At 64.7% G+C, this 55,946-nt stretch carries 54 protein-coding genes, 3 pseudogenes and 1 riboswitch; of the genes and pseudogenes, 32 read left to right on the forward strand and 25 right to left on the reverse strand.

The annotated features are described in order from the left end of the window. Positions 1-35: 35 nt before the first annotated feature. A pseudogene (locus tag C6W92_RS03300) lies at positions 36-254 on the forward strand (transposase); the annotation flags it as partial. Positions 255-257: 3 nt separating this feature from the next. Here the strand turns inward: C6W92_RS03300 and C6W92_RS03305 are convergent. Both C6W92_RS03305 and C6W92_RS03310 read right to left on the reverse strand, forming a co-directional pair. Next, positions 258-476 (reverse strand): annotated as a pseudogene (locus tag C6W92_RS03305) (transposase); the annotation flags it as partial. Positions 477-768: 292 nt separating this feature from the next. Beyond that, positions 769-2,289 (reverse strand): DUF1254 domain-containing protein, encoded by a 1,521-nt coding sequence (locus tag C6W92_RS03310; protein ID WP_129431640.1) that lies wholly within the window; start codon positions 2,287-2,289, stop codon positions 769-771. Between the two features lie 109 nt (positions 2,290-2,398). Between C6W92_RS03310 and C6W92_RS03315 the strand changes: the two genes are divergently transcribed. From C6W92_RS03315 to C6W92_RS03345, 7 genes are all read left to right on the forward strand, one after another. Then, positions 2,399-3,463, forward strand: a complete 1,065-nt coding sequence (locus C6W92_RS03315) for an AraC family transcriptional regulator (protein WP_129431641.1) — start codon at positions 2,399-2,401, stop codon at positions 3,461-3,463. 318 nt (positions 3,464-3,781) lie between these two features. Further along, positions 3,782-5,200, forward strand: coding sequence for a DUF1254 domain-containing protein (locus C6W92_RS03320; protein ID WP_129431642.1), 1,419 nt, complete (start codon positions 3,782-3,784; stop codon positions 5,198-5,200). Positions 5,201-5,230: 30 nt separating this feature from the next. After that, positions 5,231-6,001, forward strand: coding sequence for a hypothetical protein (locus C6W92_RS03325; RefSeq protein ID WP_129431643.1), 771 nt, complete (start codon positions 5,231-5,233; stop codon positions 5,999-6,001). 14 nt (positions 6,002-6,015) lie between these two features. Next, positions 6,016-6,879 (forward strand): transporter, encoded by an 864-nt coding sequence (locus tag C6W92_RS03330; protein ID WP_241691055.1) that lies wholly within the window; start codon positions 6,016-6,018, stop codon positions 6,877-6,879. 129 nt (positions 6,880-7,008) lie between these two features. Next, the gene (locus C6W92_RS03335) at positions 7,009-7,545 is read left to right on the forward strand and encodes a hypothetical protein (protein ID WP_129431644.1); all 537 of its coding nucleotides are present in this window, start codon (positions 7,009-7,011) and stop codon (positions 7,543-7,545) included. 191 nt (positions 7,546-7,736) lie between these two features. After that, on the forward strand, positions 7,737-8,918 hold the full coding sequence (locus C6W92_RS03340; RefSeq protein ID WP_129431645.1) for a hypothetical protein: 1,182 nt from the start codon (positions 7,737-7,739) through the stop codon (positions 8,916-8,918). A 283-nt stretch (positions 8,919-9,201) separates the two neighbouring features. After that, entirely contained in the window at positions 9,202-10,251 is a 1,050-nt protein-coding gene (locus C6W92_RS03345; RefSeq protein ID WP_164989158.1) for a BamA/TamA family outer membrane protein, read from the forward strand. A gap of 78 nt (positions 10,252-10,329) precedes the next feature. Here C6W92_RS03345 and C6W92_RS03350 read toward each other — a convergent pair. The 3 genes and pseudogenes from C6W92_RS03350 to C6W92_RS03360 form a co-directional block, all read right to left on the reverse strand. Then, positions 10,330-10,671: pseudogene (locus tag C6W92_RS03350) on the reverse strand (helix-turn-helix domain-containing protein); the annotation flags it as partial. Positions 10,672-11,234: 563 nt separating this feature from the next. Continuing rightward, a complete protein-coding gene (locus tag C6W92_RS03355; RefSeq protein ID WP_164989159.1) occupies positions 11,235-12,245 on the reverse strand; it encodes a site-specific integrase in 1,011 nt (336 codons plus the stop codon). 13 nt (positions 12,246-12,258) lie between these two features. Continuing rightward, on the reverse strand, positions 12,259-13,287 hold the full coding sequence (locus tag C6W92_RS03360) for a fatty acid desaturase (protein ID WP_129431648.1): 1,029 nt from the start codon (positions 13,285-13,287) through the stop codon (positions 12,259-12,261). Between the two features lie 302 nt (positions 13,288-13,589). On the opposite strand from C6W92_RS03360, the gene C6W92_RS03365 reads away from it, so the two are divergent. Then, positions 13,590-13,814, forward strand: coding sequence for a hypothetical protein (locus tag C6W92_RS03365; protein WP_129431649.1), 225 nt, complete (start codon positions 13,590-13,592; stop codon positions 13,812-13,814). Between the two features lie 9 nt (positions 13,815-13,823). Here the strand turns inward: C6W92_RS03365 and C6W92_RS03370 are convergent, their stop codons facing one another. The 3 genes from C6W92_RS03370 to C6W92_RS03380 all read right to left on the reverse strand — a co-directional run bounded on the left by C6W92_RS03370 (position 13,824) and on the right by C6W92_RS03380 (position 15,818). Continuing rightward, positions 13,824-14,402 (reverse strand): TIGR02281 family clan AA aspartic protease, encoded by a 579-nt coding sequence (locus tag C6W92_RS03370; protein ID WP_129431650.1) that lies wholly within the window; start codon positions 14,400-14,402, stop codon positions 13,824-13,826. Between the two features lie 17 nt (positions 14,403-14,419). Next, on the reverse strand, positions 14,420-15,046 hold the full coding sequence (locus C6W92_RS03375) for a MarC family protein (RefSeq protein WP_104019145.1): 627 nt from the start codon (positions 15,044-15,046) through the stop codon (positions 14,420-14,422). 337 nt (positions 15,047-15,383) lie between these two features. Further along, positions 15,384-15,818 (reverse strand): MarR family transcriptional regulator, encoded by a 435-nt coding sequence (locus C6W92_RS03380; protein ID WP_164989160.1) that lies wholly within the window; start codon positions 15,816-15,818, stop codon positions 15,384-15,386. 77 nt (positions 15,819-15,895) lie between these two features. Here C6W92_RS03380 and C6W92_RS03385 point away from each other — a divergent pair, with 77 nt between their 5' ends. Beyond that, a complete protein-coding gene (locus C6W92_RS03385; protein ID WP_129431653.1) occupies positions 15,896-16,291 on the forward strand; it encodes a hypothetical protein in 396 nt (131 codons plus the stop codon). Positions 16,292-16,328: 37 nt separating this feature from the next. Here C6W92_RS03385 and C6W92_RS03390 read toward each other — a convergent pair whose 3' ends face one another. Next, positions 16,329-18,176 carry an ABC-F family ATP-binding cassette domain-containing protein gene (locus C6W92_RS03390; protein ID WP_129431654.1) on the reverse strand — a complete coding sequence of 616 codons (1,848 nt, stop codon included), beginning with the start codon at positions 18,174-18,176 and terminating at the stop codon, positions 16,329-16,331. A gap of 133 nt (positions 18,177-18,309) precedes the next feature. Between C6W92_RS03390 and ndk the strand changes: the two genes are divergently transcribed. Together ndk and C6W92_RS03400 are read left to right on the forward strand one after the other, a co-directional pair. Continuing rightward, complete coding sequence (gene ndk, locus C6W92_RS03395) at positions 18,310-18,732, forward strand: nucleoside-diphosphate kinase (RefSeq protein WP_104019148.1); 423 nt, start codon at positions 18,310-18,312, stop codon at positions 18,730-18,732. A gap of 75 nt (positions 18,733-18,807) precedes the next feature. Beyond that, complete coding sequence (locus C6W92_RS03400) at positions 18,808-19,347, forward strand: N-acetyltransferase (RefSeq protein ID WP_129431655.1); 540 nt, start codon at positions 18,808-18,810, stop codon at positions 19,345-19,347. A 307-nt stretch (positions 19,348-19,654) separates the two neighbouring features. Here the strand turns inward: C6W92_RS03400 and C6W92_RS03405 are convergent, their stop codons facing one another. From C6W92_RS03405 to C6W92_RS03425, 5 genes are all read right to left on the reverse strand, one after another. After that, a complete protein-coding gene (locus tag C6W92_RS03405; protein ID WP_129431656.1) occupies positions 19,655-20,704 on the reverse strand; it encodes a zinc-dependent alcohol dehydrogenase family protein in 1,050 nt (349 codons plus the stop codon). 27 nt (positions 20,705-20,731) lie between these two features. Further along, entirely contained in the window at positions 20,732-21,760 is a 1,029-nt protein-coding gene (choV, locus tag C6W92_RS03410) for a choline ABC transporter ATP-binding protein (protein ID WP_129431657.1), read from the reverse strand. Next, on the reverse strand, positions 21,757-22,593 hold the full coding sequence (gene choW / locus C6W92_RS03415) for a choline ABC transporter permease subunit (protein ID WP_129431658.1): 837 nt from the start codon (positions 22,591-22,593) through the stop codon (positions 21,757-21,759). Before choW ends, choV begins: the two co-directional genes overlap by 4 nt. 82 nt (positions 22,594-22,675) lie before the next feature. Next, positions 22,676-23,602: a choline ABC transporter substrate-binding protein gene (choX, locus tag C6W92_RS03420; protein ID WP_129431659.1), complete on the reverse strand. Its 927-nt coding sequence runs from the start codon at positions 23,600-23,602 to the stop codon at positions 22,676-22,678. Positions 23,603-23,706: 104 nt separating this feature from the next. Beyond that, complete coding sequence (locus C6W92_RS03425) at positions 23,707-25,260, reverse strand: ABC transporter substrate-binding protein (RefSeq protein WP_129431660.1); 1,554 nt, start codon at positions 25,258-25,260, stop codon at positions 23,707-23,709. Between the two features lie 210 nt (positions 25,261-25,470). Between C6W92_RS03425 and betI the strand changes: the two genes are divergently transcribed. The 5 genes from betI (at position 25,471) to C6W92_RS03450 (ending at position 30,383) form a co-directional block, all read left to right on the forward strand. After that, positions 25,471-26,055, forward strand: coding sequence for a transcriptional regulator BetI (betI, locus tag C6W92_RS03430; RefSeq protein ID WP_129431661.1), 585 nt, complete (start codon positions 25,471-25,473; stop codon positions 26,053-26,055). Beyond that, complete coding sequence (betC, locus tag C6W92_RS03435) at positions 26,052-27,563, forward strand: choline-sulfatase (protein ID WP_129431662.1); 1,512 nt, start codon at positions 26,052-26,054, stop codon at positions 27,561-27,563. Before betI ends, betC begins: the two co-directional genes overlap by 4 nt. Before the next feature lie 71 nt (positions 27,564-27,634). Next, positions 27,635-29,290 (forward strand): choline dehydrogenase, encoded by a 1,656-nt coding sequence (betA, locus tag C6W92_RS03440; protein ID WP_129431663.1) that lies wholly within the window; start codon positions 27,635-27,637, stop codon positions 29,288-29,290. A 66-nt stretch (positions 29,291-29,356) separates the two neighbouring features. Beyond that, positions 29,357-30,025, forward strand: a complete 669-nt coding sequence (locus tag C6W92_RS03445) for a thermonuclease family protein (protein ID WP_129431664.1) — start codon at positions 29,357-29,359, stop codon at positions 30,023-30,025. Positions 30,026-30,146: 121 nt separating this feature from the next. Then, a complete protein-coding gene (locus tag C6W92_RS03450) occupies positions 30,147-30,383 on the forward strand; it encodes a DUF465 domain-containing protein (protein ID WP_129431665.1) in 237 nt (78 codons plus the stop codon). A 24-nt stretch (positions 30,384-30,407) separates the two neighbouring features. Here C6W92_RS03450 and phnE (C6W92_RS03455) read toward each other — a convergent pair whose 3' ends face one another. The 6 genes from phnE (C6W92_RS03455) to C6W92_RS03480 all read right to left on the reverse strand — a co-directional run bounded on the left by phnE (C6W92_RS03455) (position 30,408) and on the right by C6W92_RS03480 (position 35,583). After that, complete coding sequence (phnE, locus tag C6W92_RS03455; RefSeq protein ID WP_129431666.1) at positions 30,408-31,220, reverse strand: phosphonate ABC transporter, permease protein PhnE; 813 nt, start codon at positions 31,218-31,220, stop codon at positions 30,408-30,410. Then, complete coding sequence (phnE, locus tag C6W92_RS03460) at positions 31,217-32,020, reverse strand: phosphonate ABC transporter, permease protein PhnE (RefSeq protein WP_129431667.1); 804 nt, start codon at positions 32,018-32,020, stop codon at positions 31,217-31,219. The genes phnE (C6W92_RS03455) and phnE (C6W92_RS03460) overlap by 4 nt, the downstream gene beginning before the upstream one ends. Further along, positions 32,020-32,838, reverse strand: a complete 819-nt coding sequence (gene phnC / locus C6W92_RS03465) for a phosphonate ABC transporter ATP-binding protein (protein WP_129431668.1) — start codon at positions 32,836-32,838, stop codon at positions 32,020-32,022. The genes phnE (C6W92_RS03460) and phnC overlap by 1 nt, the downstream gene beginning before the upstream one ends. A 72-nt stretch (positions 32,839-32,910) precedes the next feature. Further along, a complete protein-coding gene (gene phnD / locus C6W92_RS03470; RefSeq protein WP_129431669.1) occupies positions 32,911-33,861 on the reverse strand; it encodes a phosphate/phosphite/phosphonate ABC transporter substrate-binding protein in 951 nt (316 codons plus the stop codon). A 134-nt stretch (positions 33,862-33,995) separates the two neighbouring features. Continuing rightward, positions 33,996-34,658 (reverse strand): glutathione S-transferase N-terminal domain-containing protein, encoded by a 663-nt coding sequence (locus tag C6W92_RS03475; RefSeq protein WP_129431670.1) that lies wholly within the window; start codon positions 34,656-34,658, stop codon positions 33,996-33,998. Between the two features lie 25 nt (positions 34,659-34,683). Beyond that, positions 34,684-35,583, reverse strand: a complete 900-nt coding sequence (locus tag C6W92_RS03480; protein WP_129431671.1) for a DUF726 domain-containing protein — start codon at positions 35,581-35,583, stop codon at positions 34,684-34,686. A gap of 116 nt (positions 35,584-35,699) precedes the next feature. After that, positions 35,700-35,777, forward strand: a riboswitch (SAM riboswitch). Positions 35,778-35,833: 56 nt separating this feature from the next. On the opposite strand from C6W92_RS03480, the gene metZ reads away from it, so the two are divergent. The 6 genes from metZ to C6W92_RS03510 all read left to right on the forward strand — a co-directional run bounded on the left by metZ (position 35,834) and on the right by C6W92_RS03510 (position 41,148). Continuing rightward, a complete protein-coding gene (gene metZ / locus C6W92_RS03485) occupies positions 35,834-37,000 on the forward strand; it encodes an O-succinylhomoserine sulfhydrylase (RefSeq protein WP_129431672.1) in 1,167 nt (388 codons plus the stop codon). A gap of 99 nt (positions 37,001-37,099) precedes the next feature. After that, positions 37,100-38,200, forward strand: coding sequence for a GTP cyclohydrolase FolE2 (gene folE2 / locus C6W92_RS03490; protein ID WP_129431673.1), 1,101 nt, complete (start codon positions 37,100-37,102; stop codon positions 38,198-38,200). A gap of 176 nt (positions 38,201-38,376) precedes the next feature. After that, complete coding sequence (locus C6W92_RS03495; protein WP_129431674.1) at positions 38,377-38,895, forward strand: hypothetical protein; 519 nt, start codon at positions 38,377-38,379, stop codon at positions 38,893-38,895. A 123-nt stretch (positions 38,896-39,018) separates the two neighbouring features. After that, positions 39,019-39,240 (forward strand): hypothetical protein, encoded by a 222-nt coding sequence (locus C6W92_RS03500; protein ID WP_129431675.1) that lies wholly within the window; start codon positions 39,019-39,021, stop codon positions 39,238-39,240. A gap of 176 nt (positions 39,241-39,416) precedes the next feature. Further along, entirely contained in the window at positions 39,417-39,644 is a 228-nt protein-coding gene (locus C6W92_RS03505) for a DUF1127 domain-containing protein (RefSeq protein WP_129431676.1), read from the forward strand. Positions 39,645-39,699: 55 nt separating this feature from the next. Continuing rightward, positions 39,700-41,148 carry a TrkH family potassium uptake protein gene (locus tag C6W92_RS03510; protein WP_129431677.1) on the forward strand — a complete coding sequence of 483 codons (1,449 nt, stop codon included), beginning with the start codon at positions 39,700-39,702 and terminating at the stop codon, positions 41,146-41,148. A gap of 21 nt (positions 41,149-41,169) precedes the next feature. Here C6W92_RS03510 and C6W92_RS17915 read toward each other — a convergent pair whose 3' ends face one another. Continuing rightward, positions 41,170-41,469 (reverse strand): hypothetical protein, encoded by a 300-nt coding sequence (locus C6W92_RS17915; RefSeq protein WP_241691056.1) that lies wholly within the window; start codon positions 41,467-41,469, stop codon positions 41,170-41,172. A gap of 97 nt (positions 41,470-41,566) precedes the next feature. Beyond that, positions 41,567-43,273 (reverse strand): serine protease, encoded by a 1,707-nt coding sequence (locus C6W92_RS03520; protein ID WP_129431678.1) that lies wholly within the window; start codon positions 43,271-43,273, stop codon positions 41,567-41,569. Positions 43,274-43,479: 206 nt separating this feature from the next. On the opposite strand from C6W92_RS03520, the gene C6W92_RS03525 reads away from it, so the two are divergent. The 6 genes from C6W92_RS03525 to rpmG all read left to right on the forward strand — a co-directional run bounded on the left by C6W92_RS03525 (position 43,480) and on the right by rpmG (position 50,911). Next, entirely contained in the window at positions 43,480-44,409 is a 930-nt protein-coding gene (locus C6W92_RS03525) for a glycine--tRNA ligase subunit alpha (RefSeq protein ID WP_104018063.1), read from the forward strand. Then, a complete protein-coding gene (locus C6W92_RS03530; RefSeq protein ID WP_129431679.1) occupies positions 44,409-44,930 on the forward strand; it encodes a DUF6446 family protein in 522 nt (173 codons plus the stop codon). Before C6W92_RS03525 ends, C6W92_RS03530 begins: the two co-directional genes overlap by 1 nt. 5 nt (positions 44,931-44,935) lie before the next feature. Continuing rightward, complete coding sequence (gene glyS / locus C6W92_RS03535) at positions 44,936-47,194, forward strand: glycine--tRNA ligase subunit beta (RefSeq protein ID WP_129431680.1); 2,259 nt, start codon at positions 44,936-44,938, stop codon at positions 47,192-47,194. A 142-nt stretch (positions 47,195-47,336) separates the two neighbouring features. Further along, positions 47,337-49,877, forward strand: a complete 2,541-nt coding sequence (locus C6W92_RS03540) for a putative PEP-binding protein (protein ID WP_241691062.1) — start codon at positions 47,337-47,339, stop codon at positions 49,875-49,877. Between the two features lie 126 nt (positions 49,878-50,003). Next, positions 50,004-50,618 carry a cell wall hydrolase gene (locus tag C6W92_RS03545; protein ID WP_129431682.1) on the forward strand — a complete coding sequence of 205 codons (615 nt, stop codon included), beginning with the start codon at positions 50,004-50,006 and terminating at the stop codon, positions 50,616-50,618. Between the two features lie 125 nt (positions 50,619-50,743). Beyond that, on the forward strand, positions 50,744-50,911 hold the full coding sequence (gene rpmG / locus C6W92_RS03550) for a 50S ribosomal protein L33 (protein WP_129431683.1): 168 nt from the start codon (positions 50,744-50,746) through the stop codon (positions 50,909-50,911). Positions 50,912-51,091: 180 nt separating this feature from the next. On the opposite strand, the gene C6W92_RS03555 is transcribed toward rpmG, so the two are convergent. Together C6W92_RS03555 and C6W92_RS03560 are read right to left on the reverse strand one after the other, a co-directional pair. After that, positions 51,092-51,871 (reverse strand): Bax inhibitor-1/YccA family protein, encoded by a 780-nt coding sequence (locus tag C6W92_RS03555; protein WP_129431684.1) that lies wholly within the window; start codon positions 51,869-51,871, stop codon positions 51,092-51,094. 133 nt (positions 51,872-52,004) lie between these two features. Beyond that, positions 52,005-52,205, reverse strand: a complete 201-nt coding sequence (locus tag C6W92_RS03560; RefSeq protein WP_129431685.1) for a DUF1127 domain-containing protein — start codon at positions 52,203-52,205, stop codon at positions 52,005-52,007. Positions 52,206-52,329: 124 nt separating this feature from the next. Here C6W92_RS03560 and C6W92_RS03565 point away from each other — a divergent pair, with 124 nt between their 5' ends. Then, on the forward strand, positions 52,330-53,205 hold the full coding sequence (locus tag C6W92_RS03565) for a LysR family transcriptional regulator (RefSeq protein ID WP_129431686.1): 876 nt from the start codon (positions 52,330-52,332) through the stop codon (positions 53,203-53,205). Here the strand turns inward: C6W92_RS03565 and C6W92_RS03570 are convergent. Further along, positions 53,186-54,154 carry an NADPH:quinone oxidoreductase family protein gene (locus tag C6W92_RS03570; RefSeq protein WP_129431687.1) on the reverse strand — a complete coding sequence of 323 codons (969 nt, stop codon included), beginning with the start codon at positions 54,152-54,154 and terminating at the stop codon, positions 53,186-53,188. The genes C6W92_RS03565 and C6W92_RS03570 overlap by 20 nt on opposite strands. 353 nt (positions 54,155-54,507) lie before the next feature. Here C6W92_RS03570 and C6W92_RS03575 point away from each other — a divergent pair, with 353 nt between their 5' ends. Then, complete coding sequence (locus C6W92_RS03575) at positions 54,508-54,873, forward strand: helix-turn-helix transcriptional regulator (protein ID WP_129431688.1); 366 nt, start codon at positions 54,508-54,510, stop codon at positions 54,871-54,873. A 54-nt stretch (positions 54,874-54,927) separates the two neighbouring features. Continuing rightward, positions 54,928-55,719: a histidinol-phosphatase gene (gene hisN / locus C6W92_RS03580; protein WP_129431689.1), complete on the forward strand. Its 792-nt coding sequence runs from the start codon at positions 54,928-54,930 to the stop codon at positions 55,717-55,719. The last annotated feature ends 227 nt before the right edge of the window (positions 55,720-55,946 follow it).

Here is a 55,946-nt window from a genome sequence, read left to right on the forward strand (position 1 = left end):
TGGAACTAGAGTCCGACCCAACGAAGGGACGGACAATGAAGCGATCAAGATTTTCGGAAGAACAGATCATCGGCATTTTGACCGAGCATGAGGCTGGCGCGACGTGCGCTGATCTGTGTCGCAAGCAGGGCATGTCGGAAGGGACGTTCTACAACTGGAAAGCCAAGTTTGGCGGCATGACAGTTTCCGATGCGAAGCGGCTCAAGGCGCTTGAAGACGAGAACGCCCGGCTGAAGAAGCTGCTGGCTGAGCAGANTCTGCTCAGCCAGCAGCTTCTTCAGCCGGGCGTTCTCGTCTTCAAGCGCCTTGAGCCGCTTCGCATCGGAAACTGTCATGCCGCCAAACTTGGCTTTCCAGTTGTAGAACGTCCCTTCCGACATGCCGTGCTTGCGACACAGATCAGCGCACGTCGCGCCAGCCTCATGCTCGGTCAAAATGCCGATGATCTGTTCTTCCGAAAATCTTGATCGCTTCATTGTCCGTCCCTTCGTTGGGTCGGACTCTAGTTCCAAGTGGAGGAAAAATCCCGTGGCAGGTCAGACAGCGGACGGCAGTGAGAGCAATCCTTCAGATTGTCTTTTGAGACAACGATCAGCCAAAAGTACATTGTCCTGGTAGGAGCGTTCAGAGAGGACCTTCCAGGGATAAAATGGAAAGGGAAGTGCTGGTCGTGACTTGCCGACACATCATGATACGTCACTCAACGCCCACGCTTGGAGTCCAAAGACCCCAAGCGCTCCTGCTTTCTTGACTGTCCGTCGTGGACGGTCAGTCGACAGGCTCAAAGTCCCCTGGCTTCCAACTTTTGTCGAACCAGGGTTCGAGTGGGCCGTAGAGCCGGAAGAGGACGTTGAAGCCCTTGCCCGGCATGGTCTGGACCCAATTCGCCTCCCGTCCCTCAGGCGCGGTCGGGCCGAAGTAGACCGTTGCAGAACCATCGGCGTCAACCTTTAGCTCCCTGCTCGTGCTATCGACGCCCGCCAGTTTCTGGTCGGTCTCCAGAAGCGAGCGGGTCTGGTTGTCGTAGACGACGAAGGACCAGAAATCCTTGGCCGGAACAGGGCCCGGAAGCGTTATCTTGTAGGTCTTGCCGCCGTCGAGGATTGTGCCGGTCACGTCGCGGAAAGTGCCCGCATAGGCGGAGCCTGAGCCGGGCTTGGCCATCGCCATCGCGGGCGTGATGCCGGTGGCGTAATAGAAGAACATCGTCCGGGCATCAAGCAGGCGTTCGGCACCGTCAAGGAACTCGTAGCTGCCGCCGACGAAGGGTGCGAACCACTTGCGGTCGGAATAGAAGTAGGTCTCGGGGTTACGGGGCGCGAAGAGCAACGTCCGGGCGGTGGCGTTGCCAACGGCCACGGCTTCGGTCAGGATCGCCTTCATTCGGTCGTCCGGCGCGAAGGCTTCGCCCTTGCGGATGCCGATGGAAGCGAAGAGGCCAACGGTGTCGGGATCCACCCAGTCGGCAGGTTCCGCCTGAACGACTTGGTTCAACTCCTCGAAGAAGTTGAAGTCGTTGGCGCTGATCGTGTTGAAGCGCAGGCCCGAGGTGTTGACGAAGGTCGCCGCGGGCGGGGTGCCGCCTTCCGTGGTCGTGTGGAGCGGGTGGATGTTCGCGCCCGCCTTCACGCCATCGACCGCGGCCTTGATGTCGCCGTCCCGCACAAAAGCGCGGAAGAAGAAGAGGAGCGTGTTCGTCGTGGGGCGCTCGACGAAGTAGCCTTCGGCGGGCAGCTCGCCCGTGTAGCCCGGGGGCACGAAGAGGTAGCTGCCACCCTTGCCGGCGTCTGGCCCGGTCAGACCCACGTCCTTCAACCAGCGGAAGTTCGCGTCGTCCACAGGGCCGAGGACGCCCGGGGGCACGGTCAGGACCATCGGGCCCGCGGTGAGGTCAAGGCAGGCGAAGCCGTAGACGGTCGTGGTGTTGGGGGTGAGGAATAGGGAGCGGGCATCCATCAGGTCCTCGGTGAGGCCGATGCCCTGGTTGGCCTTGACGCCCACACTGTCGAACCCGTTGCAGGCGGCGCGGACGGAGGTGGCGGAGATGCCGGTGAGGAATGCCTGGACGCCCCGCATGAAGTCAAGATTGTCGTAAATCGTCTTGGCCGTTGCTTCGTCGGGCGCCCCGTTGCGGAAGGTCAGCGTCCCGATACGGGTGTCGGCGCTGTCCGGCGTTGTGATCTTGGCAGGAATATCGGCCGAGTAGGTCGGGGTGCCTTGTGCAATCGATTGGCTCCCAGCGATCACTCCCAGGCCAAGCAACCCGGCACGCAGAATAAACCGTTTCATAAGAGGTCCCCTTGATGAAGAAATGGTTCGTAGAGATAGCAAAAAACGAGCATCCGCCCGTCATTGACTTGTTTTGAGATGTTTTGACATCAATACTCTATCGCTGTGAATGACGCTTCTCTTTCGAGGACAAAACGCCATTGTCGATGTCATGCGCCGCATAACGACGCAGAGGATCGGACCGCTTGTCGAACTACCGGGTCTCCTGCGCGACCTTGAAGTGGATGTGGACGCGGTCTTCGAAGGCAGCGGGATCAACCCCGGATCGCTGTCACCGGACCTGCGGCTTTCCTTCCCCGACCTCCTGGACGTCCTCAATCGCGCGGCAAGGATCTCTGGCTGTCCTCACATCGGCCTTCTGCTTGGGCTCCGTTTCGACCTGGTCAGGCATCATGGCCTCATCGGGGAGCTGATGCATTCGGCACCGACACTCAAACAGGCATTGGTCGACTGCGTGACTTGGCAGCCGGGGTATTCGAGCGGCGCGATCGTGTATCTGAACCAGCTGGGCGACGACTATGACTTCGGATACGGGACCTACGATGTATCTTCGCCGGGAACGCGCGTGCTCTACGATACGATCGTCTGCATCGGCATACGCATGGTTCAAGAGCTCACGAATAGAACCGCCGCACCGATTGAGGTTCATTTCTCCCACAGCGCGGATGATGACAGGGCGATCTACGGCAAACTGTTGAGGTTGCCGGCGCGGTTTAACCAACCCCGCACTGGGGTAATCGTGGAAGCCATCGCGATGGGTATCGAGCCACCACGAGCCGATCCGGTCGAGCGGCAGCGCCTGCTCGCGATCATTAAAGACGCGGTATTGACGGCCAAACCGGATCTCGCGGCCAAGGTGAGCCACGCGATCCGGCAAAAACTCCACTACGACGGCCCCACGATGCCGTCCGTCGCCAAAGAACTGGGCCTACACCCAAGGACTCTGCGGCGCAGGCTGGCAGAGGAGGGAGAGACGTTTGAACGCCTGCGCGACAGCGTCCGCTACGCCGTGGCGCGCGAATTGCTTGAACTGACCGACATCCCTGTGGCGGAAGTGGGGGGCTTCCTCGGGTTCGAAACCCCTGGAGTCTTCAGCAGGGCGTTTCGACGATGGAGTGGGACGTCGCCCTCGAATTGGCGACGGGCGAGGCGAACGATTGGTCCGCCATTCTGACGACCGTTAGCCAGCGGAGTCTCACTGTTGGACCGGCGGGGTGCCACGGCTGCAGGTCGGCACCGGGCCGCTGTCCCTTTCCCGGACCGAACCTTGCGATGACGCTCGACATCTTCTTGCGCAGCACGATCTCACGAGCGGTGGTTTGTCCTCCAAAGCGAAGCGTTAGTCGCCAGTCTGCAGTATCATTCAGGACACTACGCCCGGAATTGGGGTGCCCTGCACTCGAGCCCGGCCGTGAGGGCTTGAGTGAAACTGAGACTCTGGCCGGACGATACGCGAATTCCTTCTCATCCGAGCCTGACGGAGACAACAGATATGCCCGGAACAATCACTCGAAGCGCCGCTGCCGCTGTCGCAGCCGCGTTCTTGACGACCTCGGCAGTGGCCCAGGCCGCGCCGACGACCGACGAGATCAAGAACATCACGGAAGAGGCCATCATCTACGGCCTGCCGATGTCGATGTACTACAAGATCATGTATCAATACGCGATTGACGAACAGTCAGGTCAATACAAGGCACCGTTCAACACGATTGCCAACGAAGCCAGCGTGTACACGCCCGCCGACACCGCGGTCATCACGCCAAATAGCGACACACCTTATTCATTCATCTTCTTCGATCTGCGCGCCGAGCCTGTGGTCCTGTGCGTCCCGGAGATCGAGAAGGACCGCTATTATTCGGTCATGCTGACGTCGCTGTACACCTTCAATTTCGGCTATATCGGCAGCCGCGCCACCGGCAACGACGGCGGCTGCTATGCCGTCGCCGGCCCGAACTGGACGGGCGACACGCCCGAAGGTGTCGCCAAGGTCTTCACCTCGGAGACAGAGTTCGCGCTCGCCACCTACCGGACCCAGCTTTTTAACGCAGCCGACATCGACAACGTGAAGGCGATCCAGGCGAAGTATGAGGTCAAGCCGTTGTCCGCCTTCATTGGCGAGCCGAGCCCGGCGCAACCGCCCGCGATCGATTGGCCCACGATCGACGCGACGACCGAGAAGAAGGATGTGCTGAGCTACCTGCCCTTCCTTCTTCAGTTCGCCCCCGCGACCGGCCCGGCGGCCGTTGAGGAACCACTTCGCGCGAAATTCGCCACGATCGGCATCGAGGCCGGCAAACCGTTCCCGACGGTTGCGCTGAGCGATGCCGACAAGGCGGCGATGGCCGAGGCCGGCACGGCGGCCGAAGAGGCAATAAAGGCCAAGATCGAAAAGATGGGCAAGCTGGACAACGGCTGGGTCATCGTGACCTCCGGCGTCGGGGACCGGGACGTGTATGCCGGTGACTGGACGCAGCGCGCCGCGGTTGCGGTGGCCGGCATTCTGGCCAACGACCCGGCCGAAGCAACCTATCCGTTCACTCGGAACGACGGCGACGGCAAGCCGCTCGATGGCAGCACGGCGAAGTACACCCTCACATTCGCCAAGGACGCGTACCCGCCGGTCAACGCCTTCTGGTCGGTGACCATGTATGACGGCAAGACGCAGCTGCTCATCGAGAACGCGATCGATCGATACCTGATAAACTCGCCGATGCTGCCCGACCTGAAGACAAACGCCGATGGGTCTATGACCCTCTACATCCAGAAGGACGAGCCCTCCGACCCGGACCAGAAGGCAAACTGGCTGCCGGCGCCGGACGGTCCGATCTACATGGTCATGCGCCTCTACTGGCCCAAGGACGAGGTGCTGAACGGCTCGTGGTCACCGCCGGCGATCAAGCGCACCGAATAGCGGAAGCGCAAATGCAAGGACGTATTCGGAATGAAAAACAAGTCGCAAAATCATATGGCACGCTTGGCCAGCGTTGCAACGGCGGTAACGATGGCCCTGGCGGCGGATCAGGCCACCGCGCAGGGCTACCAGAACAGTGTGACGCTTTACGGTCTCATCCCTTGGGTTGACACCGAGGTGACGGGCAGCGGCGGCAATTCTGCTGAATCATCAGTGACACCCAGTGATATCATCGATGCTCTCGATTTCACCTTCATGGTCGCCGGTGAGAGCCGGTTCGGAAAAGTCAGCTTTCTCTACGATACCCTCTATACCGACCTGAGTGAGAAGGGCGCGCTCGGCGGGCCATTCGCCGGTTCGGCCAAGGTCGATGTCGAAATGCTGCTTGCGACAGCCGCCCTTGGCTACGTGCTGCATGAGGGAAATGGCACGCTGCTGCAGGGCTATGGCGGCGTCAGACTGGTCGATGTCTCGACGGATGTCAGGCTCGCAGGCGGTGGCCCCGTCGGGGCTGGGTTCGACGCCAAGGTGAACGACAGCTGGGTTGATCCGATTATAGGCCTGCGCGGGCGTATGGCGCTCAGCGAAAAGGTTTCCGTGGGCGGGTTCGCCAGCATCGGCGGTTTGGGCGTCGGGTCGGATCTGTCCTTCGATGTTTTCGGCGGGGTGGAATACGCTTTCAGTGAGCGGTTCAGCGCCAATGCCGGGTTTCGCTACATGTCCTTCGATTACGAGGGCGACAATGCAGACCTTGATCTTGAAATGTATGGCCCCGTGGTCGGCATAACCATGAAATTTTGATGAGGATGAGGAGCTTGGACAAGATATCTGAAACGATTTCCATGCCGGTGCCCGCACAGTCGTCCGGGGTCCGGTCGTGGTGCTCAAATGTGCTGATGCTGGCCGCTGCATGTCTGGTCTGTGCCCCTGCCGCGCAGGCGCAGGACTCTGCGGACTTGGCGAAAAAGCTGGCCAATCCGATTTCATCGCTGATCAGCGTGCCGTTTCAGTTGAACTACGATTCAAACATCGGCTCGGCGGATGATGGCGAGCGGCTGGTCCTGAATATCCAGCCCGTCATCCCGACATCGCTCAATTCGGACTGGAACCTCATCACCCGCGTCATCCTGCCGATCACGTCGCAGGACGATATCTTTCCAGGTGCCGGGGACCAATTTGGTCTTGGTGACACAACGCTCAGCATGTTTTTCTCGCCGGTGAAACCCGCCTTCGGCAAATGGATTTGGGGCGTCGGTCCGGTCGCGGTGCTGTCGACCGCCACGGACGATCTGCTTGGCGCAGAGAAATGGGGACTTGGCCCCACGGCCGTCGCGTTGACACAGTCGGGCCCTTGGACGGTGGGGGCCCTCGCCAACCATGTGTGGTCGTTCGCAGGCGATAGCGACCGCGCGGACATCAACAACACCTTTCTTCAGCCCTTCGTGTCTTACACAACACCCACGGCCTGGACCTACACCCTCAACACCGAAACCTCCTATAACTGGGAGGCCGAGGAGTGGTCGATTCCGATAAACGCGCAGGTTTCCAAGTTGACGCGGATAGGCAATCAGCCTGTCAGCATTGGCGTAGGCGCGCGCTATTGGGCCGACAGCACCCCGACCGGTCCCGAGGGCTGGGGCACACGCGCCTTCATCACCTTCCTGTTTCCGAAAGGATGAATCAGACGATCTGATGGGGGGCCAGTTCACCATTGCTAAGCATCGGTGACCATATGATCCGGGCGCGTACACTGCACTGAAACTTAATCCGCGTCGACTGCACCGAGGCCTAAATTTGGAGATAGAGACATGAATATGACCACCAAAACCATCGCCATATTTCTGCTTTGTGCGGCCACGCCCGCGCTTGCGGCGGATCAGGACGTGCTGCCCCTGAACAGCGACGAGATCGCCCAGTATCGCAATGTCGGTGAATGGGTCGTCCATGAAAACCGCACCCGGGGCTCGTGCTTCATCTCGCGCTCGGACGCCGAGGGCCATCTGGTCCAGATCGGTCTGACCAACGACAACAACTATGGCTATATCGGCATCTTCCAGAGAGGCATCGAACTGGAAGAAGGCACGAATGCTGTCGCGATCCTGGTCAACGGCAACCTCTATGTCGGCGCGTCCAAAGCTGTCGTGCATGGCGCGTCGGGCGATTATCAGGGCGGCTACGTGATTGCGAACGACGAGAACAAGAAGCAGTTGCGTCTCGACCTCGAGAAGCAAAAGGAAATGATCGTTTTCCCTGACAAGCCCTTCACGGTGACGGTCAATCTCGATCACGTGCGTAACGCGATCTACGAGGCCCGCGAATGCACGACGAAACTTCAGGGATCCTGATCGGTCAACTTGATTTTCAAAACGGTAATCGTGCCCGTATGGCGGGCGCTTTTTCTCAGCCAAGGATCCAAGAAGATGGACACGACGCGATACCTGCCCAATACTGTGCTACGCACGCTGCTTTCGTTGCTCGCGGCCATGGTTTTGGCTGATCCGACGGCCCGAGTTGGAATGCGAGAGGGGCCCGGTTCATGAACGAAGACCCGACCGTCGAAGCAGCCAGAATTGCGCGCGGCGGGCTCTATTACGAGATGCAGGCCCGGCTCGGGCTGGTGAGGGACGACCAGTTGCGGCCAATGTCCAGAGCGTTTCTCGTTGTTCTGGTCGCGTGGGGCGTGCCTCTGATCATCAGCGTTTTCGAAGGCACGGCTTTGGGCAGCTTTGCCGACATGCCGTTCCTGCTTCACCTGCCCGTACTGTCTCGATTTCTTCTCGGGATCGGTCTGCTGATCGCGATGGAACCCGTTGCAGAGGCTCAACTCGGCACGGTCTTGCGCCCTCTGCTCAGCCCGCCGTTACTCGCGCCCGGGGCGCAAGCGGCGGCAGCATCGGCCGCGGCCCTTGCGGTTCGGCGGCGCAATTCGCGTCTGGCAGAAATCGTGTGTTTCGTGGTGGCCTGCGGGTGTTCGGTCGGCGCGGGGGTTGGCCTCAGCGATTTTGATGAACACTCATGGGCCTTCATCTCGGGTAGTGGCGGGGAACGTTTTTCCTACACTGCGCTGTGGTGCCTTTGGGTCAGCAGTCCGATCTATTTCTTCCTCGTCGCGCGATGGGTCTGGCGCATCCTGATCGTGGCGCTGCTTCTCAAGTCGATCGCCGCTCTTGAATTGCGCCTGAGCGTCACGCATCCGGACGGGGCCGGGGGAATCGCGTTTGTAGGCGGATTTCCAAATGCCTACACCCTGTTCGTGCTTGCACTCAGCTGTAATCTTGGGGTTGCGATCGCCGAACATCTGAATGCCCAGACCATCACCACGACAGTCTTTACTGCCGTCATGATCACTTGGGTCATCATCACCAACGGTCTGCTGGCCTTGCCGGCGCTGTTTTTCACCAAGCCACTCGGAGAGCTGAAACAACAGACACTGGATGTCTCCCAGGCCCAGGCGACCCGCCGCCAACTGGCCGAGGAGAGCAGCGTGTTGGGAAAAAGTATCAGTGGCGCCACGGAAGAGGAGATCAGCCAGGCCGCGTCCCTCGCCGACCCGGGCGTCATATTCAAGGCGGCCCGCGACCTGTCCACCGTCCTGATTCAGCGCGCCTCGCTTCTTCCCATTTCAGCCGCCGCCGTGCTTCCCGTGTTCGCCGCCGGGGCGACACAACTACCCCTGATGGATCTGTTCCAGATCCTGCGCAAACTCCTGCTGTTCTGAAGGTGACGCGATCGGGCGATCACCCATGGCACGGCGTTTTCCGGGTTTAGACCTTTCGGGCGGGCTTCCCTTGATCCGGGCCAACATTTGCTAATCCATTCGGAAACGACCAGCACTAAGGAATTGTTGAATGTCCATTCTACGCACCATCTGGTCAAGACCCGAGACCTTGCGGGACAGGAACGGGCACGTCCGTGCCCAAAAGCTACGAACCGCAAGACCCATGCGGTCAATTCCAGCCTGGGGGTTTTGCCTATGCGTCATGTTGGGACCGCCGACTGAGGTGATCGCCGCCGAGAGCAATCTGGATCACAAGATGTCGCCACTGACCGATGCCTCTTCCAAACCGAATTTCGGGCTACGAAGCGGCTCTCTGATCGTCGCACCGGTCCCGTTTAGCGACCCGATGATCGGCAATGGTCTGGCCCTCGGGGCCGGGTATTTGTTTAAAATTGACGAAGGGTCTGACCCGTCCATGCTGGGTGTCGGGCATCTGCGCTCGGACAATGGCTCCGAGGGCTACGGGCTTACGTTCAATCTGGCATTCATGGACAATCGCTGGTCCCTTGAGGCAACCTATATCGACGCGGATATCGATTACGACCTGATCACCTCCTTCGGAGACGTCCCGATCAACCAGACGGGCGAGTTGATCAAGGTCAAGCTGATGTATGGCGTTACACCGGATTTCCACCTGGGCATCAGCGCACGCTATCTCGAATCCACCATCGGGTCATCGGATCCGAATTTTCCGAATTTGCCATCCAGTATCCAATTGCCCAACGGGTTCTCGACGACAGGTATCGGGTTGCTCGCGGATTATTCCACCGTCGATGACAAGATATACCCGACGTCTGGCTTCAGCCTGGCGCTTTCAAGCACTTACAGTGAGCCATCCGGCAGGTTTGGCGAGGATTACATCAAATCGATCCTGACCTATGACACCTATCTGCCGACAAGCGACACTGGCGTTGTTGCCATCAGGTTGGTCGGCTGCTCAGCCCCGGGACGCGTCCCATTCTACGATCTTTGCTCGCTCGGCGGCACCGATGCGTTTCGCGGCTTCAACATCACCCAGTTTCTCGACAATGCCCTTCTGTCCGCGCAGATCGAGTATCGCAAACGCCTGGGCAAGCGGATCGGTGTCGTGGCTTTTGGCGGTGTGGGTGCTGTTGGTGGCGCGTTTGACGATCTTGATGACGCCGGGTCGGCAGTCGGCCTGGGCCTGAGATACAGGGTGTCCAAGGCGTTTCCCGTCGACTTTGCCATTGATGGATCAGTCAGTGATGAAGGAGACGGTTTGCTCTACATCTCCGTTGGACAGAGGTTCTGAGGATGGGCCGATGAGACGCAATGAGCGGACTGGCTCCTGCAACATCGCGTAGGAGCATTGGTCTGCAGCACTCAGTGCCTGCTGCCCGCGCTGCCGGTCACCTTTCCAGTTCCGCACAAAGGCTACGACCCGCTCATACGAGCCGTCATAGCCAAGCTGAACCAGATCAGCGTGCATCTGCTTTGCGGTGCGCCGGTCCTTGCGCGACTTGCGCTGCTCCGTCACCAGCCAGCCTGACAACTTCTCCGCATAAGGGTCCAGCTTGGTCGGCCGCGCCGGCGTCTGGAACCGGGGTTCAACAATCCCCGCCCGCAGATACTTCTTGATGGTGTTGCGAGACAGCCCAGTCCGCCGCGCAATCTCGCGGATGGGCATCTTGTCCCGCAAAGCCCAACGTCGAATGACGCTCAAAAATCCCATGTCGATCACTCCAATATCCCCCGACAAATCCCGTCAGGGGCAAGGTTCCACATGGGTCAAATCTCAGTGACAACTCCGACTGCTGCTGGGTCAGTTCTCAGTGACATCCAACACTGCAAGGCGTCCATCCAGTCAGTGATCATCCGGTCGTGCGCCACGCTGCCACGGTCACGTTCCCAGCCGAGGCGGTCGTATTTCTTTGCTAGGACTTCCAATTCAAGTGCTACCATTGCGCGATGCTGGGCCAATTCCTGCGAGGTGATTGCCGAGGCGGCTGCGGACTTCTTTGAGCGTGAGATACTTCTGCATGTCGCTGTCCTACGTTAAGCGGGGACGACAAACATGCATGAGCGCAAAAAACGCACTGATGTAGCTCGCCCCAAAGAGGAACGCCCCGGATGGGGCAACGAGCGCATCATGCGCGCTTATGTAATTTGGACGTTATCGAACGCGCCACTTCATGTTAACATATGGGCGCGCGCCCTCGCCATGCGCCTATATGTGGCATCAAGCCAACACTGCGGCAGTGTGTCGAGCACCCGACCCATGAACATATGGGCTCGTTATGTCGACCTCGCTGTCCGCTGAACGACCTGTCCAGCGCCGCCGGTCACATGGTCAGCCCAACGTTCTGCGAGCTTCATTCTTTTGTCCAAGTAATCAGTTCGTCGATACGCGCGCACGACACTGCCATCCACCACGTGCCCGAGCATCGTCTCCGCGACCTCGTGAGGGGCATCCGTGGCCTCAGCCAGCCATGTGCGTAGGCTCGTGCGAAAGCCGTGCGGACGTGCCTCAAGGCCGCGGCGCTGCATGTGGCGTGACAACGTCATGTCACTGATGACGCCACCGCGCGTGTTCGGAAAGAGAAAGCCATTGCGCGCGTGCGGGCGCGCAAGCTCGATGACACGCCGAGCCTCGGTCGAGAGCGGCACGCGAAACGCCTCGGTCGCTCCCTTACGGCCCTTCACGACATCGGCGGGGATGGTCCAAACGTCTTCCTCGATCTGGTCCAGTCGGATTTTTCGCAGCGGGGTCGAGCGCACACCGGTCAGGATTAGGAGACGGAGGGCAAGGTGGGTGAGGGTGGGCTCTTCAAGGCTCGCGTAGAACTCAGGCACGTCGCGCCAATTCATCGCAGGAATATTCCTTGGCACATGGCGCGACTTCCCCAGCAACGCCTTTGCCTTGTCGGTCGCTTGCAAGTCCACGTCGAGACCCAGCGCCGCCGCATGCTTCATCACGATTGAAAGTCGGTTCATGGCCTTGCGCGCCGTGTCGGCCTTGGAGTGCCAAATCGGGGCCAGCGTATCGCGGATATCGCGCTGGTCGAGATCCGTGACCGGCACCTTTCCAAGTTTGGGCAGCACATGGCGCTCAAGCGGTAAGAGCCAGCGGCCAGCTTTACCATCACCCTTGAGCTCCGCCTTGCGCGTCTCGAATGCGTCGGCGGTGATGACCGCGAGCGAGATATCCTCTCGCCGTGCCGCCCGTGCCTCGGCCTCTCGCTCCTTGACCGGATCGCGGCCCTCGGCTGCCACCTTGCGCCAGCGTTGAGCCAGCTTGCGCGGCACGCTGGCCCGGCGTCTAAAGCGCCTTCGCTTGAGCGAAGGACACCAGGCGCCTCGACTCCTCGTCCCACAGATGCAGCCGGACACTGTGAAGGCTTTGCCGGATCGTCATGCGATTGCTCTCGGCCAGCTCTGCATGATCCCGCAGAACCTCGGGCAACCGATAGAACGGGATGCGGCTGTAAAGGTGGTGCACATGGTGTACGCCGATGTTGGCGCTCAGCCATTGCAACACCGGTGGCAGCACGTAGTGCGAGCTTCCCTTCAGTGCGGATTCGTGCAGCTGCCAGTCCTCGTCAGCGTCCCAATGCGTGGTCTCGAACTGGTGCTGCACGTAGAACAGCCAGACCCCCGCCGTTGCCGCAAGCAATGTCGAGGGCAGGAAAATCAGCAGGATGGGCACCAGCCCGCCAAAGTACAGAACAAGCGCCACCCACACGAATATAGCCGCATTCGTGCACATTGCGCTGACCCAGAACCTGGCATTCCCCATGAGCCCCAATGGCACCCTGTTCTGAATGAAGAACAGATAGCCGGGTCCCAAGCAGAACAGGACAACCGGGTTGCGGTAAAGCCTGTAGATCAATCGGTTAAGAGGATTCAACTGACGATACTCCATGACCGTGATGGTCTGGATGTCTCCCATGCCACGTCGTCCGAGATTGCCCGAAGAGCTGTGGTGAATGGAATGAGAGCGCCGCCACACGTCGTAGGGTGTCAAGGTCAGCACGCCGATCACCCGTCCGAGCCAGTCGCTCACGGTGCGGCTTTGAAAGAATGCCCCATGTCCGCAATCGTGCTGGATGGCGAAAAGACGCAGCAAGAAGGCCGCGTTGCACACGGAGAGCGTAAAGGTCAGCCAATAGCTGACCGACATGGACCACCAGGCAAGGCACCACAGGATCAGGAATGGGCCCAAAGTGACCGCGAGTTCGAATGAACTGCGTATCGGGTCGGGTTCTCGGTACTCTGCGAGGATTCTGGCCCATTCCTTCGCAGGACGGGCCTCGTCACGCTGCCGAACAGCTTCAGATTGATCGGGCATTGCCTACTTTTTCATGTTTTTCGCGGACTTGTTATAAGATCGGAGGGGCTTCGGAAAGGTGCCTTTTCAACGCAGCCGCGAAATACCTGTCGCTGCTCGGTTTTTCGCCAAGTGCGGGCATGTCGGCCTGGCCGGAAAGACACGAAGGCACCGGGCGGCGGCGTGGTCTGCGTTCCGCACGACCTCGCCCTCGCCACACAGTTCGCCGACGCACCCTTCATCCCGCCACAGGCCGCGCGCACTTGACAGCGCCGCCGGATGGCGGGGAAGCTTGCGCACGGGCCAGGTGGGAGGAGAGTGCCATGTCGGAACGGGAAGGGATCGCGCGGCTGACGGCCGAGGATGTGCCGGAACTCGATGATTCAGAGTTCGGAACCTCGGACAAGTATTACTGCCGTATCTTCGAGCAGGATGCGTGGGGCTACTGGAAGCAGATCAGCTGCTCAGGCAATGTCGCATCCGAGAATGACTGCGCGTGGAAGGTGCCCAAGGACGGTGCCTATGGCTGGACGCGCCGACCGTGCTGAGCCTTGCGCTCAGCGTGTCAGGATCAGCCGGTCGCCCGCGATCTCGACACTGGAGAACCGGCGCAGGTAGTCCATGCCCAGAAGCGAGCCCGCCATCTCGCCCTCGTTGACCACGGCGCGCACGTCGCGGTCCGTGATCGGGCCGATGGCGAGACTGTCGAGCTGCACCGGCGCGGTGCGCACCACGCCGTTGGCGGTGCGCGCGCGGCCCGTGTAGATCAGGCTGCCGGTGTCGATGCCCGCTTCGCGCGCGTCGCCGCGGCTCAGCACGATCTGGCTCGCCCCGGTATCGACGACAAAGCGGATCGGCGCGCCGTTGAGCTCTGCCGTCACGTAGTAATGCCCGTCCGGCGCGCGAGGAAGCTCGATGCGGCTGTCGCTGATGACGCTCTGGGTGGGGCGCACCGTCTGGCGGATGTCCTGCCACAGCCCCACCACCGCGATCACCCCGAGAAAGATCAGCCCCCAGGCGGCGGCGTGCTGCATCAGCTTGCCCAGCGACTCGCGGCCCTGCACCACGAACCATAGCACCAGCACCGATCCAAGGATCGACAGGTAGACGAGGCGGGGGAAATCAAAGCTCTCCATGCGTGGGATATGGGTCCTCAGCCCGCCAATCCAAACCCGCGCAGCCCGTCGAGCACAAACTGCACCGCGAGCGCCGCCAGCAGCATGCCCAGCAGCCGCGTCACCACGTTGATGCCGACATGGCCCAGTGCACGCTCCAGCAGGCCGCCCATCAGGAACAACACCAGCGCCAGTGCCACCACCGACAGCATCACCCCGATCACCAGCAGCAACCCCTCGATGCCCGGCTTGTCGCCCACGAGCAGGATCACCGTGGTGATAGAGCCGGGCCCGGCAATGAGCGGGATCGCCAGCGGAAAGATTGACGGGTCGTCCCCCTCGTCCTCTTCGGCGGCGTCGGCCTGCCCCTTGCGGCGACGCGAGCGCCGCTCGAACAGCATGTCGAGCGCGGTGAGAAACAGCAGGATACCGCCCGCGATGCGAAACGCGGGCATGGAGATGCCGATAAAGCCCAGCACCGATTCCCCGAACGCCGCGAAGGTGGCGATCAGCAGCGCGCCCGCCACGCAGGCGCGGATCGCGATTGCCCGGCGGCGCGCGCTGTCCATGCCCTGCGTCAGCGCCACGAAGAGCGGCGTCATGCCCACCGGGTCGATGATGACGAAGAGCGCGACAAAGGCGGTGACGAGAAAGGCGGTGTCCATCAAGCGGGTTCCTCGGGGCTGTGTGGCCTTGCACCACGCCGGGGCGCGTTTGCCAAGGGGTTTCTGGGCGAGAGGGCGACGGCATTGGCTTGGAGCGGACCCTCACAGCTTGGTGCCCATGCGCGGAATCGAGGCGCGTTCACGCGCCGCCGCGCAGCGCCCGACCGCCCGCTCGGGCGGGCGCTTTTACGACGTTTAACTCCGCACAATTGTTGAAGTATTTGGCGCCATAAAGTGACGACCACAACAGGTTGGGCGCCCACCCGCGGTCGGGCGCTGCGCGGCTCCTCAACCTGTGCGCTGAATGGCAGTAAGACGCCATCTTGCTCCCTTCCCGCTATCCCCCGCCATCCTCCTCTGTCAGCGCCGCTTCCATGATCGCGGCGGCGCGGTCGAGCGTTTCGGCCTCCCCCCCGAGCGCGCGATCCCACCCCGCGAGAATCTCGCGGCACAGCGCCATCAGCCGAGTGCCCTCGTCGGTGAACCGCACGAGGCTCTGGTTGCGCCGCGCCGGATCGGGGGCGAGCGCCAGGTACCCCAGATCCGCCAGCGCCAGCGCCTGCCGGTGCGCCGCCTGCCGGCTCACCCCGGTGCGGCGGGCGACCTCCGAGGTGGTGGTCTCGCCACAGATGAGCGCGGCGAGAAAGGCAAGCTGCGCCGGGCTGAGCGCGATGCCGTGTTCCTGCTCCAGCACCTCCGACAACCGCCGCGTCACCCGGTCCTGGAAACCGCGCGCGGCGTGATAAAGCGTCAGGGTCAGGCTGTTCGCCATGTTTGTTGTCAACTTTGTTGACATACTGGATCGCTCCGATATCTTGTCAATTACGTTGACAATGATGGAGGTCTCTCATGACACTTGCAACCGTCTTGCGCCTCAACGCGCTGTCCTGTCTCGGCTTCGGTGTGCTGTTCCTGGCCGCACCGGGGCCGGTGGCGACCGGGTTGGGCACGCCGCCCGCCTGGCTCATCGCCGCGCTCGGGGCGGGGCTCATCGGAAATGCCGCGCTGTTGTGGCTGAGCGTGCGGGGCGGCCGCGCGCCGCGCCGCGCCGAGGTGCTGTTCTTCTGCATGGGCGACGCGGCTTGGGTGGTGGCGACGCTCGCACTGATCCTCGCCGGGGTCTGGATCGTCACGCCTGGCGGCCGCATCGCGGCGCTCGCCGTGGCGGTCATGGTCGGCGCCCTCGGACTCGCCCAATGGCGGCGGTTGCCGGATTCTGACGGCACCGCGCGCTCCGCGCTCTGAACCGTGCGGTTCGCGCCTTGAACCGTGAGGTTCGCGCTCAGCCTTCCGCCTTTTCCAGCCGGGCGAGGGCGGCCTCCCACAGCGTTTCGGCGCGGGCGATACCGTCCTCGATCTCGGCATATTTGCGCTGCCAGGTGGCGAGCGTGCCGGGATCCTCGTAGATGTCGGGATCGGCAAGCTTGTTTGCGACCTTGCCCTCCATCTCCATCAGCTTCTCGACCCGGGCCTCGCAGGCGCGCACCTCCTGCCGCAATTTCAGGATCGCCTCGCGAGATGGCTTTTCTTTTTTCTTTACAGGTTTTTGCGATGTTTTCTTCACGTTCTCCGGTGGGGCCAGCAGCATCGCGCGATAGCTTTCCAGATCGCCCTCGTAGGGGGTCACCGTGCCACCCTTGACCAGCCACAGCCGGTCCGCCACCAGGCTCAGCAGGTGCATGTCGTGGCTCACCAGGATGATCGCGCCGGTATAGGCGGTCAGTGCCTCGACCAGCGCCTCGCGGCTCTCGATATCGAGGTGGTTGGTCGGCTCGTCGAGGATCAGCATATGCGGCGCATCCACCGTGGCGAGCATCAGCGACAGCCGCGCCTTCTGCCCACCGGATAGATTTTCTACTTTAGTTTCTGCTTGTTGCGGGCCAATTCCAAACCCCGCGAGCCGCGCGCGCAGCCGCGCGGGTGTCTCACCCGGGCGCAAGCGGCGGATATGATCGAGGGGTGTCTCGTCGATATGCAGCTCGTCCACCTGGTGCTGCGCGAAATACCCCGCGCGCAGGCGGGCGGCCTTGTGAACGTGCCCGTCAAGCAGATCAAGTTTGCCTGCCAACAATTTGGAAAGAGTTGATTTTCCTTCGCCGTTGCGACCCAGAAGCGCGATCCGGTCATCCTGGTCGATGCGCAGATCGAGCCTGCTCAGCACCGCGCTGCCGTCATATCCCGTGGCCGCCCCCTCCAACCGCAGGATCGGCGGAGACAGCGCCTCCGGTTCCGGGAATGTAAACCGCCTCAACGCCGCCTCCTGCGGGGCCGAGATGGGCTGCATCCGTGCCAGCGCCTTGATCCGCGCCTGCGCCTGCTTGGCCTTGTCGGCCTTGTAGCGGAAGCGGTCGACATAGGATTGCAGATGCGCGCGGCGCGCCTCCTGCTTCTTGGCCTCGGATTGCGCGGCGGCGATACGCGCGGCGCGTGTTTCGGCGAACTTGTCGTAACCCCCTTGATAAAGCGTGAGTTTCCGGTCTTCGAGATGCAGGATCGAGCCGACCGCGCGGTTCAGGAGCCCGCGATCGTGGCTGATGATGAGCACGGTATGCGGATAGCGTGCGAGGTAGTTTTCGAGCCACAGAGCGCCCTCGAGATCGAGGTAGTTTGTCGGCTCGTCGAGCAGCAGCAGGTCGGGCGCGGCAAAGAGCACCCCCGCCAGCGCCACTCGCATCCGCCAGCCCCCGGAAAAGGCCGAACAGGGCATGAGCTGTTCGTCATCGGTGAAGCCCAGCCCCTTGAGGATCGCGCTCGCCCGCGCCTCTGCGGACCAGGCGTCGATATCGGCGAGCCTTGTCTGGATCTCGGCGATCTGCGCGCCGTCGGTCTCGCTCTCGGATTTCTCAAGAAGATCAGAGCGTTCCGTGTCAAAGCTCAACACCGTGTCGAGGAGCGACACGTTGCTGCCCGGCACCTCCTGCGCCACGCCGCCAATGCGGGCGCGCCGCGGCAACGAGATCGCCCCGCCCTCCAGCGGCATCTCGCCCCGGATCAGGTGAAAGAGCGTGGTCTTGCCGGTGCCGTTGCGCCCTACGAGCCCGACCTTGTGCCCCTCGGGAATGAGGGCCGAGGCGTTCTCGAACAGGCGGTGTCCGGCAATGGCGTAGGTGATGTCGTCGATGCGTAGCATGGGACGGGGGATGCCCCATGCCGCGGCCAGCGTCAATCACGGCTTTTCAACGCGCAAGCCTCATGCTACGGGACCCGCGATCAAGCTGCGCGGGGTGTCTCCCGGCGGCATCACCCTGACAAAAGAGGCTGACATGGCTGTGGAACGCACCCTGAGCATCATCAAACCCGACGCCACCCGGCGCAACCTGACCGGCAAGATCAACGCCAAGTTCGAGGAGGCGGGCCTGCGCATCATCGCGCAGAAGCGAATCCAGATGACCCCGGCGCAGGCGGGCACCTTCTATGCCGTGCACAAGGAGCGCCCGTTTTATGGTGAGCTGTGCGAGTTCATGGCGAGCGCGCCGGTGGTGGTGCAGGTGCTGGAAGGCGAGGGCGCCATCGCCAAGAACCGCGAAGTGATGGGAGCCACGAACCCCGCCGATGCCGCACCGGGCACGATCCGCGCGGAATTCGCCGAGTCGGTCGGCGAGAATTCGGTCCACGGCTCGGACGCGCCCGAGACTGCGGCGGTCGAGATTGCCTATTTCTTTTCGGGGCTTGAGCTGGTCGGCTGACCGCGCTGCCTATGATCTGAGCGAGGGCCGCACCCCGGCGAGGGGCGCGGCCCTTTTTCGTTGGAAAGGTTTGTCATGGAGATCATCAACGGGATCGCGGGCCGCGAAGAGCCGATCACCGCGCTGTTTCACGAGACCTTCACGGCCTCGGAGGGCGCTGCGGAGGGCCGGATCGTCGCCGGGCTGGCGCATGATCTGCTGACCCTCACGCCTGCATCCGACATCCGCGTCTTTCGTGTCGAGGAGACGGGCCGTGTGATCGGCGCGGCAATCTTCTCCCGTCTCATTTATCCTATGGATACGCGGCGCGTGATGCTTCTGTCGCCGATGGCGGTGGCACCGGATTGGCAGGGTCGCGGCGTGGGGCAGGGGCTCTTGCGCCATGCTCTGGAGGCGCTGCGTGCCGAGGTGGCGGAGGTGGCGCTGACCTATGGCGATCCTGCCTTCTATCGGCGGGTGGGCTTTGCCCCCGTCACCGAGGCCGAGGTGCAGCCCCCGTTGCCGCTCAGCGCGCCGCACGGGTGGTTGGGGCTGTCGCTGACCGGCGATCCGATGCCCGCACTCTCGGGCGTCCCGGTCTGTGCCGCTGTGCTCAATCGAGCGGATATCTGGTAGGGTTGCACGCTGCGCGGCATACGCGAGCGGCCGCTCTCGACCATTAACTCCGGATCAGGGCTCCGACCTCTCAGATACTTGCGAAATCGCGAAAGATCGGAGTGGGGGCGGGCCGTGTCCGCTTGTCGTCGCGGGGCGGGCGCGGGGGGCGCGGCGGGCCGCTGCGAGTGGTTTCTTGCTCGGTCATCTGCCTCATCCTTGTGGTTGGGCAGGGCGACCGGGAGCCGCCCGTGCCGTATGCAGTGGCAACAGGAGAGCAGGATTTCGCGGCAAGGCGATGCCGGAAAAGCGGCGTTGTGATGACGGCTCAGGCGGTCATGTCATCGACCACCGTCACCCCGGCACCGCCATAGCCGTCCATCGCGGCGAGCGCGGCATGGAGCCCCGAGAGCCCGATCCGGTGGGTGACGAGGCGGGCAGGGTCGAGCCGTCCGGCGGCGATCATCCCCATCAGCGCGGCGAAGCGATGCGCGCCAATGCCGCGCGTACCGTGCAGCGTGATCTGGCGGGAATAGACCATGTCCAAAAGCGGCAGGTCGGGTGTGGCGTGGTCGCCGAGGGGCATCCCGATCTGCACGTGCCGTCCCATCTTGCGCAGGCTGTTCAGCGAGTTGTGAAAGGTCGCGGTGATTCCCAGCGCGTCGAGCGAGACATCCGCGCCGCCGCCCGTCAGGTCACGTACCGCCGCGCCCACGTCATCGGTGGTGCTCGCGTCGAGCGCCGCCGTGGCCCCGAGTTCGCGCGCCAGCGCCAGCGCCGCCGGATTCACATCCACCGCGAGGATGCGCGCACCGAGCGCCGCCGCGATCAGGATGGCCGACAGACCCACCCCGCCGCAGCCATGTACCGCCAGCCATTCGCCGGGCGCGAGGGCTGCGCGGTCCACCAGCGCGCGGAACGCGGTGGTGACGCGACAGCCCATGCCCGCGGCAGCGGCGTAGTCCATCGCGTCGGGCAGGCGCACGAGGTTGAAATCGGCGCGCGGGATGGCGATGCGCTCGGCAAACGCCCCCCATTGGCTGAACCCGATGACCTGCTGATGGTCGCAGATGGTGGGCTCGCCGCCGCGGCAATCGGGGCAGGCACCGCAGCCGAGGATGAACGGCGCGGTGACGCGCTCGCCCACGCTGAAGGCATGGCATTCGGGGCCGACCTCGATCACCTCTCCGGCGAATTCGTGGCCCATGACGTGGGGCAGCACCACGTCCGGGTCAGCCCCTTTCCAAGCGTGATGATCCGAGCGGCACACGCCGCAGGCGCGCACAGCGATCACCGCGCCGTCACGCGGGCAGGCGGGGTCGGGCAGGTCGGTGATCTCGACCGGGTCGGCAAAGCGGGAGAGCAGGGCGGCGCGCATCGGGGTTCCTTGGTCTGGTGGGGCGCGTCAGGTGCGCGGGTCGAGCAGCTTGGCGAGGATGCGGTTGCGGGTGATCTGGCCCAGCAATGCGCCATCCTCGACCACGCCCACCGGCGCGTCATGGCCCTGCGCCGCCTCCATCACCGCCTGGATGGTCGCGTCGGCGGGTACTGTGGCGTCGGGCGTGCCCTTCGCGGGCTCCATCACGTCGCGGGCGCAAAGCACGCCCAGTGGGTTCATGTGCGCCACGAAATCGGCCACGTAGCCGGTGGCGGGGTTGGTAAAGATATCCTGCGGCGTGCCGCATTGCACGATGCGCCCGCCCTCCATTATGGCGATGCGGTCGCCCAGCTTGAACGCCTCGTCGAGATCGTGGCTGACAAAGATGATGGTGCGCCCCAGCGTCTTTTGCAGGTCGATGAGTTCGTCCTGAAGATGCGTGCGAATGAGCGGATCGAGCGCCGAAAAGGGCTCGTCCATCAACAGGATTGGCGCATCGGTGGCGAAGGCACGGGCGAGGCCCACGCGCTGCTGCATCCCGCCCGACAACTCGGCCACGCGGCGGTCGGCCCAGTCGGAGAGATTGACCAGTGCCAATTGATCGGTCACCCGTCGCTCGCGCTCGGATTTCGGGATACCCGCGAGTTCGAGGCCCAGCCCCACGTTCTCCGCCACGCTGCGCCACGGCAACAGGCCGAATTGCTGGAACACCATCGCGATATGGTGCTGGCGCAGGCGGCGCAGGGTGGCGGCATCCGCGTTCGTGACGTCCACCATGCTGTCACCGTCATGCACCTCGACCTTGCCGCGCACCACCGGGTTGAGCCCGTTGACCGCGCGCAGGAGCGTGGACTTGCCCGAGCCAGACAGCCCCATCAGCACGAGGATTTCGCCCGTTGCCACCGACAGGTCGCAATCGTGCACACCGAGGATCTGGCCGGTTTGCTGCTGGATATCGCCGCGTTCGCGGCCCTCGTCCATCAGCGGCAGCGCGCTCTCGGGGGCGTCGCCAAAGACGATGGAGACGGATTTGAAATTGACGCTGGCTTGGGTCATTTCCGGCCCTCCATGCGCAGCATCCGGTCAAGCACGATGGCCACGACAACGATCATCAGCCCCGACTCGAAGCCAAGCGAGATATTCACGGTGTTAATCGCCCTGAGCACCGGCACGCCGAGTCCGTCGGCGCCAACAAGCGCCCCGATCACCACCATCGAGAGCGACAACATGATGGTCTGGTTGAGACCGGCCATGATCTGCGGCAGGGCGTAGGGCAGTTCGACCTTCCACAGCGTCTGGCGATTGGTGGCTCCGAACGCCTGCGCCGCCTCAAGCAGCGGCTGCGGCGTGTTGGCAATGCCCAGATGCGTCAGGCGGATGGGGGCGGGGACCACGAAGATCACCGTGGCGATGAGACCCGGCACCATGCCGATGCCGAAAAACACGATTGCCGGGATCAGGTAGACGAAGGGCGGCAACGTCTGCATCAGGTCGAGCACGGGGCGCATTCCGTCATAGAGCCGCGGACGGTGCGCGGCGGCGATGCCGATGGGCACGCCGATGGCCATGCAGAAGATGCAGGACGACAGCACCAGCGTGAGGCTCTCGGTGGTTTCCTCCCAATAGCCCTGGTTGAGGATGAAGAGAAAGCCCAGGGCCACGAAAAGGCAGGTTTTCCAGTTGCGCTGAAGCGCCCATGTGAGGCCCACGAAGACGGCGATGATCACCAGTGGATGCGGCGTCTGGAGCACCCAGAGAAAGGCGTCGATCAGCGCTTCCATGAGGAGGGCAAGCGCGTCGAAGAACCCGGCGGCGTTGTCCTGAAGCCAGAGAAAAAAATCCTCGGCCCAGTTGCCGACGGGAATCTTGTGATCGCTCAGCCAGTCCATGGGAATGCCTTGACTTTGAATGTTCGGAAGCAGGAAGAGAGGTGCCGCCCCGTGTCAGGGCCGGGGCGGCACAAGAAGGACATCACAGACCCAGGTCGGCCTTGACCGCGGCCATCGCGTCGCCACCGTCCTGCGTGGTGACGCCGTCGAGCCAGCCGTCCAGAACGCCGGGATTGGCCTTGAGCCATGCGGCCGCCGCCTCTTCGGGGTCGGCCCCGTCGTTGAGGATCGCGCCCATGATCTCGTTTTCCATGGCGAGCGTGAATTGCAGGTTTTCAAGGAATGTGCCGACATTCGGGCATTCTTCGACATAGCCTGCTCGGGTGTTGGTATAGACCGTTGCGCCGCCGAGGTCGGGGCCGAACCAGTCATCGCCGCCGGTGAGGTAGGTCATGTCGTGATTGGCGTTCATCGGGTGCGGCTCCCAGCCGAGGAAGACGATCGGCTCTTCGCGGCGGTCGGCGCGGCTGACCTGCGCGAGCATGCCCTGCTCCGAGCTTTCCTTGACTTCGAAGCCCTTGAGGCCAAAGGCGTCGGCCTCGATCATGTCGAGGATCAGGCGGTTGCCGTCATTGCCCGGCTCGATGCCGTAGATCGTCTCGTCGAGCGCTTCGGCATGCTCGGCGATGGCGCCGAAAGAGGTGATGCCGAGCTCTGCCCCGGCGGCATTGGTGGCCAGCGTGTATTTCGCCCCTTCGAGGTTGGCGCGCACGGTGTCCACGGTGCCGGCCTCGCGGTAGGGGCCGATGTCGCCTTCCATGGTGGGCATCCAGTTGCCGAGGAACACGTCGATGTCACCTGCGGCGAGCGAGGTATAGGTCACCGGCACCGAGAGCACCTTGGTCTCGGTCTCATAGCCCAGTGCCCCCAGCACAACCGTAGTCGCGGCGGTGGTGGCGGTGATGTCGGTCCAGCCCACATCGGAGAAGGTGACGCTCTCGCAATTGGCGAGCGCGGGGCCAGCGGCGGTGGCCAGCGCGAGGGCGGAAAGCGTTGTCTTTAGGGTCATCATGTCTCTCCCGTTATCGGTTGTCCGGGCGTGCGGCCCGGTTGGCCAAGGGCCCGGAGGACAATCCCCCCCGGGCCCCGGCATGACGGCGCAGGTGGTCAGGCTCAGGCCATCCACCAGCGCTCGACGAAGCGCATGCCGTCAACATCCCAGTTAGAGCTCATCTCCTCGGTATGTGCGATCTTGGTGGAGTTGCCGAACACCCAGTTGGCGAACATCGGGATGATGACACCACCCTCGTTCGACACCAGCGCCTGCATCTCGTAATACATTTCGCGGCGCTTGTCCTCGTCGAGCTCGGATCGGGCCTTGATCATCAGCTCGTCGAACCGCTCGTTGCACCAGAAGCTGTCGTTCCAGGATGCGCCGCACTGGTAGGCAGTGGAGAACATCTGGTCCTCGACAACTCGACCGGACCAGTAGACCGAGACGAAGTCCTCCTTCATCCAGATGTCCGACCAGTAGCCGTCATTCGGCTCACGCGACGGGGTAAGATTTATCCCCGCTTCGGCGGCCGAGGACTGGTAGAGCACGGCGGCATCGACCGAGCCGACAAAGGCCGCGTCGGCGGCCGATAGCTTGACGTCGATGCTGTCGAGACCGGCTTGCTTGAGGTACCATTTCGCCTTGTCAGGATCGTAGCTCTTCTGTTCGAGCTCGTCATTGTAGAAGCGCTGGCCCCGGCCGATCGGGTGGTCATTGCCCACCGAGCCGTAGCCGAACAGGATCTTGTCTACGAGTTCCTCGCGGTTGACCGCGTATTTCAGCGCTTGCCGGACATTGTTGTCGTTGTAGGGAGCTTCGCGGGTATCCATCGCGAAAGTGTAGTGCTGCGTCCCGGCAACCGCGTTGATCTGGATGTCGGGATTGCGCGACAGCAGGTTCACGGTCTTGAGATCGAGCCGGTCTGCCACGTCCACGTCGCCCGAGACGAGCGCCGTGGTGCGCGCGTTTTGATCGACGATGGCAATGATCTCGGCGCTATCGAACCAGGCCACGTCATCGCGCCAATGGCCCTCATGCCGCTCGACAGAGTAAGAGACGCCGGGATCGAAATCGATCAGCTTGTAGCTTCCGCATCCATCGCCAGAGCGCCAGTCGATGCTATCGCCGTCGGCGGGACAGATGGTCAGGTGATAGTCGCTGAGGATGAACGGAAAGTCGGCATTGCCGCCATCGAGGGTAAAGACGACCGTATCGTCGCCCTCTGTGCTGATGTCCTGGATTGGTGCCACGATCGGCCCGGCAGCGGAGGTCGAATCCTCGCCGCGGTGGAAGTTGATCGAGTTGACCACGTCCGCCAGTTCCAGCGGCTTTCCGGAATGGAAGGTCACGCCGGGGCGGATCTTGAAGCGCCAGACTTTGGCGTCGGGCGAGGCTTCCCAGCTTTCAGCAAGTTCCGGCCGCAACGAGCCGTCCTGCGCGACCTCCGTCAGGTGGCCGTGAATCGCGTAGGAGAGCGAGGTGGTGAAGCTGTTCTCGTACGTGCCGGGATTGAGCGTGTCGGTAGTCTGACCGTGGCCAATGGCGGCACGCAGGTGGCCACCACGCGACGGCGCGGCCTTCGCGCGCATGGGCATGGAGGCGGCAAGCGCTGCGCCTGCGGTAGTGGCCATGAAGCCGCGGCGATTAATACCGCCAGTGGTGATGCGTGTCATTTTCGGTTTCTCCCTTTGGGTTGTTTCGGACCAGCCTCGCGGATCGCGTGCGGTCATCTCTTATGTGTTAAAGGCTAATATGACGCTGGCGTGAAATACAACGTCATTCTCGTGAAGGTTCCCTGTCGTGCCCTCTCCCGGGTTATTGATTGACGAGTCAATTAAACACGATTACGCCGGTCTGGCAAGATGACCCTCGGGAGGCGATCCATGCCCAAGCTCGGAATGGAGCCCATCCGGCGCGGCGCGCTGGTGGAGGCCACGATTCACGAGATCGGCGCGCGCGGCGCGCTCGACGTGACGGTGGCGCAGATCGCGCGGCGCGCGGGCATGTCCTCGGCGCTGGCGCATCACTATTTCGGTTCCAAGGAGGCGCTGTTCGCCGCTGCCATGCGCCATGTGCTGTCGCTCTACGGTGCCGAGGTGCGCGGTGCGCTCAGCATGGCGAGAACGCCGCGCCAGCGCGTCGAGGCGATCATCCGCGCCAGCTTTACCCCGGCGCAGTTCCGACCTGAGATGGTTGCCGCCTGGCTCAATTTCTATGTACAGGCGCAGCGCTCGGATGCGGCGCGGCGGCTGTTGCATGTCTACCAGCGGCGGCTGCGCTCGAATCTCTATCACGCCTTCCGGCAGGTACCGGGATGCGACGCGACCACGCTCACCCGCGGCTGCGCGGCGATGATTGACGGGCTTTATATCCGCCAGTCACTCGGCGAGGGCGGTGTTGCCCCGGAGGCCGCAATCGACGTGCTGCTGCGCTATCTCGACACCAGCCTGCCCCAGGAGGAAAGATGACCCACCGCCCCAATATCCTGATCTTCATGGTCGATCAGTTGAACGGCACGCTCTTTCCCGACGGTCCGGCCGAGTGGCTGCACACGCCCAACCTGCGCAAGCTGGCCGAGCGCTCGACGCGGTTTGCCAATACCTACACGGCCAGCCCGCTCTGCGCCCCGGGGCGGGCGAGTTTCATGTCGGGGCTGCTGCCCTCGCGCAGCCGCGTCTACGACAACGCCGCCGAGTTCTCGGCGGATATTCCCACCTATGCCCACCACCTGCGCCGGGCGGGCTATCAGACCTGCCTGTCGGGCAAGATGCATTTCGTCGGCCCCGATCAGTTGCATGGCTTCGAGCAGCGGCTCACCACGGATATCTACCCCGCAGACTTTGGCTGGACGCCGGATTACCGCAAGCCGGGCGAGCGGATCGACTGGTGGTATCACAACCTTGGCTCGGTCACCGGCAGCGGCGTGGCCGAGATTTCCAACCAGATGGAATACGATGACGAGGTGGCCTTTCACGGCGCGCAGAAGGTCTATGATCTCGCCCGCGGCCATGACGCGCGGCCCTGGTGCCTGACGGTGAGCTTTACCCATCCGCATGACCCCTACGTCGCGCGGCGCAAATACTGGGACCTTTACGAGGAGTGCGAGCATCTCCTGCCGGAGGTGCCCGCCATGGCCTACGCGGATCACGACGCGCATTCCAAACGTATTTTCGATGCCAATGACTGGCGGGCGTTCGACATCACCGAGGAAGACATCCGCCGCTCTCGCCGCGCCTACTTCGCCAACATCTCCTATCTCGATGACAAGATCGGCGAAGTGATGGCGGCGCTGGAGGCCACCCGGCAGGAGGCGGTGATCCTCTTCGTGTCGGATCACGGCGACATGCTGGGCGAGCGTGGGCTTTGGTTCAAGATGTCGTTCTACGAGGGCTCGTCCCGCGTGCCGCTGATGATCTGTGCCCCCGATATGGCGCCGGGCCTCGTGGCCGACCCGGTGAGTAATATCGACGTCTGCCCGACGCTCTGTGACCTGGGTGGTGCCGACATGTCCGAGGTGATGCCCTGGACCGAGGGGCAATCGCTGGTCCATCTCGGACAGGGCGGCAAACGCGACGCCCCTGTGGCGATGGAATACGCGGCCGAGGCAAGCTACGCGCCGCTCGTCTCGCTGCGTTATGGCAAGTGGAAATACAATCGGTGCTCGCTCGACCCCGATCAACTTTTTGACCTGGAGGCCGACCCGCACGAGTTGACCAATCTCGCGGATGACTCCGCCCATGCCGGCACGCTGGCGCAGTTGCAGGCCAAGGCCGCGGCGCGCTGGGATCTCGACGCCTTCGATGCGCAGGTGCGCGAGAGCCAGGCGCGCCGCTGGGTGGTCTACGAGGCACTGCGTCAGGGCGGCTATTACCCGTGGGATTACCAACCGCTGCAAAAGGCATCGGAGCGCTACATGCGCAACCACATGGACCTCAACGTGGTCGAGGAAAACCAGCGTTTTCCACGGGGCGAATAGGGGGGGCGTATGATGACGTCATCTTGCCAGGGATATCCACACTCCCACGCGGGCAACCGGAGGAGGTGCTGATGGAGGCCGACTACGTCATCGTGGGCGCCGGCAGCGCGGGCTGCGCCATGGCCTACCGGCTCAGCGAGGCCGGCAAGTCCGTGCTGGTGATCGAGCATGGCGGCACCGATGCCGGCCCCTTCATCCAGATGCCCGGCGCGCTCAGCTATCCGATGAACATGCGCCGCTACGACTGGGGCTACCAAACCGAGCCCGAGCCGCACCTCGGCGGGCGGCGGCTGGCCTGTCCGCGCGGCAAGGTGATCGGCGGTTCAAGCTCGATCAACGGCATGGTCTATGTGCGCGGCCATGCGCATGACTACGACCATTGGCGCAATCAGGGCTGCGACGGCTGGGGCTACGCGGACGTGCTGCCGTATTTCAAGCGGATGGAGGCTTGGGACGACGGCGGGCATGGCGGCGACCCGGCGTGGCGCGGAACCGATGGTCCGCTGCATGTAAGCCGCGGCAAGCGCGATAACCCGCTGGTGCGCGCCTTCGTCGAGGCGGGGGTGCAGGCGGGATACCAGCGGACCGACGACTATAACGGCGAAAAGCAAGAGGGGTTCGGCCCCTTCGAGATGACGGTCCACAAGGGCCAGCGCTGGTCGGCGGCGAATGCATACCTGAGACCGGCCCTGAAGCGCGAGAATTGCGACCTGCTGCGCGGGCTGGTGCAGCGCGTGGTGACCCATGAGGGCCGCGCAACCGGCGTAGAGGTGCTGCGCGGCGGACGGAGCGAGGTGGTGCGCGCGCGCGCCGAGGTGATTCTCGCGGCCTCTTCGATCAATTCGCCGAAGCTGCTGATGCTGTCGGGAATCGGTCCGGCGGCGCATCTCTCCGAGCACGGCATCGCGGTTGTGGCCGACCGGCCCGGCGTTGGTGCGAACCTGCAGGATCACATGGAGCTTTATGTCCAGATGGCCGCCAGCCAGCCGGTGAGCCTCTTCAAGTACTGGAACCTTTTCGGCAAGGGCTGGGTCGGGCTGCGCTGGCTTCTGGGTCGGCAGGGGCCGGGAGCCTCGAACCAGTTCGAGAGCTGCGGTTTCATCCGTTCCCGCGCGGGTGTCGATTACCCCGATATCCAGTTCCATTTCTTGCCCATTGCCGTGCGCTATGACGGCAAGGCGGCGGCCGAGGGGCACGGGTTTCAGGCCCATGTCGGCCCGATGCGCAGCGAATCTCGCGGCACGATCACCTTGCGCAGCAGCGATCCTGCCGACGACCCGGTGATCCGCTTCAACTACATGAGCGCGGAGAGCGATTGGATAGATTTCCGCCGCTGCATCCGGCTCACACGCGAGATATTTGCGCAGGAGGCCTTCGCGCCCTATCGCAAACACGAGATACAGCCTGGTGTCGAGGTGCAGAGCGACGACGCGCTCGACGATTTCATCCGCGAGCATGCCGAGAGCGCCTATCACCCCTGCGGCACCTGCCGGATGGGTCGCGCGGATGACAGCGATGCCGTGGTCGATCCAGATGGGCGGGTGATCGGCGTCGACGGCTTGCGCGTGGCCGATTCGAGCATCTTCCCGCGCATCACGAACGGCAATCTCAACGCCCCGTCGATCATGGCGGGCGAGAAAATCGCCGACGCGGTGCTGGGCCGCCGCCTGCCGCCGGACAACGCGGCCCCGTGGCTTCACCCCGATTGGGAACACGCGCAGCGGTGATCGCGCATTAACGCTTTGTTCACGTTCTGTATTGAAAAGCAGCATCCCCTCCCGCAATAAAGGGGCATGTTAAGGATTTCTTTACTGATCGTTCTTACAATGTTCCCCGCCGCGATCATTGCGCAGGGGTTCGGCGGGCCGGTGCGCGTGATCGATGGCGATACGCTCGACGTGGGGGCCACGCGGGTCCGCCTGCACGGCATCGACGCGCCCGAACTGGGGCAGCGCTGCACCAACGCGGATGGCGTGGCATGGGATTGCGGCACATGGGCCGCCGATCAGGTGCGTAGGCGGATCGGGGGCCGCATGGCGCGCTGTGACACGGTCGATACCGATCGTTACGGGCGTACTGTCGCCACCTGCGCGGTGGCTGGGCAGGACGTGGGCCGGATGCTGGTGACCGAGGGGCTGGCGCTAGCCTATCGCAAGTACTCGATGGCTTATGACCTCGACGAGAAACGCGCCGTCATCGCCGGGATCGGGCTGCACGCGCACCGCTTCGACCGGCCAGCGGACCATCGCCGCACCGTGCGCGAGGATCGCGCGACGCAGACCGCCGCACCCGACCCGGATTGCGCGATCAAGGGCAATATCAGCCGCTCGGGCAAGCGCATCCACCACCTGCCGGGGCAGGCGGATTACGCGCGCACGGTGATCCGGCCTGGGCAGGGCGAACGCTGGTTCTGCTCGGAGGCCGAAGCGCGCGCCGCAGGCTGGCGACGTGCCCGGCGCTGACGCGCGGCCCCGCGCCGCCGCAAGTCGACCCCTGTGCACCCGCCCGGTTTGATCCGGGTCAAGGTGCGTCGCGCCCGCCCCCATTAGGGTGGGTCGGCAGGCAAACAACAGGAGACGCGCGATGTCCCACACCCCCCACGAGCTTCACGAGGAATTTCCGCAATTCGCCGAGAGAACCGGCGAGATGAAACAGGCCGATCCGCACTTCGCACGGTTGGCGGAGGAGTATCACGAGGTGAACCGCAAGGTGCACCGCGCCGAGACCCTGGTCGAGCCGATGGACGACCTCGCCGAGATGGACCTGCGCAAGGAACGCGCGCGGCTGAAGGACGAACTCTACCGCCTGCTGAGCGCCTGAGCGCGGTCCAGACGCGCCGCGCGGTCAGATGATCGCGTGGCGCACCCGCGCCGAGACCCATTCGCTCAGCACCACGGTGGCGAGGATCAACAGCAGGATCACCGTCACTTGCGGCCAGGCCAGCACGTTGAGCGAGGCCTGAAGCTTGAGCCCGATCCCGCCCGCGCCGACCAGCCCCAGGATGGTGCTCTCGCGGATGTTGATGTCCCAGCGGAACACCGAAATACCCCAGAAGGCGGGCATGATCTGCGGCACGATGCCGTAGCTGACCACCTGCGCGGGGCTGGCACCGGTGGCCTGCACCGCCTCGATCTGGCGCGCGTCGGTCTCCTCGATCGCCTCGTAGAGCAGCTTGCCGACAAAGCCGATGGAGCGCAGCGCGATGGCGACAATCCCCGCGAGGATGCCCGGCCCGATGATCGCCACCAAGAGCAGCGCCCAGATCAGCGAGTTGATCGAGCGCGATGCGACGATGATAAAAAGGGCGATGGGCCGCAGGATGCGCTGTGAGGGCGTGGTGTTGCGCGCCGCCATGAACGCCACCGGCACCGCCATGATGACGCCGCCCAGCGTGCCCAGTGTGGCGATGTTGATCGTGTCCCAGAGCGGCACCATCAGCTCCGGCAGGTAGCTGAGGCGCGGCGGCACCATCCGGCCGCCGATATCGGCCGCCTGTCGGGGCGCGTCGGCGACGAAGGCCCAAATGGTGTTTTCCGTCATCACCTGCCAGCACCACACGAACAGCGCCACCAGAGCCAGCCAACCGAGCCACATCACCAGCCGCTTGCGCGGCGTGCGATGCGCCCAGACCTCGGAATGATGCGTGATTTCGCTCATTGCAGGAACTTTCGCAGGTAGCTGGAACCGTATTCCGCCACCATCACGATGCCGATGATGATCAGCAGGATCGCGCCCGCGCTGTCATATTCGTAGCGGTCGATGGCGGTGTTGAGCGTCGCGCCGATCCCGCCCGCGCCGACAATGCCGATCACCGCGCTTTCGCGGAAATTGATGTCGAGCCGGTAGAGCGACAGGCCGATGAGACGTGGCATCACCTGCGGCTGGATCGCGTAGTTGACAAGTTGCAGCCACGAGGCCCCGGTGGCGCGGATCGCCTCGGCCTGCGCCTCGTCGATCTCCTCTATATCGTCGGCGAGCAGCTTGGCGATAAAGCCGATGGTGGCGAAGCTGAGCGTGAGAAAGCCGGCGAAGGGCCCGAACCCGAACATCGCCACGAGAAAGATGGCGATGATGATTTCCTGCAGCGCGCGGCTGACCGCGATGATGCCGCGGCAGACATAGTAGATCGCGCGCGGCGCGAGGTTGCGCGCCGCGCCGACGCCGATGGGCACCGAGATGATGACGCCGATCACGGTCGAGGTGAGCGTCATGGTCAGGCTTTCGATCAGCCCTTGGCGGATATCGATCCAGCGGCTGGTGAAATCCGGCGTGAGAAATCCCATGACGAAGCGTTGCCCGCGCTCCAGCCCGGCGGCGACGCGCGCCCAGTCCACTTCGAGCGTGCCGATGGCCAGCACGAGGTAGAGCACGACGCCGATTTTTAGAGCAAGACGCCAGCGGCGGTCGGTCACGATCTGCGGCGGGCGCTTCCATGTGGTGGGGTAGGCGTCGGCCATCAGGCGAGCGCCTCCATCCGTGCCTTCGCCTCGGCTTCGGCCTCGGCCTGCTCGGCATCGCCCGCGCGCATGGCGTGCCAGTCTTCGGCACCGTAGATTTCGGTCAGCGCCGCCTCGGTCAGCGTCTCGGGTGCGTCGTCAAAGACCACGCGGCCCGCACGCAGCCCCACGATGCGTTGCATGAATTGCTGCGCCAGCGGCACGTCGTGGATGTTGACGATGGCGGGCAGGTCACGCTCGGCACAGATTTCTGTAAGCAGGCGCATGATCTGGCGGCTGGTCTTGGGGTCGAGGCTGGCGGTGGGTTCGTCCACAAGCAGGAGTTCGGGTTCCTGCGCCAATGCGCGCGCGATGCCCACCCGTTGCCGCTGCCCGCCCGACAGCGCGTCGGCGCGCTTGTCGGCGTGGTCCATCAACCCGACCCGGTCGAGCAGGCGATAGGCGTTGCGGATGTCGGTGGGCGGGTAGCGGCGCAGGAAACTACGCCAGAACGGCACATAGCCGAGGCGACCCGAGAGCACGTTCTCCATCACCGTGAGCCGCTCGACCAGCGCGTATTCCTGAAAGATCATGCCGATCCGCCGCCGCTGGCGGCGCAGCTCGCGCTTGCCTAGCTTTGCCAAGTCGATGTCGCCCAGCAGCACCGCGCCGGCGGTGGGCTCCACCAGTCTGTTGATGCAACGGATGAGGGTGGACTTGCCCGCGCCTGACGGCCCGATCAGCCCCATGATCTGGCCCTTGGGCACCGAAAGCGTCACGTCGCTGAGCGCCGTGTCGCCGGTCTTGTAGGTCTTGCCGAGACCCTTGAGATGCAGCATGTCCGGTTACTTTCCGAAAACGAGCACGGGCAGCACGATACCGCCCGCGCCGATCCTGACAGGGAAGAAGGCTCAGTTGCAGTTATATTCGACGTCGTTGGCCGCATCGATGGTGCGGATGACCGACCAATGCTCCTTGAACGTGATCGGAATGAACTGCGCCTCTCCGGATTTCTTGAACTCTTCCTCCAGCTTGGAGCCTTCCCATTCAAAGGTGGCAAACGCCTCCTTGACCTTGTCCTGCAGGTCGGGGTGCAGGTTGTGGACCACGCCATAGCCGGTGGTGGGGAAGGTCTGCGACTTGTAGAGCACCTCGAGCTGATCCTCGGTGACCACCTCGCGGTCGATCATCCGCGCCTTGACCGAGTTGGCGATAGAGGCGGCCATGTAATCCTTGTTGGCGACGCCAAGGATCGAGTTGTCATGCTTGCCCGAGAAGACCGCCTCGAAATCGCGGCCCGCCTCCATGCCGAACTCGGCCTTGAGGATGGCTGATGGCGCCTTGAAGCCCGAGTTCGAGGTCTCGGAGGTGAAGGCCAGTTCCTTGCCCTTGATGTCCTCGACGCTCTCGATCCCAGAGCCGGGATAGGTGAGGATCTCCATCTCGTAGCCGAAGGAGCCGTCAGCGGCGGCCATCATGGTGAACGGGCGAAAGCCCGCGCAGGCCACGGCCAGGGGATTCGACCCGGTATTGAAGCCCGCGACGTGCAGGCGTCCGGCGCGCATCGCCTCGATCTGCGCGGCGTTCGATTGCACCGGGAAGAACTGCACCTTCTTGCCGGTCACCTCGGCCATGTGATCGAGAAAACCCTGCCAGACCTCGGCATAGACAGCCGGGTCCTCGACCGGGGTATAGGCAAAAATGATCGTGTCCGGGTCGAGCCATTTCGATTCGTCCTCGGGGATGTCGGCGATGAGATCGCCGTCATTGTCGGTATAGCGGTCGCCCAGCTTGAACTCGGCATGCGCGGGTGCGGCCAAAGCCAGCGCCGCGACGGTGGTAAGAAGTGCGGTCAGTTTCATCGTGGTCCCCCTGTGGTGATGTTTGCCCGGCTTGTTTAGGGACGGGTGTAAAACAGTGCGTTGACCCTAAGCGGTCCGCTCTTGGGCTGTCTACCCTTTCGTGACGGTTCGTATCAGGTTCGCGACTGCGCGGATCAGGCGGGCTTTGCCGTCGGGTCGCGGCGTTTGTCGGCATGAAGTGCGCGGCCCCGGCGCACGCCCTCCCGCGCGCTCACCTCCTCCAGCCAGCGGGCGAAATGCGGCTTGTCGTCCAGCACCTGCTGCTGGCCCTCCCACAGCGAGCACCACCCCCAGAGCGCCATGTCGGCGATGGAATAGAAATCGCCTGCGACGTAGCGGTTTTCCGCCAACCTGCGGTCGAGCACGCCGTAGAGCCGGGCCACCTCGCCGCGATAGCGGTCCTTGGCGTAGGGGATATCCTCCTTGGCAAATTTCAGGAAATGATGCGCCTGTCCCGCCATCGGTCCGACGCCGCCCATCTGCCACATGAGCCATTCCTCCACGGCGATACGCTCGCGCTCCGTCTCGCCGTAAAAGCGCCCGGTCTTTCGCGCCAGATATAGCAGGATCGCCCCCGATTCGAAGATGTTGATCGGCGCGCCCCCTGGCCCATCCGGATCGGTGATCGCCGGGATGCGGTTGTTGGGCGAGATGGCCAGGAAATCGGGCTTGTGCTGATCGCCCGCGCCGATATCGACGAGGTGGCAGCGATAGGGCAGGCCCATCTCCTCCAGCGCGATGGATATCTTCCAGCCATTGGGCGTGGGCCAGTAATACAGGTCGATCGGGTCGGTCATGGCATCCTCCGGGGCTGTGGCCCGGTCAGAATGACGGCTTGCGCCCGATTGGCAAGGGCAGGCGCAGATCGGGCACGATCCGCGACCAACGCGGCGTGGCACGCCCGGGTAGCGCGGCGCGAAGCTGTGCTAGGGTGAGGTGCTCGGGCTCGCGCAGGAGCCGCGCGTAGAAGGGCAGGGCGCCCGCGCGGGTATAGGGCGACCAGTGGCAGATGCGCGCGGTGGGCGGCGCGATATCAACCCCCGCGCGCCCGAGAGCCGCAAGCGTGTCGCCATCGTCGAGTTGCAGCGTTAGCACGTTGGCACCCGGGCGCAGCGCCAGCCCGAGGCTGCGGTCGCCGCGCGCAGGTGCCGGCATCAGCCATTCGAGCAGCGCATCGTAGAGATCGTTCTCGCGCGTGGTGACGTTGACGATCTCGGTGGCGCGGCCTGCGGGCGTGTCGAGCGCGGCCCCCGCGTTATGGCCGAACTCGGCCCCCGCCAGCAGGATGATTCGCCCCAGCGCACCGGGTGCGAGATGCGCCAGAGCCGCGAGCACGACCCGCGCACCAAAGGAGTGGGCGATGGCGTGGACGGGGCGGTGCGGGGCACGCCGCCGGACAGCCGAAACGAGGTCTGCCAGCGCTTGCCCTGCGCGCGCAGCTTCGCCGTAGGCACGCCACGGTGAGCCGCGCGCGTTCCAGCCGAAGCCGATTGCAAGCCCCTCTCCCGGGGCACGCCCGTCGAAGCCGAGGCCCCTCGGCCAACTCACCACCTTGAAGCAGTCGCGCGCGGGGTCGAGCGCGAAGATATGGCGGTGCGGGCATTCGGTGACGTGGCCGGGGGCGTATTTGAACCCGTGCACCATGATGATCACCGGTCCGCACTCATCGAGAGAGAGCGTGCAAGGCAGCCTGTCACCGGCATTGACGTGAATGATCGGCATGGCGTGCACATCCCACTACATCTTGTGGCTGCGGTGTAGGCCGGGGATATTTCGAAGCGGTGACGTTTTGGTTAAGCCTGCGTGACAGTGTTGACGCGCGCGCGGACTGCGGATAATCGGTGCGGCGTGGCGATTTGTTACCGGATTGCGGGCCACGTTAAACATCCCGCTAAAGAGGTCAGGAGAAAGGCCCCTTTCGCTTGACCGCGAACGGGGCTTTTTTCATGGGCGACACGCCCGGAGGTGATACATGAAGACACGCACGAAACTGGTGCATGGTGGCACGCGGCGCAGCCAGTATGGCGAGGTGAGCGAGGCGCTCTTTCTCACGCAGGGATTCGTCTACGAGACCGCCGAGGCGGCGCAGGCGCGGTTCATCGAGGCTGGCGAGGACCAGTTTATCTATGCCCGCTACGGCAACCCGACCGTTGCCATGTTCGAGGAACGCATCGCCGCCCTCGAGGGTGCCGAGGACGCCTTTGCCACAGCGAGCGGAATGGCGGCGGTGTCGGGCGCACTCACCGCGATGCTGCGCGCGGGCGATCATGTGGTCGCGGCGCAAGCGCTTTTCGGTTCCTGTCTCTACGTGCTGGAGGAGGTGCTGACGCGCTTCGGTGTCGAGGTCACCTTCGTCGATGGCACGGACCTCGACCAATGGCGCGCGGCGGTGCGCCCCGGCACCAAGGCGGTGTTCTTCGAGACCGTGGCCAACCCGACGCTCGAGGTGGTCGATATCGCGGCGGTGGCCGGGATAGCCCATGACGTGGGCGCGACGGTGGTGGTGGACAACGTCTTTGCCACGCCGGTGTATTCCGACGCCATCGCGCAGGGTGCCGACGTGGTCGTCTATTCGGCGACCAAGCATATCGACGGGCAGGGCCGGTGCCTTGGCGGCGTCGTGCTGGGGCGGCGCGACTTTATCCGCAAGGTTCTGGAGCCATATCTCAAGCATACCGGGGGCGCGCTGTCGCCGTTCAACGCCTGGGTCATGCTCAAGGGGCTGGAGACCATTGACCTGCGCGTGCGCGCGCAGGCCGCGAGCGCGCAGGTCATTGCCGAGGCGCTTGCAAGCGACGCACGGGTACGGGTGATCTATCCGGGCCTGCCGGAGCATCCACAGCACGCGCTGGCCATGCGGCAGATGGGGCAGGGCGGCACCGTGCTGGCGCTCGATATCGCGGGCGGGCAGGAGGCGGCTTTCCGTTTTCTCAACGCGCTCGAAATCGTGCTCATTTCCAACAACCTCGGCGACGCCAAATCCATCGTCACACATCCGGCGACCACAACCCACCAGCGCCTCTCCGAGGAGCGGCGCGCCGCGCTGGGTATCACGCCGGGGCTGGTGCGGCTCAGCGTGGGGCTGGAGGATGCGGGCGACCTCGTGGCCGATCTGCGCGCGGCGCTCGACGCGGTTTGATCCGTCCTGCCGGTTTTCGCGTATGAAGTTACGCGATTGGAAATCCGGAGGGAAACCTTATATGGTCAATTCCGGCACAGCGGACAGGGAATCCTATCTATGAACGTGCATCCGTCTGACATGGCGCCGACCCCGGACCGGGACGAGGCGAAGACAGCCCTCGCGCGGCTGCGCCAATGGGCGCAGTCGGCCACCCCCGAAGAGGTGGCCGACCTCGACCCGGCGATCGCCCGGCTTCTGCCCGGCGACGAGGTGATGAATTACCCGACGCTGTCGCGCGACTACCCTGCGGGTTTCGCCGCCGATGCCGCCTATCGCGCGACGCTGCCCGATCTTCAGAACGGGCCGTCCTCGCTCATCCGGGGAACGCGGCAGCAATTGCAGCATGTGGGGATTTCCAATTTCCGCCTGCCGATCCGCTACCACACCCGTGACAACGGCGATCTCACGCTCGAGACCTCGGTCACCGGCACGGTGAGCCTCGAGGCGGGCAAGAAGGGGATCAACATGTCGCGCATCATGCGCAGCTTCTACCGCCATGCGGAAAAGACCTTCAGCTTCGAGGTGATGACAGCGGCGCTCGACGACTACCTCGCCGATCTCGACAGCATTGATGCGCGCCTCCAGATGCGGCTCTCCTACCCGATGAAGGTGGAGGCACTGCGCTCTGGGCTGGTGGGCTACCAGTATTACGACATCGCGCTGGAACTGGTGGAGACGGGTGGCGTGCGGCGCAAGCTCATGCACGTGGATTATGTCTATTCCTCGACCTGCCCCTGCTCGCTCGAACTCAGCGAACACGCGCGGCGCACGCGCGGGCAGCTCGCCACACCGCATTCACAGCGCTCGGTGGCGCGCATCTCGGTCGAGGTGGTCGAAGGCGACTGCCTGTGGTTCGAGGACCTGATCGAGCTTGCCCGCCGCGCCGTACCCACCGAGACGCAGGTGATGGTCAAGCGCGAGGACGAGCAGGCATTCGCCGAGCTGAACGCGGCCAACCCGGTTTTCGTCGAGGACGCCGCGCGGCTGTTCTGCGAGCAATTGCTGGCCGAACCCCGGGTCGGCGATTTCCGGGTGGTGGCAAGCCATCAGGAAAGCCTGCACAGCCATGACGCGGTCAGCGTGCTGACGGAAGGCGATACCTTCGCCGCGACAAGCCTCGACCCGCGCCTGTTCCAGACCCTCGTGCACGGCGGCTGAGCGACCTGTCCGTTTTTCGGGCAATCTGTGGGCGGTGCAGCGAGATATTGCCGCATCCGCACGATGTGATTTGACCTTGCACCGCTGATGCTGCATTGCAGAAACAGATGCGCGTTACGCGCATGTCACCTGTGCGCTCTATCAGCGGCACGACCTGACGAGAAGGAACGATCACAATGCTTGCACCTGATCTCCCGCTCAAGCTCTCCGCGGCGGGCATCCGCCTGACCGGATACATGATCGAGAGCCAATTGCGCGTCGCTCGGATCATGACCGAGGCGGGGCTCAACGCCACGCCCTTCGCCAAGCGGCCGGTGGCAGCGGCGGCTCCCGCGGCCAAGCCCGCGCCCGCGAAGAAACCGGCAGCGGCCAAAGCCACCTCCACGGCCACGAAAAACGAACCCAAGGCCAAGGCGGCTCCAGCCGCAAAACCGGCCGCAACCCAGGCCCCCACGCCCAAGTCGGCCGAGCCCAAGGCGAAGCCGGTCGAGCCTGCGTCGGCAAAACCCGCGCCCGCACAGACAAGGTCCGCGCCCAAGCCGCAAGAGCCGAAGGCGAGTGCCCCGACCAAGCCCGCCCCAGAGCCGACAGAGCCCAAGGCGGAGCAGACCGCACCCGCCGCCGCCAAGCGTCCGCGCGCGCCCTCCAACCCGCCTGCCATGCCGCAGCGGGACGAGAAAACGAAGTCGGAATAAAGACTTGCAGGCCGGGATGCAATCCACGCAACCCGGCCATTCCGAATTGGGGCTCGTGACGCGGAGAGCGATGACCTAAGTTGGCGTCAGGGAGGAAACGCATCACAAATGTGAGGTTTCCAGATGACGAACATTGCAACCAATATCTCTGTCTCGCCGCTTCGGGGCGCATGGGGCCGCTTCGTGGCCGGGCTCGAGCGGGGATGTGAGCGGATGGCGCGCACGCGGTCGCGGCGTGGGCAGATCGAGGCACTCGAGGCCAAGTCCGACCAGGAACTTGCCCGCCTCGGCATCCCGCGGGACCAGATCGCCTATCACGTGTTCAAGGACCTGTTCTACACCTGATCCGCGCCGCGCGCGCATGGGGGCCCGCCGGAAAGCATCCGCCGGGCCCCTTTGCGTTCGTGCTGCATTGCAGCAACACCTCGTGCCGACCTCGCCGCGCACCCGCGCATCGCGCGCCGCGATGCGTTATGATGTGCCCGGGGAGGGGACCCGTTCGACCCGCGAAAGGGGACCCGATGACCGAAACCGACCTGACCGTTCGATTCCTTCCCGCCACATGGCGGCGTGATCTCGATCTCTTCATGGCCGAGCGCGCGCCGGGGATGAATGCCTACATGCTCAGCCGCGCACGGCTGTCCAGCGTGGCGCGCATGCACGCTTTGAGCGACGCGGAACTGGCCGCCATGGGCCTCGCGCGGCGTGACATCCCGGCCTTCGTCATGGAGGACATCCTGCCGGGCTGAGCCCGACACGCATGGCGCTTGACACCGTCGCAAGGCGCGGCCAACGCTGCGCGCCATGTTTGACGTGCGACCCGTGGGATATCTCGTCGGGCTCATGGTGATGGCCATGGGCGCGACCATGCTGCTGCCGTTGCTCGTCGATCTCGCCGAGGGGCGGGAGCACTGGACCGTATTCGCCGAGAGCCTGATCGTCACATGCCTCGCGGGCGGGCTCGTGGCGCTGTCATGCCGCAACGCGATGGGCCACGGGCTGAGCATCCAGCAGGCGTTCCTGCTGACCACCACGGTGTGGGTGGTGCTGCCGCTCTTCGGGGCGCTGCCCTTTGTGCTGGGCGAGACCGGGCTCGGTTTCGTCGATGCGTTCTTCGAATCGATGTCGGGGATGACGACAACCGGCACCACCGTGATCGCGGGGCTCGACGACCTGCCCAAGGGGCTGCTGCTGTGGCGCGGCATCCTGCAATGGCTGGGCGGGCTCGGAATCGTCATCGTGGCGCTGGTTTTCCTGCCCGAGATGCGGGTGGGGGGGATGCAGTTCTTTCGCTCGGAGGGCTTCGACACCTTCGGCAAGGCGCTGCCGCGTACCATCGACATCTCCAAGGGGGTGCTCAACGTCTACCTGCTGCTGACACTGTCCTGCATCCTTGTCTACTTCGTGCTGGGGATGGGCGCGTTCGACGCGACGGTACATGCCTTCACAACCGTCGCCACCGGCGGGTTCTCGACGTACGACGTGTCCTTCGCGGCCTTTGACGCGCCGGTCCAATATGCCTGCATCCTGTTCATGATCCTGTCCACGCTGCCCTTCGTGCGGCTGATGCAGGGGGTGCAGGGGCAGTTGCGCCCGCTTTGGCACGACAGCCAGGTGCGCACCTACCTGCGCTGGATCGGCTATGCGGCGCTGCTTGTGGTTGGCTACGAGATCGCCGTGACCGGACATATCGACGAGGAGGGGCTGCGCGCACGGCTCTTCAACACGGTGTCGCTGTTCTCCGGCACCGGCTATGGCGATGGCGACGTTACCGCCTGGGGCAGCTTTCCCTTCGTGATCCTGATCGCGGTCGGGGCGATCGGCGGGTGCACCGGGTCCACGGGATGTTCGATCAAGATCTTCCGCTACCAGCTCATGCTGCGCGCGCTGGGACAGCAGGCGCGGCGTATCTTTCATCCCAACTCGGTCATGGTGTTGCGCCATGAGGGAAGGCGGGTCGAGGACGAGGTGCTGCAATCGGTGATGCTGCTCTTCACCGTCTACATCCTGTCGCTCGGGGTGTTTTCCGTGGCGCTGGAACTGACCGGGCTGACGCTGATCGAATCTGTCACGGGCGCGTGGACCGCGATCTTCAATATCGGTCCCGCGTTTGGCCCGAGCGTGGGCGCAACCGGCTCGGTGCAGGGCTTCCCCGAGACGGCCAAGGCGCTGATGATCGTCGCCATGCTCATGGGACGGCTTGAAATTCTCGCCGTGCTGGTGCTGCTCCTGCCGCGGTTCTGGCGGCCCTGAGGGCGCGCCGCCGCGTCCTGGTCAGTAGACGTCGCGCCCGCCGCGCGTGGCGATATAGGTCGGGCATTCGGGGCGCGCGGTGTTGAGGATGAGATACCACACCACCTCGCCGGGGCGGCCCGTGCGGGAGTATTCGCAGCCCGAAGGGTGGGTCCACCACTGGCCGGTATGGCCCTCTGGTGGCATGATCTGGCTACTGCCGCCCACGATCGCGGTGGTGTAGCCGCCCATGTCCTGTGCGTATTGGCCCTGCTGCGCGGTAGCGGCGGGCACCGCGAGGCCGAAAAGGCCGAGCGCGGCAAAGAGATGTCTTGCGGTCATGATGCTGTCTCCGGGTGTGCGTGACAGCATCATCACGCCCCGTCGCCGCGGCCTCCGCCGGCCCGGTCGATGGCGAAATCGTGATGTTTGCAGAGAATTATTCCCAACACCCCACGAGTGCGGTCATCGCCTCGGCCCGGTCGGTCAGCGCCTCGCCCGAGAGGTCGGCCTCTACCGTGGCGGCGCGCGGCGTGACGCCGCCGGCATCCAGAACTGCGCGTAGCGCGCCGTTTGTGGCGGCAAAGCTCACCCCCTCGGGCAGGCTGCGTCCCTCGGTCTCGTAGGGCACCAGCATGCCCAGCACCGCGCCGCTGCCATCAAGCACGGGGCCGCCCGCATCGCCAGCACGCGCGCTGAGCGCCAGCCGCTTGAGATGCGTCTCGCCGTCGAGCCCCTCGAGCGCCGCCAACTGGCCGAAGGTGACGGTGGGTGCTCCCAGCAGCCCCTCGTAGGAATAGCCCGCCACTGCCACTCGTGACAGTACCGCCGGAAGACCGTCGCGGAACCGGGCAACCTGTGCGGGCGCAAGCTGGTCGCGCGGGCGTAGCACCGCCACCCCGAAGGCTTCGTCCAGGTGGGCAATATCGGCTTCCGTTGTTTCGTTGATGGTAATCCGTCCGCAACCCTGCACCGCCTCGGCGGCGGTCATCACCGCGCCGCGCGCATCGACGAAAAAGCCCGTGCGCACGCGGTCTGGCCGGCGCACGTCGAGGCCTGCGACGAGGTCCACGCGCTGCCCCGTCGCGGGGGCGACGATGGCATCAAGCGTGCCGGGCAGGGGGGTGAAACTGTCCTCCATCTCCTCGAGCAGCCGGGTGAGGCGGGCCTCGTCGCCCGCGGGCCAGACAAGGGTGAACCCCTTGATCTCGCGCCCCCGCAGCCAGACGCGGGTATGCGAGACCGTGTCGCGCCCTTCGCCGGTGAGGGTGAATCCGTCCGATTCGAGCGCGCGGGGTCCGGTTTCGGGCACGATCTCGAGGCTCTGCATGATGTCGTAGAGCGCGGTCATGGTCGTGCGGTCGCCCGGCTGACTGATGAGCAAAACCTGCGCTGGAAAGCTGCCGCTGGGCTGGTAATGGGCAAAGGGGGCCTCGTGGCGGTCGAATTCAACCACCCCGAGCGGCAGGTCGATCTCGATGCCCGCGCGGGTATCGCGCACGGTTTCCAGTCCGAGATCCTCCAGTACCGCGTTATACTGCCCCATCAGCGCGGCGCGCTGGCGCGTGGTCAGCACGCCGGTCGGCTCGAACCCGTTCTGTTGCTGCCAGCGGGCCATCGCCCCGCGGGTGCCGCGCCCGAACGCCGCATCGATCGCGCCGTCATAGACCCCGGCCCATTGTAGCGCGACCTGCAATTCCTCACGTTCCTCGCGGCTCAGCCGGGCCTCGCCGGCGCGGGCCTCGCGCAGGGTTTCCCCCGGTTCGGGCTGCGGGGCGGGATCGGGGGCGGTCACGAGCGGAGCCTCCTCGGGCGCGGGGGCGGGCGCGCTCGCGTCGCCGACGGGCCAGAACCGGCGGCCGAAGTCGGACGATCGCGCAATATAGCTGTCGCGCGCGATCACCCCCTCGCGGCGATAAACCTGGAGCACGCGCTCGGCCTCGTCCTCCCTGTAAGGGCCAAGCGCGATCGCATACCAGCCCCGCCCCAGGGCAAATCCGTTCACGTCCGGCAGGTCGCGCGCGTAGACGCGCGCCCGCGCCCGCGCCTCGGCGAGGGTTGGCTGCGCCTCGATCTGCACCCAGACCTGCCGGGCAGCGCCGCCCGTATCCTGCGCCGCTGCCGTGAGAGGAAAAATGAAAACCATGTAGCAAAGGGCCGTGACCAAACGCATTCCTGTGCATCCCGTATCTGGTTTGCGCCCTGCTCGGCGCCTCTGACCGGTTCTACCAAACTACGCGGGCATTGCATCTCCTTTCTGCCACCGACGCCACGCCGACGCGACCCCGAAGCCCGATTGACCATGCCCCGCGCCCGGCCTAGGTAGGGCGGGCAATTTCGGGGGCGTTTCGCATGACCGACAGCACTGTGAGACCGCGCAGCTTTCAGGAGATCATTCTCCGGCTCCAAGCCTATTGGGCGGGCCAGGGCTGCGCGATCCTGCAACCCTATGACATGGAGGTGGGCGCGGGCACGTTTCACCCCGCCACCACCCTGCGCTCGCTCGGCTCTCAGCCCTGGGCCGCGGCCTATGTCCAGCCCTCGCGCCGGCCCACCGACGGGCGCTACGGCGAGAACCCGAACCGCCTGCAGCACTATTACCAGTACCAGGTGCTGATCAAACCCTCGCCGCCCGATCTGCAGGATCTCTATCTCGGCTCGCTCGCCGCCATCGGCATCGACGCGGCCCTGCACGACATCCGCTTCGTCGAAGATGACTGGGAAAGCCCCACGCTCGGCGCCTGGGGCCTCGGCTGGGAGGTCTGGTGCGACGGGATGGAGGTCAGCCAGTTCACCTATTTCCAGCAGGTCGGCGGGCATGACTGCCACCCGGTCAGCGGGGAATTGACCTACGGGCTGGAGCGGCTGGCGATGTATGTGCTGGGCGTGGACCATGTGATGGACATGCCCTTCAACGACCCCGGCGCGCCCATACCGCTCAGCTATGGCGACGTGTTCCGCCAGACCGAGGAGGAATACTCGCGCTTCAATTTCGACGTGGCCGACACGACCGTGCTGCTCCGGCATTTCGAGGAGGCCGAGGCCGAATGCGCCGCCATCCTCGGCCAGGAAGAGACCGACCCCAAGACCGCCAAGCGCATCGTCATGGCGCACCCCGCCTATGACCAGTGCATCAAGGCCAGCCACATCTTCAACCTGCTCGACGCGCGCGGCGTCATCTCCGTGACTGAACGGCAGGCCTATATCGGTCGCGTGCGCGCGCTGGCACGGGCCTGCGCCGATGCCTTCGTCCGGACCGGGGCCGGGGGGCAGGCGGCCTGATGGGCAGGGTTCTCAGCATTGGCATTCTGGTCGCCGCCCTGATCGCCGGGGTGGCGATGTATTACCTGCAGGTCTACCACTTCTACGAAGAGGTTCGCCCCGCCTCGGAGGGTGGCACAGTGGACATGCGGATCACCCTCGCCGACGGCGGCACGCGCGCCCTGCCGGTGCGCGATTTCGCGGGCATCGACGCCGACAGCTCGCCGATTCGCTTCCGTGCCTGTTTCGAAACCGATTTGCCGCAGGATGTGGCGCTCGCCACCTACGAGTCCGCCGAGCCGCTCAACGCGCCCGGCTGGTTCGACTGTTTCGATGCCGAGGCCATCGGTGCCGCGCTGCAAGAGGGTCGCGCCCGCGCGTATCTCGGCCAGAAGAACATCACCTATGGCATCGACCGGGTGCTGGCTGTCACCGGCGAGGGCCGCGCCTTTGCCTGGCACCAGATCAACCGCTGCGGTGAAGTGGTCTTTGACGGCCAGCCCGCCCCCGACGACTGCCCCGAACCGCCGCAAGGATACTGAGCCCCATGCCTGATCTCCTGATCGAACTGTTCTCCGAGGAAATCCCCGCGCGCATGCAGGGAAAGGCCGCCGAGGATCTCAAGCGGCTGATGACCGATGCGCTGGTCGATGCGGGGCTCACCTATGCGGGCGCGGCGGCGTTCTCCACCCCCCGGCGGCTGACGCTCGCGGTGCACGGGCTGCTTGCGACAAGCCCCACCACGCGCGAAGAGCGCAAGGGCCCGCGGGTGGACGCCCCGGACAAGGCCATCGAAGGGTTCCTGCGCGGCGCGGGCGTCAGCCGCGACGACCTGGAAATTCGCGATGAAAAGAAGGGCCAAGTCTATTTCGCCACCATCACCCGGCCCGGTCGCCCGGCCACCGACATCGTGGCGGAAGAGCTGGAGAAGGTCATCCGCCACTTCCCCTGGCCCAAGTCGATGCGCTGGGGTGCGGGCAGTTTGCGCTGGGTGCGGCCGCTGCATTCCATCCTGTGCATCCTCACCGACGACGGTGGCGAGGCGCAGGTGGTGGAGATGGAGCTCGACGGTATCCGCGCGGGCGATGTCACGCGCGGGCACAGATTCATGGCGCCGGAGCCGTTTTCCGTCACGTCCTTCGAGGATTACGAAGCAAAGCTAAAGCGCGCAAACGTGGTGCTCGACGCAGCCGAACGGCAGGCAACGATCTGGCAGGAGGCCACCAACCAGGCCTTTGCCTCGGGGCTCGAGGTGGTCGAGGATCGCGGGCTTCTGGCCGAGGTGGCGGGGCTGGTGGAATGGCCCGTGGTGCTGATGGGCCGGATCGACGAAGATTTCCTCGGCCTGCCGCCGGAAGTGTTGCAGACCTCGATGAAGGAGCACCAGAAATTCTTCTCGGTGAGGAACCCGAAATCGGGCCGGATAGAGCGCTTCGTCACCGTCGCCAATGTCGAGACCGCCGACCACGGCGCGACCATTCTGGCGGGCAATCAAAAGGTGCTGGCGGCGCGGTTGTCGGACGCGAAATTCTTCTGGGAGAACGACCTGCGCATTGTGCGCGAGCGGGGCCTCGAAGGCATGGCCGAGGGGCTGCACGACGTCACCTTCCACAACAAGCTCGGCAGCCAGGCCGATCGCGTGGCGCGCATCGCGGCGTTGGCGCGCGAGATCGCACCGTTGGTGGGGGCGGATGCCAGCTTGGCGGAACAGGCGGCACAGGTCGCCAAGGCCGACCTCGAGTCGGAAATGGTTGGTGAATTCCCCGAATTGCAGGGGCTTATGGGGCGCTATTACGCCAAGGCCGCGGGGCTCGCGCCAGAGGTCGCGGCGGCCTGCGAGGAGCATTACAAGCCGCTCGGGCCGGGCGACGCGGTGCCCGCCGCCCCCGTCTCGGTAGCGGTCGCCTTGGCCGACAAGATCGACATGCTGACCGGTTTCTGGGCCATCGACGAGAAACCCACCGGCTCCAAGGATCCCTACGCCCTGCGCCGCGCGGCTCTCGGCGTGATCCGTATGGTGATGGAAGGCGACCTTCGCCTGCCGCTCGACCGCTTTATCGACGCGCAGCTTCTGCGCCAGAAGATCAAACTCAATCGAGACGATGCCAGTGATGACGAGATCGACACGCTGGAGGAAATACTTGACGAGATCGCCCATCACGGCGTGTTCGGTGCCGCCTTCGAGGCGGTTCTTGACAAGTTGCACGACCGGGACCGGACGCCGGAAACCGGCAATGGCAGCCTGATACACAAGGTGGGCGCAGCTATGCCGGACCTCAGCGACGACCTCCTCGCCTTCCTCCACGACCGCCTTAAGGTCCACCTGCGCGACGAGGGCCTGCGCCATGACGTGATCGACGCCTGTCTGGCCATGCCGAACAACGACGATCTCACCCTGCTCGTCCACCGCGCCCGCGCGCTCGGGGATTTCCTCAAAACCGACGATGGCGAGAACCTGTTGCAGGGGTTCAAGCGCGCCAACAACATTCTAAGCCAAGCCGAGGACAAGGATGGCGTCGAGTATTCCTACGGCGCCAACGTGAAATTCGCCGACACGGAGGAGGAGCGCACGCTGTTCGCCGCTCTCGACGCGGCCGAGCCGCAAATCGCCGCCGCGCTCGGCTCGGAGAACTTTGCCGGTGCCATGTCCGCGATGGCCGCCCTGCGCGCGCCCATCGACGCGTTTTTCGACGCGGTGCAGGTCAATGTCGAGAATGCGGTCATCCGTCGCAACCGGCTCAACCTGCTGAGCCGAATCCGCCACATCTGCCTTCAGGCCGCCGATCTGACCCGCGTCGAGGGGTAGGGACGGCCACCTCTTACCCGTCACACGCCTGTGATCCTTTCCCTTGCCATGTTCACATCGCGGCGTATGGTGCGGGCAAAGGAGAGGTGCCGCAGTGCAGCAAGACGACCCCGATATCACCCTCATCACCGCCTCGGCGCCCATGCAAGCGGACACCCATGGCGGCCGCGCGAAATGCCTGCAACGGCTGGTGCGGCTCGACCTGCCGGTACCGCGCACCATCGCGCTATCGTTTGACGCCGTTCACCGCATCGCGGCGGGCGAGATGCCCGACATGGCCGCGCTGCTCGCCCCTTTCGGCGCGACGCCGCTCCTGTGTGTGCGCCCCTCGTCCGAGGACCCTGACTGGGGCGGGCCGAACGCGGTGCTCAACATCGGGATGAACGACGCGCGCTACCTGGATCTGTCCGAGCAGATCGGCAAGCAGGCGGCCTCGGATATCTACCTGCGTTTCGTGCAATCCTATGCCATCCACGTGGCCCGGCTCGATCCGGACGTGTTCGAAGAGGTCGCACCCGACCCGGTGCAAGGGCTGGGAGAGGCGCTGCGCGCCTACGAGGACGAGACCGACGAGGCCTTCCCGCAGGATCCGGCCGTGCAACTCGGGCAAGTGCTGCGCTCGATGGCGCGCGCCTGGGAGGGGACGACGGCGCGCCTCCTGCGGCAGGCCAAGGGCGCACCCAAAGATGCCGGGCTGGGCCTCGTGGTGCAGCAACTGGCGCTGGGGATCGGCCCGGGCGAGAGCGGTTCGGGCGTGATGCAGCTTGTCGATAGCCGCACCGGCGCGCAGCAGATCACCGGGCGTTACCTCAGCCAGAGCCAGGGGCGCGACGCGCTGCGCGGCGGCGAGGACTCGATCTTTCTCACCCGCGACCCGCGTGGCCCCTCGCTCGAAGAGCTGGCCCCTGACGCGTTCGCCGAGATCCGCGCGCATACGCGGCTCATGCGCGAGAAGCTGCGCGAAGAGATGCAGACCGAGTTCACCATCGAGGACGGCAAGGTCTGGATCCTCGATGGCATCCGCGTGGCGCGCAACGCCCGCGCGGCGGTGGCCATCGCGGTGGCGCTGGCCGAGGATGGGATCATTCCCCGCGAGGAGGCGCTGATGCGGGTCGAGCCGCGTGCGCTCAACGAGCTTCTGCACCGGCAGGTGGACCCCGAGGCGCCGCGCGACATCCTCGCCCACGGCATCGCCGCAAGCCCCGGTGCCGCCTCGGGCAAGGTGGTGTTCACGGCCGCCGAGGCGCAGGCGGCGGCGGCGCGGGGTGAACCTTGCGTTCTGGTGCGGCGCGAGACCAGCCCCGAGGACATCCGCGGGATGCACGCCGCCAGCGCCATCCTCACCGAGCGCGGTGGCATCACCAGCCACGCCGCGGTGATCGGGCGCGGCATCGGCCTGCCTTGCGTCGTGGGGGCGTCGGATATCCGCTTCCAGACCCGGCGCAAGATGCTGACCATGCCCGGCGGGCAGGTGATCCGCGCGGGCGAGACGATCACCGTCGATGGCACCAACGGCGAGGTGCTGGCGGGCGAGGCGCCGCTGCTCGAGGCCGCGCGCGACGCCGCCTTTCAAACGCTCATGTCCTGGGCCGACGAGACCCGCGACATCGCCGTGCGCGCCAATGCCGACACCCCCGCCGATGCCGAGCTAGCGCGCAATTTCAACGCGCGCGGCATCGGCCTGTGCCGGACAGAGCACATGTTCTTCGAGGCCGACCGCCTCACTGTCATGCGCGAGATGATCTTCGCCGACACGAGCGAGGACCGGGCCGCCGTGCTCGAACGGCTCCTGCCCATGCAACGCGCCGATTTCGCCGACCTGTTTCGCATCATGCAGGGACAACCCGTCTGCATCCGCCTCTTCGATCCGCCGCTGCACGAGTTTCTGCCCGCCGACCGTGCGGGTCATCTGCAACTGGCCGAGGCGCTGGACATGCCGGTCTCTGACGTCACCCGCCGGGTCGAGGCCCTGGGCGAATACAACCCCATGCTGGGTATGCGCGGCGTGCGGCTGGGCATCACCGTGCCGGAAATCTACGACATGCAGGCGCGCGCCATCTTCGAGGCGACGCTCGAGGCGAGCCGCGAGGGCGAGGCGCCGGTGGTGCCCGAGATCATGATCCCGCTGGTCAGCGCGCGCCGCGAGGTGGAGATCGTCAAGACGCGCATCGACGCGGTGGCGGCGGCGGTGCGCAACGAGCGGCAGCGCGATTTTGCCTACCGGCTGGGCGTGATGGTAGAAACCCCGCGCGCAGCGCTGCGCGCGGGCGAGATCGCGCCCCTGGTGTCGTTCCTCAGCTTTGGCACCAATGACCTTACGCAGATGACCTATGGCCTGTCGCGCGACGATGCCGGTCGGTTCATGTCGGCCTATGTGCAGCAGGGCGTCTTTCCGGAAGACCCGTTCCACGTGCTCGACACCGATGGTGTGGGCGAGCTTCTGCGGATCGGGGCCGAGCGCGGGCGCGCGGCCAACCCCGACATTGTGCTGTCGATCTGCGGCGAGCATGGCGGCAACCCCGAATCGATCTCGTTCTGCCGAGACGCGGGCTTTACCTACGTCTCGTGCTCGCCCTTCCGGGTGCCGGTGGCGCGACTCGCTGCCGCACAGCTCTCGGTGCGTGACAGAATCGGCACGCCTGAGGCCGTCCTCGCGCAAGATCCTTCGCGTTCTGTGGGCTGAGACGCGCTGGATTGCCCGTCGGCAAAAATTCGCCGATGGGGGCGGGTGGACGCGTGGTGCGCTTTCGGCTAATGGCCCGCGATGATCGTGCCGGTGCAACGCGCCGGAAAACGAAGGAGATCGCCTATGAAACGGACGCTTTTGATCGCGGCGCTTGTCTCCGCCTTAGGCGGGGCTGTGGTGGCGGACACCCCGCTCACGCAACTCATGGCCCAGGAAATCCGCGCCCTGCGCGCGATCCCGGGTGACCGGCTGGCCGGCTACGTTGCCCGCCCCGAGACCGGGATCGAGTATTCGCGCGGCTGGCTTGCGCGGCAGCGGGTGCGTGGCGCGGACCAGCAGACCGAATGCCTCGCCGAGGCGCTCTATTTCGAGGCCCGCGGCGAGAGCGTGCGCGGCCAGTTCGCGGTGGCCGAGGTCATCATGAACCGCGTCGATAACCCCGAGTTTCCCGACACGGTCTGCGGCGTGATCCACCAGGGTACCGGGAAAAAATACCAGTGCCAGTTCACCTATACCTGCGACGGCAACCCCGAGCACATCGCCAACCAGTCCATCTACGGGCAGGTGTCCAAGGTCGCGCGGCTGATGGTCGAGGGGGCACCGCGGCAACTGACCGACGGGGCGACCTACTACCACACCCGCGCCGTCAAGCCGCGCTGGGCACGCAAGTTCGCGCACACCGCCTCCATCGGCGTGCATCATTTCTACCGCAAGCCGACGCGCCTCTCGAGCAACTGAGGGCGGCGCGCAATTCCCTCGCCACGCGCCGGAATCGCGGTTGACTCGGTCGCGCGCCCCGGTAAAAGGCGGGGTTCATGGGATATTCGCGGGTGCCCATGCGCATCCGCCGCAGGAGACGAGACATGGCAAAGCCGACCACCATCAAGATCCGCCTCAACTCGACCGCGGGTACCGGGCATTTCTACGTGACCAAGAAGAACGCGCGCACCATGACCGACAAGATGACCGTGCGCAAATACGACCCGGTCGCGCGCAAGCATGTCGAGTACAAGGAAGGCAAGATCAAGTAACGATCGCCCTCCCGTTCGACACGGCAAGAGCCGCGCCCCCGGGCGCGGCTTTCTCTTTGTGCGCCACTCTGCACCTGGTGCTGTGCCTCTTCTTGGCAAAAATACCCGAATCCCACGGCGCAGGCACGAAAAAGGGCCGGTCGCTGTGACCGGCCCTGATGTCTTCCAGAGGCTTGCGCGCTATTCCTGCTGGCCCATGAACATCAGCAGGAACTGGAACATGTTCAGGAAGCTGATGTAGAGGTTGAGCGCGCCGTCATAGGCGGCCTTGTCCAGCCATTCCTGGTCGCCCTGCGCGGCGTGGGCCACGTAGGTGTTCTTGATCTCCTGCGTGTAGAACGCCGTCAGCCCCGCAAACACCAGCACGCCGATGGCCGAGATGGCGAACATCATCGCCGGGCTCTGCAGGAAGATGTTGACGATCATCGCCACGATCAGCCCGATCACCCCCATGATGAGGAAGCTGCCCCAGCCCGAGATGTCCTTCTTGGTGGTGTAGCCCCAGAGCGACAGCCCTGCGAAGGCGATCGCCGTCACCACGAAGGTCTGCGCGATCGAGAAGCTGGTGAAAACCAGGAAGATCGAGCTGAGCGAGATGCCGATCAGCGCCGCGAAGGCGAAAAAGCCAAGCTGCACACCCGCTGCGGGTGCCTTGCGCAGCAACGCGCCCCAGCCGAGGAAGATGAACGCCAGCGGCGCCAGCATCACCACCCATCTCAGCGGCGACAGGTAGATCGCCGAACCAAAGCCCGTGAGCATCTCGCCGTTGGGCAGTTGCGCGGCCGCGGCCGAGGGATCGGTGGTCACGGCGAGTCCCGAGATGGCCCATGCCGCCAGCGCAGTGATGAGCATCCCCACGGACATGGTGCCGTAGACCTTGTTCATGTGCGCGCGCAGTCCGGCGTCGATCTCGCTGGCGCGTGCGCCCGCTGTCGTCCGGATCGTGTCGTGTTGAGCCATTGATACCTCCAGTTACGTGGCAGCCCCGGGACGGGGCTTTGCCAGTAATATCGGAGGGGACGGGGGTCTTTTCAAGCTTTTCCGACCGTTTCGGATATGTTTTTCGTGCCGGTCCGGTGCGCCTGCCCGCGCGTCACGCGCAGGGGGTGCCAGACAGGTCCCAGAACGGGCGTGCGGCCTCGCGCTGCGCGTCATGACGGCTCAGGCCGAGATCGGCAAGGATAGCATCGTCGAGTTGCGCCAGTTCCCGGCGCTGACGGGCGACTTCGTACATCTGCCGTAGGGGCAGGCGGCGCGGGCGGGGCAGGGCGAAGGCTGCGAGGCGGATGGACATGGGTTGCTCCTTTCGGGTCTGTGATGAATTTGACGGTTTACATTTCATGTCTTGATCATATGGCGGAAGTCCCTGCATAATGAAAATGAATGTTCGTATGCCAATACATCACGGGAGCTGATCCATGAGGAATCTCGACATCACCACCCTGCGCGCGCTCGTGGCGGTCGCGGACCACGGCGGGGTCACGCGGGCAGCGGCGATCCTGAACCTCACGCAATCGGCCGTGTCGATGCAGATCAAGCGGCTGGAAGAGATGCTGGACCTCGCGCTCTTCGACCGTGGCAACCGGCGCGTGTCGCTCACCGGCCCGGGCGAGCAGCTCGTGAGCTATGCGCGGCGCATCCTCGCGCTCAACGACGAGGCGGTCGCGCGACTGACCGAGGATCGCTACGAGGGCGAGCTGCGCCTCGGGGTGCCGCATGACATCGTCTACCCGGTGGTGCCGCGCGTGCTCAAACAGTTCAACGCCGCCTATCCGCGGATCAACGTGCACCTGCGTTCGTCGAGCACGATGAAACTGCACGAGGAATTCCAGCGTGGCGAGGTGGACGTGATCCTGACCACCGAAGGATCGCCCAAGCCCGGCGGCGAGACCCTGACCGAGATGGCCCTGCGTTGGACCGGGGCGCGCGGCGGCGTGGCGTGGAAGCGGCGCCCGCTGCGGCTCGCCTTCTGCTCCAACTGCATCTTCCGGCCCATCGTGCTGCGCCGGCTCGAGGAGGCGGGGATCGACTGGGAGATGGCGGTGCTGTCCGAAGACGACCGCGCGGTCGAGGCGCTGGTCAGCGCCGATCTCGCCGTCGGCGCGCTGCTAGAGGACAGCATTCCGCCGCACCAGGAGGCGATCGAGCCGGGCACGGCGCTGCCCGATCTCGGCGTGCAGAAGATCAACCTCTACGTCCGCCCCGGCGGCGACGCGCTGCTTGATCCGCTGTCGGACATGCTGCGGCAGGGCTTCATCGCACAGCCCGCGCCGGTCAGTCTGCGGATGGCGTGACCACCACCTTGCCGGTGGATTTGCGGCTGCGCAGCAGATCCAGCGCCTCGGCGGCGCGGTCGAGCGGCAGGACGTGGCTCACATGCGGGCGGATACGGCCCGCCTCGTACCAGCCGAACAGCGTCGCGAGGCTCTCGGTCACCACCTCGGGTCGGAACTTCAGGTATCCGCCCCAGTAGAGACCCATCACGCTCAGGTTCTTGACCAGCAGGTGATTGGCGGGGATCTGCGGCACCTCGCCGCTGGCAAAGCCGATGGCGAGGATGCGCGCCTCGGGGCGGCAGGCGCGCATCGCCGCCTTGAACTGGTCGCCGCCCACTGGATCATAGACCACGTCCACTCCACCCAATCCGCGGCACGCTTCGCGGATGTCCTCGGTGGCGGCGTCAATCAGGTGGTCGGCACCAGCCTGCCGCGCCACCTCCAGCTTTTCTGCCCCGCGCGCGCAGGCGATCACCCGTGCGCCCATCAACTTGCCGATCTCCACCGCCGTCAGTCCGACACCGCCCGCCGCGCCCAGCACGAGGAGCGTTTCGCCGGGTTGCAGCCGCGCCTTGTGATCGAGCGCGACGTGGCTCGTGCCATAGGCGATCTGGAACGCGGCGGCGTCGGTGAAACTCATCGCATCGGGCAGCGGCACGGCGCGCGCGACCGGGAAGCAGCCCTGCTCGGCCAGCCCGCCCTGTCCGCCGAACACCGCGACGCGGGTGCCGGGGGCCGGACCGTCAGTGTCGGGGCCGCGCGCGGTCACCGTGCCCGCCACCTCCATCCCGAGGGTAAAGGGCGGCTCGGGCGTGTCCTGATAGCGTCCCTCGATCATCAGAAGATCGGCGAAGTTGAGCCCGCAGGCGGCGATGCGCAGGCTGATCTCACCGGCCTTTGGTGCCGGCGCGGGGATATTGTCGAGCGCGGGCGGGGCGCCGGCGGCGGTCAATCGGTAGGCACGCATTTGTCGGTCTCCGGTCACAACTGCGCCCCTTGGCGTAAGTGGCGGGTGCGGGTATGTCCATCCGATTCGCCGGACCTGCACGGCGGACCCCATGATTGCACATCGAACCGCGCCACAACCTATCCGAAAGAGCGGTGGCCGGGTGCGGGTCCGCACCACCGACCCCGCGCGACCACATGTAATTTCGAATTCCCCTGCAACCGAGTGGCGAAATTTCTTGAATTTCAAGGCAGTTTCGCTATTCATTCAGATACGCTGCCGGGTCGCGCGGCGTTGGGTGACGGACTTGGGTCGTTTTTGACCGATCCGGTCCGGGCCGCACAATGATTGATAAGATTGATAAGGGGAAAGACATGCCGCATCCCGTCGATGTTCACGTGGGCAAACAAATTCGTCATCGCCGGTGGCTGACCGGGATGACCCAGCAGCAACTGGCCGAGGCTGTCGGCATAAAATTCCAACAGATCCAGAAATACGAGACCGGTGCCAACCGCGTGAGCGCGTCGCGGCTTTGGGACATCGCCGAGGCGCTCGAGGTCGATGTCGCCTTCTTCTTCGATGGGCTGGCCAGGGTCGAACACGAGGGCGGCACGGCGCTTCCGGCTGATATCATCGCCGACAAGGAGGCGCTCGACCTCGTGCGCTCCTACTACGCGATCCCCGAGACCCAGCGCAAACGCCTGTTCGATCTTGCCCGCGTCCTGAGCGAGGTGGCTTGAGCCCCGCGTGATCGCGGGGTATCGCTCCGGCAGGACCGGGGCGAGGATACGGCGATGAACGAACTCGAGATACGCGAGACCGCGCACAGCCTCGCCGATGCGGCGCGCGCGGCTATCCTGCCGCATTTCCGGCATATCGCACTCAGCGCCGACAACAAGCATGATACCGGCGGCTTCGACCCCGTGACCGAGGCCGACCGTGCCGCGGAGCGCGCCATGCGCGCGCTTCTGGCAGAGCGTCGCCCGCGCGACGGCATCCTCGGCGAAGAATATGGTGCCACCGAAGGTGAAAGCGGCCTGACATGGGTGCTCGACCCGGTCGACGGCACCCGCGCCTTTCTCTCGGGCACGCCCACATGGGGGGTGCTGATCGCCCTCGCCGACGCTTCCGGGCCGGTCTACGGCCTGATCGACCAGCCTTATATCGGTGAGCGGTTCGAGGGCGGCTTCGGCACCGCGCGGATGACCGGACCGCTAGGTGCACGCCCCTTGCGCGCACGCGGTGACCGCCCCCTTTCCGACGCGATCCTGTTCACCACCTTTCCCGAGGTCGGCACCCTCGCCGAGGGCGCAGGCTTTGCCGATCTGGCGCGCCAGGTGCGGCTCACGCGTTACGGGCTCGATTGCTACGCCTACGCGCTCGTTGCAGCGGGGCAGATCGACCTCGTGGTCGAGGCTGGGCTCGCCCCTTACGACATTCACGCGCCCATCGCGGTGATCGAGGCGGCGGGCGGCATCGTCACCGACTGGCAGGGTGGCCCGGCCCACGCCGGCGGGCGCGTGATCGCGGCGGCGGGGCGCGCGCAGCACGCGGCGGCGCTCGAGATCCTGTCGCGCGTCACCTGAGCCCAGCCGAAGAGTCGCGGCTTCAGCCTGAGAATCGTCTCGCCCATCTCGGCGCTGATCTCGCGTGCGACCCCGATCGCGGGGTTGTCGCGCCCGTAACCGGGGCCAAAGGCCGCGTCGCTGGCCTCGATCGCGTCGGAGAGACGGCGGGTCTGGTCGGTCATGGCGGTCTGCTTGCCGGGTTTTGCCGCCACATGGGGCAGGCGGGCCGGCTGTCCCGGCGCCGC

It is taken from the genome of Roseovarius sp. A46 (assembly GCF_004126395.1).
Taxonomy (GTDB): Bacteria; Pseudomonadota; Alphaproteobacteria; order Rhodobacterales; family Rhodobacteraceae; genus Roseovarius; species Roseovarius nitratireducens.

Bases quoted from the DNA above. Each gene is read 5' to 3' on its own strand.
- C6W92_RS03310 (WP_129431640.1), bottom strand. From the start codon at position 2,289: ATGAAACGGTTTATTCTGCGTGCCGGGTTGCTTGGCCTGGGAGTGATC.
- C6W92_RS03315 (WP_129431641.1), top strand. From the start codon at position 2,399: ATGACGCTTCTCTTTCGAGGACAAAACGCCATTGTCGATGTCATGCGC.
- C6W92_RS03320 (WP_129431642.1), top strand. From the start codon at position 3,782: ATGCCCGGAACAATCACTCGAAGCGCCGCTGCCGCTGTCGCAGCCGCG.
- C6W92_RS03325 (WP_129431643.1), top strand. From the start codon at position 5,231: ATGAAAAACAAGTCGCAAAATCATATGGCACGCTTGGCCAGCGTTGCA.
- C6W92_RS03335 (WP_129431644.1), top strand. From the start codon at position 7,009: ATGAATATGACCACCAAAACCATCGCCATATTTCTGCTTTGTGCGGCC.
- C6W92_RS03340 (WP_129431645.1), top strand. From the start codon at position 7,737: ATGAACGAAGACCCGACCGTCGAAGCAGCCAGAATTGCGCGCGGCGGG.
- C6W92_RS03360 (WP_129431648.1), bottom strand. From the start codon at position 13,287: ATGCCCGATCAATCTGAAGCTGTTCGGCAGCGTGACGAGGCCCGTCCT.
- C6W92_RS03365 (WP_129431649.1), top strand. From the start codon at position 13,590: ATGTCGGAACGGGAAGGGATCGCGCGGCTGACGGCCGAGGATGTGCCG.
- C6W92_RS03370 (WP_129431650.1), bottom strand. From the start codon at position 14,402: ATGGAGAGCTTTGATTTCCCCCGCCTCGTCTACCTGTCGATCCTTGGA.
- C6W92_RS03375 (WP_104019145.1), bottom strand. From the start codon at position 15,046: ATGGACACCGCCTTTCTCGTCACCGCCTTTGTCGCGCTCTTCGTCATC.
- C6W92_RS03380 (WP_164989160.1), bottom strand. From the start codon at position 15,818: ATGGCGAACAGCCTGACCCTGACGCTTTATCACGCCGCGCGCGGTTTC.
- C6W92_RS03385 (WP_129431653.1), top strand. From the start codon at position 15,896: ATGACACTTGCAACCGTCTTGCGCCTCAACGCGCTGTCCTGTCTCGGC.
- C6W92_RS03390 (WP_129431654.1), bottom strand. From the start codon at position 18,176: ATGCTACGCATCGACGACATCACCTACGCCATTGCCGGACACCGCCTG.
- ndk (WP_104019148.1), top strand. From the start codon at position 18,310: ATGGCTGTGGAACGCACCCTGAGCATCATCAAACCCGACGCCACCCGG.
- C6W92_RS03400 (WP_129431655.1), top strand. From the start codon at position 18,808: ATGGAGATCATCAACGGGATCGCGGGCCGCGAAGAGCCGATCACCGCG.
- C6W92_RS03405 (WP_129431656.1), bottom strand. From the start codon at position 20,704: ATGCGCGCCGCCCTGCTCTCCCGCTTTGCCGACCCGGTCGAGATCACC.
- choV (WP_129431657.1), bottom strand. From the start codon at position 21,760: ATGACCCAAGCCAGCGTCAATTTCAAATCCGTCTCCATCGTCTTTGGC.
- choW (WP_129431658.1), bottom strand. From the start codon at position 22,593: ATGGACTGGCTGAGCGATCACAAGATTCCCGTCGGCAACTGGGCCGAG.
- choX (WP_129431659.1), bottom strand. From the start codon at position 23,602: ATGACCCTAAAGACAACGCTTTCCGCCCTCGCGCTGGCCACCGCCGCT.
- C6W92_RS03425 (WP_129431660.1), bottom strand. From the start codon at position 25,260: ATGACACGCATCACCACTGGCGGTATTAATCGCCGCGGCTTCATGGCC.
- betI (WP_129431661.1), top strand. From the start codon at position 25,471: ATGCCCAAGCTCGGAATGGAGCCCATCCGGCGCGGCGCGCTGGTGGAG.
- betC (WP_129431662.1), top strand. From the start codon at position 26,052: ATGACCCACCGCCCCAATATCCTGATCTTCATGGTCGATCAGTTGAAC.
- betA (WP_129431663.1), top strand. From the start codon at position 27,635: ATGGAGGCCGACTACGTCATCGTGGGCGCCGGCAGCGCGGGCTGCGCC.
- C6W92_RS03445 (WP_129431664.1), top strand. From the start codon at position 29,357: ATGTTAAGGATTTCTTTACTGATCGTTCTTACAATGTTCCCCGCCGCG.
- C6W92_RS03450 (WP_129431665.1), top strand. From the start codon at position 30,147: ATGTCCCACACCCCCCACGAGCTTCACGAGGAATTTCCGCAATTCGCC.
- phnE (WP_129431666.1), bottom strand. From the start codon at position 31,220: ATGAGCGAAATCACGCATCATTCCGAGGTCTGGGCGCATCGCACGCCG.
- phnE (WP_129431667.1), bottom strand. From the start codon at position 32,020: ATGGCCGACGCCTACCCCACCACATGGAAGCGCCCGCCGCAGATCGTG.
- phnC (WP_129431668.1), bottom strand. From the start codon at position 32,838: ATGCTGCATCTCAAGGGTCTCGGCAAGACCTACAAGACCGGCGACACG.
- phnD (WP_129431669.1), bottom strand. From the start codon at position 33,861: ATGAAACTGACCGCACTTCTTACCACCGTCGCGGCGCTGGCTTTGGCC.
- C6W92_RS03475 (WP_129431670.1), bottom strand. From the start codon at position 34,658: ATGACCGACCCGATCGACCTGTATTACTGGCCCACGCCCAATGGCTGG.
- C6W92_RS03480 (WP_129431671.1), bottom strand. From the start codon at position 35,583: ATGCCGATCATTCACGTCAATGCCGGTGACAGGCTGCCTTGCACGCTC.
- metZ (WP_129431672.1), top strand. From the start codon at position 35,834: ATGAAGACACGCACGAAACTGGTGCATGGTGGCACGCGGCGCAGCCAG.
- folE2 (WP_129431673.1), top strand. From the start codon at position 37,100: ATGAACGTGCATCCGTCTGACATGGCGCCGACCCCGGACCGGGACGAG.
- C6W92_RS03495 (WP_129431674.1), top strand. From the start codon at position 38,377: ATGCTTGCACCTGATCTCCCGCTCAAGCTCTCCGCGGCGGGCATCCGC.
- C6W92_RS03500 (WP_129431675.1), top strand. From the start codon at position 39,019: ATGACGAACATTGCAACCAATATCTCTGTCTCGCCGCTTCGGGGCGCA.
- C6W92_RS03505 (WP_129431676.1), top strand. From the start codon at position 39,417: ATGACCGAAACCGACCTGACCGTTCGATTCCTTCCCGCCACATGGCGG.
- C6W92_RS03510 (WP_129431677.1), top strand. From the start codon at position 39,700: ATGTTTGACGTGCGACCCGTGGGATATCTCGTCGGGCTCATGGTGATG.
- C6W92_RS17915 (WP_241691056.1), bottom strand. From the start codon at position 41,469: ATGACCGCAAGACATCTCTTTGCCGCGCTCGGCCTTTTCGGCCTCGCG.
- C6W92_RS03520 (WP_129431678.1), bottom strand. From the start codon at position 43,273: ATGGTTTTCATTTTTCCTCTCACGGCAGCGGCGCAGGATACGGGCGGC.
- C6W92_RS03525 (WP_104018063.1), top strand. From the start codon at position 43,480: ATGACCGACAGCACTGTGAGACCGCGCAGCTTTCAGGAGATCATTCTC.
- C6W92_RS03530 (WP_129431679.1), top strand. From the start codon at position 44,409: ATGGGCAGGGTTCTCAGCATTGGCATTCTGGTCGCCGCCCTGATCGCC.
- glyS (WP_129431680.1), top strand. From the start codon at position 44,936: ATGCCTGATCTCCTGATCGAACTGTTCTCCGAGGAAATCCCCGCGCGC.
- C6W92_RS03540 (WP_241691062.1), top strand. From the start codon at position 47,337: ATGCAAGCGGACACCCATGGCGGCCGCGCGAAATGCCTGCAACGGCTG.
- C6W92_RS03545 (WP_129431682.1), top strand. From the start codon at position 50,004: ATGAAACGGACGCTTTTGATCGCGGCGCTTGTCTCCGCCTTAGGCGGG.
- rpmG (WP_129431683.1), top strand. From the start codon at position 50,744: ATGGCAAAGCCGACCACCATCAAGATCCGCCTCAACTCGACCGCGGGT.
- C6W92_RS03555 (WP_129431684.1), bottom strand. From the start codon at position 51,871: ATGGCTCAACACGACACGATCCGGACGACAGCGGGCGCACGCGCCAGC.
- C6W92_RS03560 (WP_129431685.1), bottom strand. From the start codon at position 52,205: ATGTCCATCCGCCTCGCAGCCTTCGCCCTGCCCCGCCCGCGCCGCCTG.
- C6W92_RS03565 (WP_129431686.1), top strand. From the start codon at position 52,330: ATGAGGAATCTCGACATCACCACCCTGCGCGCGCTCGTGGCGGTCGCG.
- C6W92_RS03570 (WP_129431687.1), bottom strand. From the start codon at position 54,154: ATGCGTGCCTACCGATTGACCGCCGCCGGCGCCCCGCCCGCGCTCGAC.
- C6W92_RS03575 (WP_129431688.1), top strand. From the start codon at position 54,508: ATGCCGCATCCCGTCGATGTTCACGTGGGCAAACAAATTCGTCATCGC.
- hisN (WP_129431689.1), top strand. From the start codon at position 54,928: ATGAACGAACTCGAGATACGCGAGACCGCGCACAGCCTCGCCGATGCG.